This window comes from Alkalinema sp. FACHB-956, from assembly GCF_014697025.1.
Taxonomy (GTDB): Bacteria; Cyanobacteriota; Cyanobacteriia; order Leptolyngbyales; family Leptolyngbyaceae; genus Alkalinema.
Genome location: NZ_JACJRC010000013.1, coordinates 1 through 57,671, shown reverse-complemented (window position 1 = coordinate 57,671; position 57,671 = coordinate 1). Strand labels below are relative to the sequence as shown.

Annotated in this window: 42 protein-coding genes and 1 tRNA gene; 20 read left to right on the top strand and 23 right to left on the bottom strand. The window is 50.5% G+C overall.

Going from position 1 to position 57,671, the window contains the following annotated elements; translation table 11 throughout:
* Positions 1–240: 240 nt before the first annotated feature.
* Positions 241–1,044 (bottom strand): exosortase-dependent surface protein XDP2, encoded by an 804-nt coding sequence (locus tag H6G21_RS14760; RefSeq protein ID WP_190574194.1) that lies wholly within the window; start codon positions 1,042–1,044, stop codon positions 241–243.
* 1,161 nt (positions 1,045–2,205) lie between these two features.
* On the opposite strand from H6G21_RS14760, the gene groES reads away from it, so the two are divergent.
* From groES to tpiA, 6 genes are all read left to right on the top strand, one after another.
* On the top strand, positions 2,206–2,517 hold the full coding sequence (gene groES, locus H6G21_RS14755; protein ID WP_190574193.1) for a co-chaperone GroES: 312 nt from the start codon (positions 2,206–2,208) through the stop codon (positions 2,515–2,517).
* A 138-nt stretch (positions 2,518–2,655) separates the two neighbouring features.
* Positions 2,656–4,290, top strand: coding sequence for a chaperonin GroEL (groL, locus tag H6G21_RS14750; RefSeq protein ID WP_190574192.1), 1,635 nt, complete (start codon positions 2,656–2,658; stop codon positions 4,288–4,290).
* A 94-nt stretch (positions 4,291–4,384) separates the two neighbouring features.
* Complete coding sequence (locus H6G21_RS14745) at positions 4,385–5,554, top strand: ATP-binding protein (protein WP_242041837.1); 1,170 nt, start codon at positions 4,385–4,387, stop codon at positions 5,552–5,554.
* Positions 5,555–5,557: 3 nt separating this feature from the next.
* Complete coding sequence (locus tag H6G21_RS14740) at positions 5,558–6,199, top strand: DUF3226 domain-containing protein (protein WP_190574191.1); 642 nt, start codon at positions 5,558–5,560, stop codon at positions 6,197–6,199.
* Positions 6,200–6,475: 276 nt separating this feature from the next.
* Positions 6,476–7,273, top strand: coding sequence for a metal-binding protein (locus tag H6G21_RS14735; protein WP_190574190.1), 798 nt, complete (start codon positions 6,476–6,478; stop codon positions 7,271–7,273).
* Between the two features lie 86 nt (positions 7,274–7,359).
* A complete protein-coding gene (tpiA, locus tag H6G21_RS14730; protein WP_190574189.1) occupies positions 7,360–8,085 on the top strand; it encodes a triose-phosphate isomerase in 726 nt (241 codons plus the stop codon).
* Between the two features lie 159 nt (positions 8,086–8,244).
* Here the strand turns inward: tpiA and H6G21_RS14725 are convergent, their stop codons facing one another.
* Together H6G21_RS14725 and H6G21_RS14720 are read right to left on the bottom strand one after the other, a co-directional pair.
* Entirely contained in the window at positions 8,245–9,753 is a 1,509-nt protein-coding gene (locus tag H6G21_RS14725; protein WP_190574188.1) for a tetratricopeptide repeat protein, read from the bottom strand.
* A gap of 305 nt (positions 9,754–10,058) precedes the next feature.
* Positions 10,059–10,307: a Ycf34 family protein gene (locus tag H6G21_RS14720; protein WP_190574187.1), complete on the bottom strand. Its 249-nt coding sequence runs from the start codon at positions 10,305–10,307 to the stop codon at positions 10,059–10,061.
* Between the two features lie 275 nt (positions 10,308–10,582).
* Between H6G21_RS14720 and H6G21_RS14715 the strand changes: the two genes are divergently transcribed.
* Positions 10,583–11,929, top strand: a complete 1,347-nt coding sequence (locus tag H6G21_RS14715) for a CCA tRNA nucleotidyltransferase (RefSeq protein WP_347278024.1) — start codon at positions 10,583–10,585, stop codon at positions 11,927–11,929.
* Between the two features lie 207 nt (positions 11,930–12,136).
* On the opposite strand, the gene H6G21_RS26060 is transcribed toward H6G21_RS14715, so the two are convergent.
* On the bottom strand, positions 12,137–12,799 hold the full coding sequence (locus H6G21_RS26060) for a PTPA-CTERM sorting domain-containing protein (protein WP_190574186.1): 663 nt from the start codon (positions 12,797–12,799) through the stop codon (positions 12,137–12,139).
* Positions 12,800–13,261: 462 nt separating this feature from the next.
* Positions 13,262–14,275: a tRNA epoxyqueuosine(34) reductase QueG gene (gene queG, locus H6G21_RS14705; RefSeq protein WP_190574185.1), complete on the bottom strand. Its 1,014-nt coding sequence runs from the start codon at positions 14,273–14,275 to the stop codon at positions 13,262–13,264.
* Positions 14,276–14,419: 144 nt separating this feature from the next.
* Here queG and H6G21_RS14700 point away from each other — a divergent pair, with 144 nt between their 5' ends.
* Positions 14,420–14,863 (top strand): RrF2 family transcriptional regulator, encoded by a 444-nt coding sequence (locus tag H6G21_RS14700; protein WP_190574184.1) that lies wholly within the window; start codon positions 14,420–14,422, stop codon positions 14,861–14,863.
* Between the two features lie 63 nt (positions 14,864–14,926).
* Here H6G21_RS14700 and H6G21_RS14695 read toward each other — a convergent pair whose 3' ends face one another.
* The gene (locus H6G21_RS14695) at positions 14,927–16,207 is read right to left on the bottom strand and encodes a tetratricopeptide repeat protein (RefSeq protein ID WP_190574183.1); all 1,281 of its coding nucleotides are present in this window, start codon (positions 16,205–16,207) and stop codon (positions 14,927–14,929) included.
* 266 nt (positions 16,208–16,473) lie between these two features.
* On the opposite strand from H6G21_RS14695, the gene H6G21_RS14690 reads away from it, so the two are divergent.
* A tRNA-Lys gene (locus tag H6G21_RS14690) sits at positions 16,474–16,545 on the top strand.
* 298 nt (positions 16,546–16,843) lie between these two features.
* The gene (aroC, locus tag H6G21_RS14685) at positions 16,844–17,929 is read left to right on the top strand and encodes a chorismate synthase (protein ID WP_190574182.1); all 1,086 of its coding nucleotides are present in this window, start codon (positions 16,844–16,846) and stop codon (positions 17,927–17,929) included.
* A gap of 72 nt (positions 17,930–18,001) precedes the next feature.
* Here aroC and H6G21_RS14680 read toward each other — a convergent pair whose 3' ends face one another.
* From H6G21_RS14680 to H6G21_RS14650, 7 genes are all read right to left on the bottom strand, one after another.
* A complete protein-coding gene (locus H6G21_RS14680) occupies positions 18,002–21,226 on the bottom strand; it encodes a PAS domain S-box protein (RefSeq protein ID WP_190574181.1) in 3,225 nt (1,074 codons plus the stop codon).
* Positions 21,227–21,332: 106 nt separating this feature from the next.
* On the bottom strand, positions 21,333–21,746 hold the full coding sequence (locus H6G21_RS14675; protein WP_190574180.1) for a response regulator: 414 nt from the start codon (positions 21,744–21,746) through the stop codon (positions 21,333–21,335).
* A gap of 6 nt (positions 21,747–21,752) precedes the next feature.
* Positions 21,753–22,874, bottom strand: coding sequence for a hybrid sensor histidine kinase/response regulator (locus H6G21_RS14670; protein ID WP_199307228.1), 1,122 nt, complete (start codon positions 22,872–22,874; stop codon positions 21,753–21,755).
* Positions 22,875–23,045: 171 nt separating this feature from the next.
* Positions 23,046–24,371 carry an ATP-binding protein gene (locus H6G21_RS14665; protein WP_190574179.1) on the bottom strand — a complete coding sequence of 442 codons (1,326 nt, stop codon included), beginning with the start codon at positions 24,369–24,371 and terminating at the stop codon, positions 23,046–23,048.
* Between the two features lie 52 nt (positions 24,372–24,423).
* Positions 24,424–24,879, bottom strand: a complete 456-nt coding sequence (locus tag H6G21_RS14660) for a response regulator (RefSeq protein ID WP_190574259.1) — start codon at positions 24,877–24,879, stop codon at positions 24,424–24,426.
* Positions 24,872–27,010 (bottom strand): PAS domain S-box protein, encoded by a 2,139-nt coding sequence (locus H6G21_RS14655; RefSeq protein WP_199307227.1) that lies wholly within the window; start codon positions 27,008–27,010, stop codon positions 24,872–24,874. Before H6G21_RS14655 ends, H6G21_RS14660 begins: the two co-directional genes overlap by 8 nt.
* Positions 27,011–27,690: 680 nt before the next feature.
* Positions 27,691–29,778: a caspase family protein gene (locus H6G21_RS14650; protein WP_190574178.1), complete on the bottom strand. Its 2,088-nt coding sequence runs from the start codon at positions 29,776–29,778 to the stop codon at positions 27,691–27,693.
* Positions 29,779–30,035: 257 nt separating this feature from the next.
* On the opposite strand from H6G21_RS14650, the gene H6G21_RS14645 reads away from it, so the two are divergent.
* From H6G21_RS14645 to rpsU, 3 genes are all read left to right on the top strand, one after another.
* A complete protein-coding gene (locus H6G21_RS14645) occupies positions 30,036–31,640 on the top strand; it encodes a B12-binding domain-containing radical SAM protein (RefSeq protein ID WP_190574177.1) in 1,605 nt (534 codons plus the stop codon).
* Between the two features lie 345 nt (positions 31,641–31,985).
* Complete coding sequence (locus tag H6G21_RS14640) at positions 31,986–32,291, top strand: RNA-binding protein (protein ID WP_190574176.1); 306 nt, start codon at positions 31,986–31,988, stop codon at positions 32,289–32,291.
* 265 nt (positions 32,292–32,556) lie between these two features.
* On the top strand, positions 32,557–32,748 hold the full coding sequence (rpsU, locus tag H6G21_RS14635) for a 30S ribosomal protein S21 (protein WP_190574175.1): 192 nt from the start codon (positions 32,557–32,559) through the stop codon (positions 32,746–32,748).
* 303 nt (positions 32,749–33,051) lie between these two features.
* On the opposite strand, the gene H6G21_RS14630 is transcribed toward rpsU, so the two are convergent.
* A complete protein-coding gene (locus tag H6G21_RS14630; protein WP_190574174.1) occupies positions 33,052–33,666 on the bottom strand; it encodes a hypothetical protein in 615 nt (204 codons plus the stop codon).
* A 191-nt stretch (positions 33,667–33,857) separates the two neighbouring features.
* On the opposite strand from H6G21_RS14630, the gene H6G21_RS14625 reads away from it, so the two are divergent.
* The 4 genes from H6G21_RS14625 to H6G21_RS14610 all read left to right on the top strand — a co-directional run bounded on the left by H6G21_RS14625 (position 33,858) and on the right by H6G21_RS14610 (position 38,438).
* Positions 33,858–35,366 (top strand): caspase family protein, encoded by a 1,509-nt coding sequence (locus tag H6G21_RS14625; RefSeq protein WP_190574173.1) that lies wholly within the window; start codon positions 33,858–33,860, stop codon positions 35,364–35,366.
* Positions 35,367–35,391: 25 nt separating this feature from the next.
* Positions 35,392–36,093: a DUF4129 domain-containing protein gene (locus tag H6G21_RS14620; protein ID WP_190574172.1), complete on the top strand. Its 702-nt coding sequence runs from the start codon at positions 35,392–35,394 to the stop codon at positions 36,091–36,093.
* Positions 36,094–36,172: 79 nt separating this feature from the next.
* Positions 36,173–37,351, top strand: a complete 1,179-nt coding sequence (locus H6G21_RS14615; protein WP_190574171.1) for a DUF4350 domain-containing protein — start codon at positions 36,173–36,175, stop codon at positions 37,349–37,351.
* A 124-nt stretch (positions 37,352–37,475) separates the two neighbouring features.
* Positions 37,476–38,438 (top strand): MoxR family ATPase, encoded by a 963-nt coding sequence (locus H6G21_RS14610; RefSeq protein WP_190574170.1) that lies wholly within the window; start codon positions 37,476–37,478, stop codon positions 38,436–38,438.
* A gap of 68 nt (positions 38,439–38,506) precedes the next feature.
* Here the strand turns inward: H6G21_RS14610 and H6G21_RS14605 are convergent, their stop codons facing one another.
* From H6G21_RS14605 to cobI, 7 genes are all read right to left on the bottom strand, one after another.
* Positions 38,507–39,685 carry a hypothetical protein gene (locus H6G21_RS14605; protein WP_190574169.1) on the bottom strand — a complete coding sequence of 393 codons (1,179 nt, stop codon included), beginning with the start codon at positions 39,683–39,685 and terminating at the stop codon, positions 38,507–38,509.
* Positions 39,686–39,719: 34 nt separating this feature from the next.
* Positions 39,720–41,321, bottom strand: a complete 1,602-nt coding sequence (locus H6G21_RS14600; RefSeq protein WP_190574168.1) for a HEAT repeat domain-containing protein — start codon at positions 41,319–41,321, stop codon at positions 39,720–39,722.
* Positions 41,322–41,379: 58 nt separating this feature from the next.
* Positions 41,380–41,736, bottom strand: a complete 357-nt coding sequence (locus H6G21_RS14595; protein ID WP_190574167.1) for a PadR family transcriptional regulator — start codon at positions 41,734–41,736, stop codon at positions 41,380–41,382.
* Positions 41,737–41,904: 168 nt separating this feature from the next.
* Entirely contained in the window at positions 41,905–47,139 is a 5,235-nt protein-coding gene (locus tag H6G21_RS14590) for a caspase family protein (RefSeq protein WP_190574166.1), read from the bottom strand.
* A 92-nt stretch (positions 47,140–47,231) separates the two neighbouring features.
* On the bottom strand, positions 47,232–48,173 hold the full coding sequence (locus tag H6G21_RS14585; RefSeq protein WP_190574165.1) for a hypothetical protein: 942 nt from the start codon (positions 48,171–48,173) through the stop codon (positions 47,232–47,234).
* 113 nt (positions 48,174–48,286) lie between these two features.
* Positions 48,287–49,507 carry a hypothetical protein gene (locus tag H6G21_RS14580; protein WP_190574164.1) on the bottom strand — a complete coding sequence of 407 codons (1,221 nt, stop codon included), beginning with the start codon at positions 49,505–49,507 and terminating at the stop codon, positions 48,287–48,289.
* A 526-nt stretch (positions 49,508–50,033) separates the two neighbouring features.
* A complete protein-coding gene (gene cobI, locus H6G21_RS14575; protein ID WP_190574163.1) occupies positions 50,034–50,843 on the bottom strand; it encodes a precorrin-2 C(20)-methyltransferase in 810 nt (269 codons plus the stop codon).
* A 443-nt stretch (positions 50,844–51,286) separates the two neighbouring features.
* Here cobI and H6G21_RS14570 point away from each other — a divergent pair, with 443 nt between their 5' ends.
* On the top strand, positions 51,287–51,991 hold the full coding sequence (locus H6G21_RS14570) for a lipase (protein WP_190574162.1): 705 nt from the start codon (positions 51,287–51,289) through the stop codon (positions 51,989–51,991).
* Here the strand turns inward: H6G21_RS14570 and H6G21_RS14565 are convergent.
* On the bottom strand, positions 51,894–54,239 hold the full coding sequence (locus H6G21_RS14565) for an adenylate/guanylate cyclase domain-containing protein (protein WP_190574161.1): 2,346 nt from the start codon (positions 54,237–54,239) through the stop codon (positions 51,894–51,896). The two genes, H6G21_RS14570 and H6G21_RS14565, sit on opposite strands and share 98 nt — an antisense overlap.
* 160 nt (positions 54,240–54,399) lie before the next feature.
* Here H6G21_RS14565 and H6G21_RS14560 point away from each other — a divergent pair, with 160 nt between their 5' ends.
* Both H6G21_RS14560 and H6G21_RS14555 read left to right on the top strand, forming a co-directional pair.
* Positions 54,400–54,792 (top strand): sugar ABC transporter permease, encoded by a 393-nt coding sequence (locus H6G21_RS14560; protein ID WP_190574160.1) that lies wholly within the window; start codon positions 54,400–54,402, stop codon positions 54,790–54,792.
* A gap of 159 nt (positions 54,793–54,951) precedes the next feature.
* Positions 54,952–56,607: a GUN4 domain-containing protein gene (locus tag H6G21_RS14555; protein ID WP_190574159.1), complete on the top strand. Its 1,656-nt coding sequence runs from the start codon at positions 54,952–54,954 to the stop codon at positions 56,605–56,607.
* A 301-nt stretch (positions 56,608–56,908) separates the two neighbouring features.
* On the opposite strand, the gene H6G21_RS14550 is transcribed toward H6G21_RS14555, so the two are convergent.
* Positions 56,909–57,286: an endonuclease domain-containing protein gene (locus H6G21_RS14550; RefSeq protein WP_242041843.1), complete on the bottom strand. Its 378-nt coding sequence runs from the start codon at positions 57,284–57,286 to the stop codon at positions 56,909–56,911.
* Positions 57,287–57,671 lie beyond the last annotated feature (385 nt).

Here is a 57,671-nt window from a genome sequence, read left to right as displayed (position 1 = left end):
TCATGCTATCGTTTTAGCTTTGAACACCTGCTACTCTCCAGTGGGATTCCGTAGCCTAGCCCACCTCCTATTTTGAACTGATATTGAACTTTGAACTGATATTGAACTTTGAACTGATGTTGAATTTTGAACCGATGTTGAAGTCCAATAAACTACTGACAGCAGGCGAAATACAACAGATTAGGCAATCAAAACAAACACAGGGAACATCAAGACGACAGGCCGAAAAGAATTGAGAAACTAAGCCAGCTTCCGACGACGCAGTAGCGGTAAGCTGCCGCCTGCCATGGCTAGACCCAGCAGCACAGTGGGTTCGGGCACCTTCGCAGCCACAACTTTATAGTCTGGCCCATTGAAACTGTTGGGATTGCTGTTGAAGCTGGTGAGTCGCAAACCTGCGATCGTGGTTTTGGTTCTGAGGCCGAAGGAACCTACCGCTTGCGGCTTCGGTTGATCCGCAATTTCGTGGGTCATGATGGAGTAACCTGCACTCGTCCACAAATCGCGGGTGATTTTGAAGGACTCACCCAGCAAATTGCCCGATGCATCGATCGCTTCCACCAACAAATCACTGTTCATTCCCCGCTCATAGAGGAAGAAGTGATCCGAAGGCTGATCGAAGAACAAGTTGAAGCTGGAGGTACCCCACTTATCTTCGGTATCAATGATGCTATTGAGGTTGAGGTTACCTAAGCTCGCCACAATATTGGCTTCCGTCGGACTTTCGACCACGGGGCCTTCCGGCAAGAGCGGATCGGAGCCGGTATTGGTGCCTGCATCGCTGCTGCCAGGGCCTTGCACCGATTGACCGGGCTGGGCGGGCAGATTGTTAACCAAAATGTTTGCGCGGTTTACCAAGTTAAAAGAACTAACAGTAGTGTCACCCAATGTGACAGACTCTAACTTAATATCTTTTGTTGGATCCGCTGGCTTGGGGGAGTAGCTGGTATTAAACGTAAAGGTCGTGAAGGCTTGGGCGGGGGCGATCGACGCTAGGGTGGCGAACAGGCTGCTAGCGATAATCCAGGAAAATTTGTAACTCATGGTCATGCTCCTCTTGCAACGATCAACTGAATGGTTTCGTGTGAAATCTTTTCCCGAAGGAAGAGATGTAGGCAGAGGCTCTGGGGGCGGGAGCAATCCTAAAAATAGTTCGGATGAATTCCGTATTTCCTGTTTAAAAGATGACACATTAATCACATAGCTGCCAGTAGTTACACGTAGACTTTATAGAAGCTATATCTCTTTTAAGCATTGTGCCCAACGTGTCTTTACATACAACATTTTTTGCAGAAATAGAAAATTTTGGTGAGGGAATCTGCGGGTGAACGGCCCCTCAGGCGAGAGGATTGCCAGGGAAGATTCGCAGGGAATTGTTCGGGGCGGGTAACGAGATGGATCGCCTGCTGGCTGGGCTGGAAGGGGTTTCATTTCAAGGCTATCGTCCAGCCGGTGAGCAACGCCCCCGCGAACTAGCCACGCTCAAACACAAAAAAAATAGGGTAAGCAATTACTCACCCTACGCCTTTGCTACACTCAGTTGTCTGCTAAGAAGTTTTTTTCACGACTCCAAGCCTATTCAGAGAATTGACGGAGTTGAAATCAACCTCATAGAAGCCATACGTAATTAATATCACAGGGGCCTCGGTGTATGTCCTGGGGATGGGCGTATCTTTACGGAAACTACATAAACCTACTGGGAAAGAAATAGGGAACTGTAAACCGAGCTAATTTCAGCCCTAAATTGGACAATTTTGATGAACGGGTTGAGTCAACTGATTAAGTGAACTGAATGAATGCGCTGATTGAAGACCCTAAATGACTGATCCAAGTCAGTCCCTAAACAGGGGCGTAACCGAAACCCGTGACCTACACTCAGGCCCACTGCCCTAGAACGCCGATCGCTCAGTTCGGGAAGCCGTACAGTTTACGCAGTTGCATCGAACATCAAGCTTCGTTAAATTAGCACTCAGGAGTTGGGAGTGCTAATTTTGAGTCCAAACTCCGATAGACTGGGTAGTCGGGGACTGAATCCAAGTCCCAATTTCCAGTCATCGTCCACAGGTGTGACCCGCAGGAATTGACCTTCTTGAACAGACGCAGTTGAACTGAATATTCGTCTGAGCGAGTTGGAACTTGAGCCTGTCACCGCACTCTGTGAACGTTATTGTTTGCACAAGATTATAGAGAGTTTGGAGACTTTGTATGGCAGCCGTATCTTTGAGCGTGTCTACTGTTCAACCCTTAGGCGATCGCGTTTTTGTGAAGGTGTCGGAAGCAGAAGAGAAGACTGCTGGCGGCATCATCCTGCCCGACAACGCTAAGGAAAAGCCTCAAGTCGGTGAAGTCGTGCAAGTTGGCCCCGGTAAGCGCAATGATGACGGTTCTCGCCAAGAACTGGAAGTCAAAGTGGGCGACAAAGTCCTGTACTCCAAGTACGCTGGCACCGACATCAAGCTGGGTGGCGACGACTACGTTCTGTTGACTGAGCGTGACATCCTGGCCGTTGTGCAGTAGTCAATCGGCAAGTAAATCGGTACTGGAGAAGACGGAAAGGAGAATCTACGTTTCGAATTCTCAATTCCCAATTCTCAAGTCCTCAATTGCATTTTTCCGCTTTTTATTGACCCTTCAGAAGTAGACAAGACTTGAACCATGGCTAAGCGCATTATTTATAACGAAAATGCTCGTCGTGCCCTCGAAAAAGGCATGGATATCCTGGCAGAAGCCGTTGCAGTGACCCTTGGGCCTAAAGGTCGCAACGTGGTGCTGGAGAAGAAGTTCGGCGCACCCCAAATCATCAACGATGGTGTGACGATCGCCAAGGAAATTGAACTGGAAGATCACGTTGAAAACACCGGGGTTTCCCTGATCCGTCAAGCAGCGTCCAAGACTAACGATGCCGCTGGGGATGGTACCACCACCGCAACTGTACTGGCCCACGCGATCGTTAAAGAAGGTCTGCGCAACGTGGCAGCGGGTGCCAATGCAATCCTGCTGAAGAAAGGGATCGATAAGGCGACCAACTTCCTGGTTGACAAGATTAAGGAACAGGCTCGTCCTGTGGAAGATTCCAAGGCGATCGCTCAAGTGGGTTCCATCTCCGCCGGTAACGACGAAGAAGTGGGTGCCATGATTGCTAGCGCCATGGACAAGGTGGGCAAAGAAGGCGTGATTTCCTTGGAAGAAGGGAAGTCCATGACCACCGAATTGGAAGTGACCGAAGGGATGCGCTTCGAGAAAGGCTACATCTCTCCCTACTTCGCCACCGACACCGAGCGGATGGAAGCAGTGATGGAAGAACCTTTCATCCTGATCACTGACAAGAAGATTGCCCTCGTCCAAGACTTGGTGCCTGTGCTGGAGCAAGTGGCTCGGGCGGGCCGTCCTCTGGTCATCATCGCTGAAGACATCGAGAAGGAAGCCCTGGCAACCCTGGTGGTGAACCGTCTGCGCGGCGTACTGAACGTTGCAGCTGTGAAGGCTCCTGGCTTTGGCGATCGTCGGAAGGCTATGCTGGAAGACATCGCAGTGCTGACCGGCGGGACGCTGATCACCGAAGATGCAGGTCTGAAGATCGATGCTGCGAAGCTGGACATGCTGGGTAAAGCTCGTCGCATCACGATCACCAAGGACACCACAACGATCGTTGCTGAAGGTAACGAAGCGCAAGTCAAGGCACGGGTTGAGCAAATCCGTCGTCAAATGGAAGAAACCGAGTCTTCCTACGACAAGGAAAAGCTGCAAGAGCGTCTGGCTAAGTTGGCTGGTGGCGTGGCTGTGGTGAAAGTCGGTGCAGCGACCGAAACCGAAATGAAGGATCGTAAGCTGCGTCTGGAAGATGCGATCAACGCAACCAAGGCTGCGGTTGAAGAAGGCATCGTCCCCGGTGGTGGTACCACCTTGGCCCACCTGGCTCCCGAATTGGAAACCTGGGCTTCGGGTAACCTGCAAGCAGAAGAATTGACCGGGGCGCTGATTGTTGCCCGCGCGCTGACGGCTCCTCTGAAGCGGATTGCTGAAAACGCAGGTCAAAACGGTGCGGTAGTCGCTGAGCGCGTGAAGGAAATGCCCTTCAACAGCGGTTACAATGCTGCGACCAATGAGTATGTAGACATGATTAGCGCAGGGATTGTTGACCCCGCTAAGGTGACTCGTTGCGCACTGCAAAATGCAGCTTCGATCGCGGCAATGGTGTTGACCACTGAGTGCATCGTGGTAGACAAGCCTGAACCGAAGGAAGCGGCTCCCGCTGGTGGCGCAGGCGGCATGGGCGACTTCGATTACTAATTCCAAGTCACGAGTCTGAAAGCGTTGTTTAACGTTTTAGGCTGAATTATGAAGCACGATCGAGATCCCAAAAGAACTCGATCGTGCTTTTTGTATGGGCATTGCTACAATCAAGATGTTGTTAGCGAACTCACCAAAACGAAGGTGCTATTTAGGTCGGGAGCCAATGCTCAAATCGCTTAAAGTCGAGAATTTCCGAAGCTTTAAATCATTCGAGCTGACACAGCTTGGACGAATTAACTTGTTGGTCGGCGAAAATAATAGTGGTAAAACCTCAATCTTAGAAGCAATTCAACTTTTACAATCACGAGCTAATTTAGCCTCTGTCACACAAACGATGGTAGAAAGAGGTGAGGTTTCTCGCACAGAAGAACGAAGTGGTAGTCGAGAACTAGATATTAGACATTTATTTCATGGGCATGAGTTAGTACTAGATCAATCTTTTACAATTTCGGTGATGACAGATGGATCTGCTGAAGAATTAGTTGCAAAAATTGAAATTCATGAATTCAAGCAAGAAACTCTTTTGGTTGATCTGGTTGATGAAGAACTGACTCGTGATGTAGAACTGGTTTTGACCTGGTCTTTCAATGGAGACAGAGAAGAACTTAAGATTCCGTTATCTGCTGATGGAGGAATTCGCTCAGACTACTCCAGAAGGATGCGAATTAAGCCTATAAAAAGTTCATCTATTAAGGTGCAGTTTATTACTTCATCTTCATTGCTGATTCCTCAAATGATTGAGCTTTTCGACCAAGTTGTTCTCACACCTGAAGAAGATAATATTGTTCAAGCGCTGCAAACTATTGATCCCAAAATTGAGAGAATTGCCTCCTTGGGGATTGATCGTATGGTTTCTGCAAAACGTGGAGGTTTCGTTATTAAGCGACGCGATGAGCAGCAACCTCTTCCGATCGGTAGTATGGGTGATGGCATCTGGCGCATGTTGGGTTTGGCGCTAAGTGTTGTGTGTACTAAAGGTGGCATTCTATTAGTGGATGAGATTGATACAGGGCTGCATTTCACAGCCATGTTAGATATGTGGAAGATGATCTGGAAAACGGCACAAAAACTTAATGTGCAAGTGTTTGCAACCACCCATAGCCGAGATTGTTGGGAGAGTCTGGCGGAAATGGCGGAATCGGAAATGGCTGGAGAGAATGAAATCATGATTCACCGCATTGAAAAAGCGAAGTCATCTTCGGTAACATTTGATTCGCAACAAATGGCGATCGCGGTGGAAGAAGGGATTGAGGTTCGTTAGGGAATGGCTAATCAACATCCGAAAATACTGTTTGTTGAAGGGAAGCAAGATGTTTTTGTAATTGCTGAACTTGCGGAAGCCAATCATATCCCTTGGCCATTACGCAATCCACCGATTCATATTGAAGAAGTTGGGGGATACGATCGATTAATTGATGCAAAGCGAATTGCGACGAGGCTTCAAGCGAGTGGGCTTCAGGTAATAGGGATTGTGGTGGATGCAGATGAAAATCCTGCTGCACGATGGCAAAGTTTGCAGGCGGCTTGCGCAAAAAGTATTGCAGACATGCCAAAAACGCTTCCATCACAAGGATTAATTCACACAACGCAAACAGGTATTCAATTTGGCGTGTGGATGATGCCGGATAATCAATTGCGTGGCATGATAGAAACTTTTTTATCAAACTGCATAGAGTCTACTGATCCCGTTTGGCAATATGCCCAATCTGCTGTTACGGAAGCTAAAGTCCAGGGTGCTCCTTTTAAAACACTTCAGCAGGATAAGGCGAATATTCATACTTGGTTGGCATGGCAAGATGAGCCAGGTCAGCAATTACATACTGCACTGCAAAGGCGAATTTTGGATCCTCAACATCCTCAAACCCAGGATTTTGTTGGTTGGTTTAAGACACTCTATGGCCTGTAGGAATGCATATAGTAGTAGGGATGCATATTGTACTTGTTGATCATTGGAGATGGGGCAGATTATTTCGAGTCTATCAAGGCTTTGCAAAGCTAGATGAGGGGGGCACCCCGACCCAAAAGCTGACTCAATTTTTAACTGGCACAGGCTTCTTGATTCATGCAGGAGGTCTACTCTGGAAGAATCAGCAATATAAAAAAGCGTTAAGGACTGGTTGTTCCATTCCTAGCATCTTCTACGATCGATCCAGCTTCGTGTCCCTTTCCCCAGGACAAAACCATGCTCCACGATGAAACCCTTCCCAGTCGAGAATGGTGGGCCCAACGCTGGATCGATGTGTTGGAATCCTTTGGGTTTCGGCAACGGCTTGCCCGCGCCCGCACCTATGTGCGCGAAGGCCATGTCCTTAACCTCGACTTCCAAGGCTCCAACGTCACCGCCCAAGTGCGTGGTACTGCCCCAGACCCCTATCAAGTCAAGCTAAAACTGGATCCCTTCACGGATGAGCAGTGGGAATTTGTCATCGATTCCATGGCCGATCGGGCCATCTTTTCCGCTAAGCTGCTGGCGGGCGAAATGCCCCAAAATATCGAAGAAGTGTTTATCAGTAACGGCCTTAGCCTCTTCCCCTTCAGCAAGTTTGATATCCATAGCCATTGCAACTGCCCCGACCCGGTGAATCCCTGCAAACATATCGGTGCGGTGTACTATCTCCTGGGCGATCGCTTTAGCGAAGATCCCTTCGTGCTGTTTCAACTGCGAGGTCGCACCAAAGATAGCATCCTAGAAGCCCTCCGCCAACGCCGCCAAACTGAATCCTCCCCCACGCCCACCCCCGAACCCGCCGCCGAACCCTGGTCGATCGCACAGTTTTGGCATTACACCGAGCAATTGGATCCTTCTCTAGTCGTCATTGCGCCGAGTAGTGGCGAAACCTTGCTAGATATCCTGGGGGAAATTCCTTTTCCCCAAGATCAAATCTCTACGGAACAGCGCCAAGCCCTCCTAGCCCATCTCAAAGACCTCTATGCCCAAGTGGGTCAAGCGGCTGTGATGCAAGCCATGACCACGCCCTAGGAGAAATCGTAAACACTGCACACGGTGTCCCCCCAAACCTTGTAGACTAATTGAGGAATTTTGTGTAGTAGCCTACGAAGTCACCCGTGCGAAAAATTATTCTGGCTGGCAATTGGAAGATGTTTAAAACCCAAGCCGAAACGCTTGAGTTTGTGCAAGGGTTTAAGCCACTCGTTGATGAAGCCCCCAGCGATCGAGAAATCATCCTTTGCGTCCCCTTTACCGACCTCTCCGTGCTGTCCAAAACCCTCCATGGCGGTCGGATCCAAGTTGGGGCTCAGAACGTCCACTGGGAAGACAGCGGCGCATTTACGGGCGAAATCTCTGCCCCGATGTTGGTCGAGATTGGGGTTCGCTACGTTGTTGTCGGCCATAGCGAACGTCGCCAATACTTCGGTGAAACGGATGAAACGGTGAACTTCCGGCTGCGGGCTGCCCAAAAAGCGGGATTAACCCCGATTCTCTGCGTCGGCGAAACCAAGCAACAACGGGATGCAGGCGAAACAGAAACGGTCATTTTTGACCAGTTAGCCAAGGATTTAATCGGTGTAGACCAGACGCACCTTGTGATTGCCTACGAACCCATTTGGGCGATCGGGACGGGTGATACCTGCGCTGCCGATGAAGCCAATCGTGTCATTGGATTAATTCGGAGCAAGCTCAGCAATCCCGATGTGACGATTCAGTATGGTGGCTCCGTTAAGCCGGATAACATCGACGAGATCATGGCGCAACCAGAAATTGATGGGGCTCTGGTCGGGGGGGCTAGTCTAGAAGCTAACAGTTTTGCCCGCATCGTCAACTATCAGTAACCGCGCTGTAAACTTCAAAAACTTTGTGAACTGAAAAAAACTTGTGAACTGAAAAAAACTTGTGAACTGAAAACCCCCCAGGATCCGGTGAAATCTTGAGGGGTTTTTGTTCAGTGTTTAATGGGATTCGATCGCGCGATCGTGTACTCCAGAGTTCACCTATCGCCGTTGCAACCAAGCAATCACTTGACGGTATCCTTCCGGCTGGTTGGTTTGCAGGTACAGATCCGCCGCTTGCTTGAAGTCCGATCGGGCTGCCCCTGCTTGCCCTGCCTGGGTCATTAACTTACCCCGTTCAAAATAGGCATCCGCTTGCTTGGGATTGAGCCGAAGCGCCTCGGTATAGTCTGCTATGGCTCCCATGCTATCTCCTGCCATCTGCCGTGCTTTCCCCCGTTGGAAAAAGGCATTGGCATCGCTGGTGTTGAGGGCGATCGCCTGGGTGTAGTCATTCACCGCCCCCGCCATATTGCCCAACTTCTGGTAAGCCTGGGCCCGGCTCGCATAGGCATCGGCCAAAGTGGAATCATGCTGCAAAGCACGGCTGTAGTCCGCCAGTGCCCCTTGGGTATCCCCCAATTGCATCCGGATGTCCGCGATCGCTTTGTAGGCTGCGGCGTCATCGGGCCGGAGTTTCAGCACCTGCTCAAAGTCCCGAATGGCAGCGGATTGATTGCCCGCCATCAAGTACAAACTGCCCCGCTGGAACAACGCATCGGCGTGGTCTGGCTTCAACTCAACGACTTTGCTGAGATCCGCTGCTGCTAAATCAAATTTTTTCTGGAGGGTATAACTGAGGGCACGGTTGTAAAAGGCGGCTGCATAGTCAGGCTTATGCTGGAGTGCCTTTGTGAAGTCTTGTACAGCCTGTTCCAGTTGCCCTGCCTTGTGGTAAACCATACCCCGATTCAGGTAGGCTTCCGCAAAGTTTCCTTGAAGCTGAATGGCTTGGTTCAGGTCGTTCAATGCGCCTTCCCGATCGCCCAGTTGGGAACGGACATAGCCACGATTCACCAACGCAGCCACGTTATTGGGCTGGGCCTGTAGGACGGCATCCAACTCCGCCAAGGCTTTGGGTAAATCGCCAGATTGGGCATGGGCATAGCCAACATTGACCTGGGCCATCATCAAATTAGGATTGCGCTTTAGGGCCTCTGTCCAGTCCTCTAGCGCTGCCGATGACTCACCCATTTGATATCGGAGATTGGCCCGCTGGGCATAGGCCACTGCATTACCGGGATCCAAATCGATCGCTTGATTCAAGTCCTGCATCGCCGCCGCGCGATCGCCCATCTGCATCCGCACAGTGCCCCGTCCGACATAGGCCGAACTGTAATTGGGATAGCGTTGGATAGCTTGGTTATAGTTCGTTAATGCAGCGACAAATTCTTTCTTTTGGGCATCTTTTTCCGCTTGCTGGAAAAAAGATTGGGCGGCCACTACATCCGGATTGGGGGCAGTGGGCGTAGAAGAAGGGGTTGCGACGGGTGAGGTGGAGGTCGCAGCGACCGATGTTAAGGTATCTGCTATTAAGGTATCTGCCGTCTCAACGGATTGGGGCACAGATTGGGCGAAACTGGGTGCCGCGAAGCCAACCAGAGGTGTAACGAAGCTCAGGAAAGTCACATAGCCCAGAAGTTTACGCTGGGCAGTATTTTGAGTGCTCATGGCGCTGAATGGTTCGAACGTGGGACAGATGAACTCGGACAGAAACTGATAGACAGAGTCTTCCCCCGTAGAAGTTCCCCAGCCACAGTTGCTTAGCAAGAAGTTTAAAATTCTCGACTTTTCTTGCCCTCGCCTTCAAACACACCGCTTGAAGCAACGGTGGTTAGTTGAGCTGTCAAAGCTTGTTGTCAATATGCCCAGTTCGATCCCCATCAACGACACTTTGTTACGGGTCTTGGTTGTAGGTCTTGGTTGTAGGTCTTGGTTGTGGATCTGTGAATTGGAAGTCTGTTGGGTGGCGATCGCTAGGTGGGGATCAGTTCACCGGGACGCAGCCGTGACCATTTTCCTTGATCCGCTACAAAGCTGAGACATCCAACAACGTCCCATTCCATTTCGATGTAATCGACTTGTTCCCGAATGTTGACATTAATCGTGGGTTCCGTGGCCTCAAAGTCTGGAGACTCGGTCAGATGGGGCTGCTGATGCTGGGCTTCCACCGCATGGTAGGTGGTACAACGATCGACATACTGGCAATTTACGCAAATACACATCGTCCAACCTCTCCCTAACGCACAATGGGAATAACATCGGTAAAAAGACGCGCTGAACCGTAAGGCTTTTCTGATAATCTAACGCAGGCACAGAAATTATTCATCAGCAGCCGCATGGATTTTTGGGTGTGTCCGAGGATCGTCCAAGACTGTTGTACGGGTTCTTCGATCGCCACGCTGCGATCGCTCTGACTCCATTCAGACCGTACAGGGGGCTATTTGGGCCCGAGTCGGTTGATCTAGCGTCTATTACTTCACTGAAAGGGTGGCTGAATTTGACTCCTTCTGTAACTGTTTTGCAAGAGCACACTTTGGGTTCTTCGGCATTATCCCCAAAGACATGGCCCTTTGATTTGGCATGGCTCCCCAGTTCTGCTTGTTTGGTGGGGGGGAGTGTGCGTGATGCGCTTTTGGAGCGCCATTCTGACTATCTAGATCTCGATTTTGTTTTGCCAGAAGGAGCAGTGGAAACGGCTCGGGCGATCGCCCGTCATTACAAGGCCGGGTTTGTCCTGTTGGATACGGAACGACAAATTGCCCGCGTGGTGTTTAAACAAGGGACGGCAGACTTTGCCCAGCAGGTGGGAGACACCTTGGAAGAAGATTTGCGCCGTCGGGATTTTACGATTAATGCGATCGCCTACAATCCCCACACCTTGGAGCTTTTGGATCCTTTGCAGGGTTGCCAGGATCTGGAACGGGGGCTGTTGCGGATGATCGCGCCGGAAAATTTAGCTGAGGATCCGCTACGTCTCCTCCGGGCCTATCGCCAAGCTGCTCAACTGGGTTTTCAGGTGGATGGCGAAACCCAACAAGTGATTCGTCAGCTTGCACCGAATTTAGCCCGCATTGCAGCGGAACGGGTGCAGTCGGAGTTGAACTACCTGCTGAGTTCCCGGCGGGGTACGCCGCGCCTCCACGGGGCTTGGGAGGATGGATTGTTGCAAGCTTGGTTCCCCGATGCGACTGCAATGGGACTCACCCAGGTTGCGGCGATCGATCAAACATTACGGCGGCTCAAGGAAGAGTGGCCTGGGTTTTACGGCATTTTGCAGCAACGGATTCGCACCAGTGCCTCCGGCAAAGCAGCAGAAAAGGAACCGGAAGCCTCCGGCAGTACCCGAACTTGGGTGACTACGGCGAAACTGGCGAGCCTCTTGCCTAGTGATCTAACCGCAGCGGAGGCCCAATTGTGGAAGTTGAAGTATAGCCGTGCGGAAATTCAGGCCGTGATGACTGTGCTGAAGTATTTGCCGGAGTTGCAAGCGGATCCAAATTTGGAACAGTGGTCCTTGGCCCAGCAATATTTCTTTTTCCAGGGGGTTGGTGCGGTTTTTCCTGCGATCGCGCTGATGGCGATTGCCATCGGGATTCCCTTGAATGGGATGGCAGCGATGATCGATCGCTTTTTAGATGCCAACGATCCGGTGGCCCATCCCCAACCGTTACTGACGGGTCAGGATTTGATGATGGCACTCAAAATTCCGCCGAGTCCTAGAATTGGTAAGCTCTTAGCCGCGCTCCAACTAGCCCGCGCTGAGGGAAAAATTGCCACGCGGGAAGAGGGCATCAAACTGGCTGAGCAGTTGCTGGGCGATCGGGATTTGGCCGACTGGTGGTAATTGGTGCAGATCGAGCAAGAAAAAGGAAATTGAGATTAACCTGGGTATCTGCTTTGGGGGGGATTGACTTTGTGATTGATCTATCAGCTCAATGATTTCTTGCGACCAAAACACAAAAGGCTACTGTAGTAGGAAATAAATTGCTCCTACCTACAGTAGCCCAGTGATCAGTCATTGGAATTGATCAGGCATTAGTCCCCGATCAATTTAGCAGCTCTGTTCAGATGCTGCTTTCGCTCCTTTCCGCTTGCGCAGAGCGACAACCCCCATCCCAATTAAGCCAGGTAGCATGGCTGGAGTGGGAATAGTTTCAACGGTCAGATTAGTCAACAGATAGTCATCACCACGATTAATCACACCAAAGCCTAAAGTTGAACCTTGGGCAATCAGGGAAGAGAAGTTATAGGTACCAGTACCCAAATCGAGAAGATTACCGCCAGGAATATCAGCAGTTAGAACCTGTACTCCATCAACTAATAGACGGAAATCGTCGTTACCATTGGGATCTAAAACAGGAACATTAATGCCAACCCTACTGAAAGTAGCAGAGATAATTCTGACCGTCTGATTGAAGGTCAAATTGAGAATCTCGTTGGTGCCCAACCCGTCAACTTCTAAGGAATCCAAACCGCCTTGCCAAATTCCAAGTCCGTTCGGCCTCCAAACAACACTACCGCTATTTGCAGTCACGCTAGTTAAGGGAGCAGAGCCTGAGAAGTTATAGATACTGGGGATCAGCGGGCCACCTGAAAAGTCGTAGGTAAATGTTGCTGCTTCCACAGGAGAGGCTGTGATGGAAGCAACTGCCAAAGTTGCCACTGCTGCTAATGTACTTAGACCCAAACCTTTGAAATTCATTGTTTTACCCACCTAAGTAAATGAATGGTTTGTTGATCAACAATCAACGCATGATTGAATTCAGTAGGCTACCGGAATACAGTAATGCTTTAACAGAGTTGCCATACAAATTAAGTAGGCTTAATCGATGCAATCCCTCTGATATTTTGGGTGACTGATCAAACTTTCCCTCTCAACTGGTGAGGGATTAGAATGAGCCAAAGACTTTTGTCATTTCGTACTTCAAACTATCTGACAAACTGTCTGTCAAACTACTTACTGCTTTGGTAGCCTGTAATGCACCTAGGTAGAAGCTCGTAAATCCCTGTAATCTTGCGATGACGGCATGTCATTCCTAGTCGTCATTTCTACTTAGATTCTAGGTGGATTTTATGACCAGGCTAGAGAATAATTAGGAAAGTTTATCTATACTTTATACAGAAGTAAATCCGTATGAGATTATAGTAAATCGTAAGTAGAAAAGCATGTTGTCTGCTACTCATTATCTGTGTGGTATGCCTGTGGTTTAGGGCTGCTATCATGCAAGTCACTAAATTCTAGGTTGGCGCGGGCGTTTCTCCGCCACATCTCAGGCTTAATTCTGCGTAGGGCTGAAGCGGGAAAACGCCGATCGTACTCTGCCGCATTAATCTGGGCTAAATCTTGTAGTTTAGGCGCGATATTGTCTGGATAGGGCTGAAAGTCAGGAATGTCTGTTTCCTGGGCAAAGCGTTGATTCCAAGGACAGACATCTTGGCAAATATCACAGCCCGCAACCCAGCCTTGGAGATGATGGGCAATATGCTCGGGTAATTCCTCCCTACGATTCTCGATCGTATGGTAAGCAATACACCGATTGGCATCTACGACAAACGGTTCCGTAATTGCTGCCGTTGGACAGGCATCAATGCAACGGGTACAGGTACCACAATGCTGCGTATGCGGTCGATCGGGCGTTAAATCTAAGTTTGTTAAAACCTCACCTAGAAAGACCCAGGAACCATATTCGCGGGTAATCACATTACTATTTTTGGCAATCCACCCGATGCCTGCCCGCTCGGCCCAGACCTTATCTTGAATCGGCCCAGTATCGGCATAGTAACGGGTTTGAATCCTCTCATTTTGGGTCTCTAACCAAGTTTGTGCTTCTAGCCATAGGGACAGGGCTTTAAGGCGCTTGTGCAAGACCTTGTGGTAGTCCCGGCCCCAACCGTAGCGGGAAATTTTGCCATACTCGGCCCCCGAGGGTCGCTGGTGAGGGGTGTAGTAATTCATGGCCACACAGACGATCGATTTCACCGTGGGCAAAATTTCATAGACATTCTGCCGTTTACTGGCTGCCATCCAAGCCATTTCTGCTTGGTAGCCCTTGGCCAACCACGATCGCAACCCTTCCGGTTCCACTCCAGCCCAATCCGCCACCCGCACAATGCCCACTTTATGAAATCCTAGATCTAACGCTTTCTGCTTAATGGCATTCGTCACATCCAAAGGTTTATTCACAGCCATAACATCACAGCGATCGGGGGTTGGGTAACCGATAATGTTACAGGATAACGATCCTGCATAGGATTATTGATTAGCGAATTTAAAATCAGTTGGACAAACAAAATTGGACAAGCAAACAATCAATAGATTGCGAATTTCCTAGGTATGAAACTGACAACCCGTGGTCACTACAGTGTCAAAGCCTTACTCGACTTGACCCTCCAGCCCAACTATGGCCCTGCCTCCGTCAACGCGATCGCCCAACGGCAAGACCTGCCAGCCCCCTACCTCGAAAAACTGTTAATCGAACTGCGCAAAGCGGGCTTAGTTAATGCGATTCGGGGTGCCCAAGGCGGCTACCAACTGGCCCAATCCCCCACCCACATTACCCTGGGGCAAATTTTAGCAGCAGTGGGAGAAACGATCGAACCCCTACCGCGTCAGGTGCGGGATGAGGCCCAAGCCGAAGATTGGGTCACGTTTGCTGTCTGGAATCGACTCCATCAAAAAATGCGGGATGCTCTGTATAGTATTAGCCTTGAGGATCTCTATTATGACGCTCGCAGTTGGCAAGCCTCCCAAGGGGCAGAAGCGAGTTTTATCGTATAGCTCAATTGGATAGCTCAATTGGATAGATTCAGTGTGATCGGGTTGCTGGGCCAATATTCCCCATTACCCCTCGTGGCGATGTACAAGTTCAGCCTGATGTTGTAACTGATTCAAGGTGATCCGTCTGCGACTTTCTGCATCCACAAAATTGGGGTTGATACTCAGCGCCTTATCAAAGCTAGTCAATGCCTCTTGGTAATGTCCGAGATGACTCAAGGACACCCCTCGGCTGTACCAGGCTTTATCACACCGGGGATTTAGAGCCAGCACCTTGCCATAACTCGCGATCGCCGCTTCATTGCGATTTAAATAATCCAAGGCTCTGCCTCGACGATACCAAGTTTCTAAATCATCCCCATCGATAGCCAAGGCTTGATCAAAACTCGCGATCGCTTCATCATAGCGACTTAACTTTTGTAAGGCATTGCCCCGTGCTGTCCAAGCGACACTGAAATCTCGACGGTTTGCGATCGCTTGGTCAAAATCCTGCACCGCCGCTTCAAAGTCCCCTAACCGTTGCCGCAAGCAGCCTCGGATATACCAACCTTCTGCCAAGCTGGGTAAAAGTTCTAAGGCACGGGTGTAACTGGCGATCGCGGCTTCTGGTTGATAGAGCGTTTCCAGGGTTTTGCCTCGGTGATACCACACTTCCGCTAGCTGATCATCCAAGGCCAAGGCGCGATCGTAACTATCTAGCGCTTCTTCGTGAAACCCCAATTTACGCAGCACATTGGCTCGATTCAACCAGACTTGAGGCAAATTGGTCTTGATTTCCAAAACGCGGTTGTACTTAACCAGCGCCTCCTCATACTGGCCTAATCGTTGGTATAGATTGCCCGCATTGTAATGGGCATTGGAAAAGTGTGGACGAAACTTGAGCGCACTCTCATAACTGGATAATGCTGCTTCGAGCTGCCCTAGATGGGTCTGGGCGATCGCTCGGTTGTACCAAGCTTCGGCATAGTCCGGTCGTAGTTGCAGGGTTTGCTCGTAGCTATGGATGGCATCTTCCAGCGCGTTGAGCTTCATCAGCGCATTGCCTCGGTTGTACCAGGTTTTATAGCTATGGCGATTAAAGGCTAGTGCTCGATCGTAGCTGGTAATAGCCTCCTCATAGCGTCCTTGGGCGGCCAAGGTTTTCCCCAAGTGATTCCAAGCGGGTTCAAAGTCTTCCCGAATGGCCAACACTTCCTTAAAACTGGCGATCGCCTCAGTTGCAGCTCCGGCCTGCATGAATGCCTTACCCTGCTCGTACCACAGAACATACCAGTCGGGTCGTTGGTGAATGGCTCGGTCAAAGTAAACGATCGCGTCTTCGTAGAGTCCTGCTTTACAAAGACGCATTCCCTGCTCAAAAGCAGATTCGGCTCCCAAATTGTGGCGCATATCCCGCTATGAATCTTGGCAAGAGATATCTATCTTACTGAGGGGGGCCTGCCTAGCAAACTTTGCTTTCTGAAAAGACTAATAGATCACTCCTTCAAGGGACTCTAAAACTTTTTTTGGTGTACCCCCTTGCCAAATCCTGGGAGGGTTGTGTTATTATCACTAAGGCGAGCGCGGGAAAAACGCATTGCCAAACTGAACTGCAAAACAAATTGCAGAATCAAGGGTCGCTAGCTCAGCGGTAGAGCACTCGGCTTTTAACCGATTGGTCTTGGGTTCGAATCCCAGGCGACCCATTCTTAAGTTTTTACTGTTGGTATACTCGCTTTATCTGGTAGGTGCTTCAACCTCCCTGCTTCTGTTTGAGTTAGGTTGTTCATTTAGCTGGGTTCTTTGACCGAAGCTAATGTCTTGCTCTAAGAACCGAGTTCACCGTTAAGGGTGAATTTGGAGAAGTTTTAGACACAGTGCAATCTTCCCCTCACTGGATTGCTTTTTACGAGTTCTACCTGGAAACCACCGGATTCAGCACCCATTTTCAGGTACGATCGAAGCTCCAAAAACTTCGGAAAACAAGCTGCAACAAGGTTCGCTATGGGTAGCACATTCGGTCATCTGTTTCGAATTACAACGTTTGGAGAATCCCACGGGGGAGGCGTTGGTGTCGTTGTGGATGGCTGTCCACCCAAGGTGCAGATTTCCACTGAGGAGATTCAGTTTGAGCTCGATCGCCGTCGTCCGGGCCAGAGCAAAATCAGCACCCCCCGCAAGGAAGAAGACACCTGCGAAATTCTCTCCGGGGTTTTGGACGGTCAAACCTTGGGCACGCCCATTGCCATTCTGGTGCGGAACAAAGACCACCGCTCCCAGGACTACGGCGATATGCAGGTGAAGTATCGCCCATCCCATGCGGATGCCACCTATGACGCCAAGTACGGGATCCGAGCGGTGGCCGGTGGGGGCCGATCGTCGGCGCGGGAAACGATCGGACGGGTGGCGGCGGGGGCGATCGCCAAGAAGATTCTCCAGGAAATGGCCGGGGTCGAAATTATCGGCTACGTCAAGCGCATTAAAGACTTAGAAGCCCATGTAGACGATGCCACCGTCACCCTTGAGCAAGTGGAAAGCAACATTGTCCGCTGTCCCGATGGAGAAATGGCCGATCGCATGATTGAGCGGATTGAGCAGGCGCGGGATTCAGGGGATTCCCTCGGGGGTGTGGTGGAATGTGTGGCGCGGCGGGTTCCGTTGGGACTGGGTGAGCCTGTGTTTGACAAGCTAGAAGCTGATTTAGCCAAAGCGGTCATGTCGCTGCCCGCTAGCAAAGGCTTTGAAATTGGCTCGGGGTTTGCTGGCACGCTGATGACCGGAAGTGAGCATAACGATGCTTTCTACATGGAGGGCGATCGGATTCGCACCATGACCAATCGATCGGGGGGGATTCAGGGTGGCATTTCCAACGGCGAAAATATTGTGATTCGGGTAGCCTTTAAACCTACGGCAACGATTCGTAAAGAACAACAAACCGTGAGTAAAGACGGTCAAGAAACGACGCTGTCTGCTAAGGGTCGCCATGATCCCTGTGTACTCCCCCGTGCGGTTCCCATGGTGGAAGCGATGGTGGCCTTAGTGCTGTGTGATCATCTATTGCGGCAACGGGGGCAATGCGGCGTAGATTGAGAAAGTTCTAGGATTGAGAAGGTTCTAGCTTGAGAAAGGCCGACTGCGGATCACGGGCCTGAAGTTGGGGAATCATGGGTCTGAAGTCGGGGCCGATCGGGTCTGCGCTAACCAGTGCTGAATTGTTACGACCAACTGTTTTAGCTTGACGGGTTTAGTCAAGTAATCATTGGCTCCTGCATTGAGGCAGCGCTCCCGATCGTCCGCCATGGCCAATGCGGTGAGTGCCACGATCGGAAGTGTAGCGAGTTCAGGAATCTGGCGAATTTGCTGAATCGCTGCTAACCCATCCACCTCCGGCATTTGCACATCCATCAAAATTAAATCTGGGCGTTCGGCTTGTGCTAGGGGAACCACATCCTGCCCCCGATTGGCCACAATTACCTCATACCCTTTGGCCGTCAAATAACTCACCATCGTTTCAATATTGGCTTCATTATCTTCTGCTAATAAAATGCAAGGAGCCGTCCACGCGATCGCGGCGGCTTCCGGTAGGAGAAATTCGAGGGTGGCATCGGCTTCTAGGGGCGTGAAGGGTGGCGTACCCTCCGTGAGCGGTAGGGTAATGGTAAACCGACTGCCGACCCCCACTTGACTTTGGAGGCCCACTTCTCCACCATGCATTTCCACAATTCGTTTGACTAAGGAGAGTCCCAGTCCGGTGCCCTGGTATTGGCGATTTAAAGCACTGTCTACTTGAATAAATGGTTGGAAGAGCTTTTTGACATTTTCGGGGGCAATCCCAATTCCAGTGTCAATGACTGCAAATTGAATTTCGGCAAGTGGCCTCGTTCCGGTTGGTGGTACCAGACTAACTTCTAAGGTAATGCTCCCCCCATCCGGTGTAAATTTCACGGCGTTTGTGAGCAGGTTAATCAGGACCTGGCGCATTCGCCGTTCATCCACCCATAGATTTGGCAGGCCCTCAGGCACGGTTACTTGGAGTTGGATTTGTTTTTTTAAAGCTTGTTGCCGAATGAAGACCAGGCTGGATTGGCAAAGCTGATTGATTTTGGTGGCAGAATACTCGAGCGTAACTTGTCCTGCTTCAATTTTAGCGAGATCCAGAATATCGTTAATTAATTCCAGTAAGTGATTGCTACTGCGTTCGATCGTTTTTAGAGCTTTGAGTTGTAAGGGATTGATTTCACCAAATACTGAATCTTGTAAGCCTTCCGTCATGCCCAAAATTGCATTGAGGGGCGTCCGGAGTTCGTGGCTCATGTTCGCTAGAAACTCATCCTTTAACCGCGTGGCTCGGGCAAGTTGTTCATTGGTTTGCTGCAACTGCACTTCATACTGTTTACGATCGCTGATATCTCGACAGACACAAATCAGTAAGCCTTCGTCGGTTAACGTTAAGGACAGTCCCTCTGCAAATTGGGTGCCATCTTTGCGGGTGGCGATCGCTTCCCCCTGCCAGGATCGATCGCGTTCTAAAGTCGGAAATATCTCTTGCTGGAACCGATCGATTTCCTGGGAACTGTAGATTACTTGCCACGTTTTGCCCAACAGTTCTTCGGTCTGCTCATAGCCAAACAGAGATAAATGGGCTTGATTGAGATAGATATAAGTATTGTCTTGTAAAATGGCAATGCCATCGATCGCGGCCTCTATGGCTGCTAACTGGCGGTTCATAGCCTGCTCAATTTGCTTGCGATCGGTGACATCTTCGGAAATGCCTAATAAATATTGGGGATTGCCCTCTTCATCGGTAATGGCTAATTTTTTGGTATGGAGAAACCGCACGCCTTGGTGACGGGTATGGATTTTATTCTCCAACGGTTCTGGAACCTGGTGAGACGCTAAAATAGCTCGGTCTTGGGCAGTAAATTGATCGGCTTCATCCTGGGGAAAAAAGTCATAGTCGTTGTTACCCAATAATTCTTCCCGAGAATAGCCTAGAAGCTCTTCCCCCGCTTTATTAAACCGGATGAATCGTAAGTCCTGGGCATCCTTCACGAAAATCATATCTGGAATATTCTCGATGATGGAATCCAAAAATTTTTCGCTGTTTTGCAAGGCTTGTTCCGCTTGGCGGCGATCGGTAATATCTCGCAAAATTGCACGGGTCGCCACAGGTTGATCACCCACGTAACGACAGTTAATACTGCCTTCTACCAAGACCTTACGGTGGTCTTTCGTGATAAACGTGAGTTCCACCTGTTCAATATTGGACAAAGATCCCGATCGCATGGCTGCAACGATGTCTTGATAGTACAAGTGGCAAGTGGGATGTAGCACATCCAACAGCGTCATTGTCTGCACATCAGCCTCGGTATAGCCCAAGGTTTTCCGCCAAGCCTTATTGACATATTCCAAACAACTCGTGTCAAGCTGAACACTTTGAATCAAATCGTTAGCATTATCCAGAAAATCCTGAAGTTGCGCTTCCCGCTCTTGTAATTCCGCCGTCCGCAGCGCAACCCGATGTTCCAGTTCCGTATTCAGGTCTTCTAAGGCGCGGTTGGCTTGTTGGAGTTGGGCGGTTCGTTCAGCGACTTTGTGTTCTAAGTTTTCCTGGGCAATGCGGAGATCCTGTTCCACCTGTTTGAGCGAACTGATATTGCGCAGAATGCCAATGCGGAGGTACTGATCACCGGGTTGAACCAAGTAGGATTCCGACAGTAACATCGGAGTCAGCTCCCCATTGGGGGCAGCAATTGCAACTTCTCTATCCGATGACAACCCAGAAAAATCTGCCGTCATTGTTGTAACTAGCTGGGTCAGGGCTGGTTGATTGAGTTTTTGAATGGGTTGTCCAATAACAACCTCTGGAGAACAGTTGCAAATGCTTCCCAGAGATTCATTAATAAACACTAAACGATGATCTTGATCCGCAATATAAATCCCATCACGAACATGCTGAACAGCATGGGTGAGTAATTGAATTTGTTCTTCCGCTTGCTTGCGAGCGATCGCCTTATCAACTGTAGTGGATAATATTTTTAAATAGTGGCGATCGGGATCTTTAATTAGGTAATCATAAGCGCCATGCTGCATTAACCGCACAGCAATTTCTTCATCACCGCTCCCCGTTGCAATAATGAAGGGTAGCTTATGGGACTGCACTTGTTCCACCAGTTCTAAGGCTGTTCCATCCCCCAAGTGAAAATCCAAAATTGCCACATCAAAGGAGTGGCACTCTAAGATGGATTGGGCTTCCGCCAGAGAAGTTGCTACTGTATATTGGTAGGGAAGAAAGGTCTGCTTGACGCAACGAGTAAATGCCAACTGATCAATGACATCATCTTCGACGAGAAGGACTTTGATGGACGGAGCAGCAACAGGGCTCATAGTAGTTGGGCGATGGAATTGCGAAAAGTTAAGTGCGAAATAATCGAGCAGAGAAAATCATTGATTCGTTAAAAGTAGGATAATACGCAACCCACGATCCGCCAATCTAGCTCGGGGATTGGCTCAGGCACCAATAGCGATAGATGGCCTGAAGAATTTCGACAAAGTCCTCATAATCTAAGGGTTTAACCATGTATCCTGCGGCATTCAGTTGAAAACTTTCTCGTCGATCCTTGTCCTCTTGGGACGTTGTGAGAATAATGACTGGAATGGTTTGCAATCCCGGATCGTGTTTGAGCACCTGAAGTAACTCTAACCCATTCATCCGAGGCATATTTAAATCTAATAGAATTAGAGCAGGTTTGGGATTCTGGGGGTTCCGTAGAAACTCTAACGCAGCTTCGCCATCTTCGACGACATGTAAGGGATTGGCGGCCTGAATCTCTCGCAATCCGCGTTTGACATTTAGCACATCAATACGATCGTCTTCTACGAGCAAAATGGGGTCAGAACTGTTCATACATCCTCAATCGGCAAGATGGGAATCAGGAAGATGGCAGGGAAGCGTAAAGAAGAACGTGCTGCCCTGCCCCACCTGGGACGTGAGCCAGAGGTGTCCACCATAGAGTTCAACAATTTTTTTGACAATGGCTAAGCCGACCCCTGTACTTTCTGACTTATCTCGAGGCACTAGGGTTTGGAAAATTTGAAATACTTTATCAAAATGCCGTTTCTCAATGCCAATCCCCGTATCTGCCACAAAAAATTGCCAGAAGTCCTCTTCCTGGGTGTGACCGATCCGAATGGTTCCTTCAGGGTGACCCATGTATTTGACCGCATTGCTAATCAAATTTTGAAAGACTTGCTGAATCCGGGTGCGTTCCACGAAAACCGTTGGTAGTTCTGTCTCAATGACAATTTTAATCCCTGATGGCGCTGCAATGATGTCAATGACCTCCGCTAGGAGTTGGTTCAGATCAACTTCGGTCTTTTCATCCCGGACGCGCCCTACCCGAGAATACTGCAAGACTCCATCAATGAGATCTCCCATGCGCCGCACCCGACCTCGCATCAGTTGCAGCATTTCTTGGCCCTCATCATCCAGCTGATCGCCGTAATCCCTCACCAGCCAGTCCGCCAAGGAGGCAATGCCCCGTAGGGGCGCTTTGAGATCGTGGGAAACGATGTAGGCAAAATCTTTGAGTTCTTGGTTGGCGATCGCCAACTCTGCCACAAGCTGGTTTTGGCGCAGTTCCGATCGCTTGCGTTCGATCGCATGCAGGATGGACCGTTCCAATAGGGTCGCACTTAAAGTTGTCCCCTTGACCAAGTAGTCCGAGGCTCCCGCAGCCATCACCTTCTGATCAATATCGTGATCCCCAACCCCCGTCAGCAGGATAATTGGCTTTTGACACCCCATTTGTAAGGCAGCCTGCAAAAGCTCTAGGCCATTTTCTTTTCCTAGGCGAAAATCAAACAGGTAAACATCATGACGATTTTGGCTGATTTCTGCCAGCCCAGCGTTGTAGTTATCCACCCAAGTGAGTTTAAACCCAACCTGCTCCGCCTCACTCAAAAAGTCGCGGGTGACAATGTAGTCGTCTTCATCGTCATCGACTAATAGAACTCGACAAATCTCTGTAGCCATAGATCAACTCGTCGGGACAGCAGAAAGGTTATGACTTCAATCATGGAGACAAAAGATGGACAACTAGATGACAATCAGCCGTAAGCCACGATAACCCACAGACCACGGCAATCTACACCGATCAGCCTAGGTCATAACCCAGAAAATGACGCTTCTACTAGAAATTTCTTATTACATCGATGCGGACTGTTGGAGTGGCAAGGTCATGACAAAGGTGGCCCCAGCCCCAGGTTGGCTGTAGGGGACAATTTTGCCGCCATGGCGTTCCACGATTTTGCGGCAAATGGAGAGGCCGATTCCCGTGCCTTCGTACTCCGATCGACCATGCAGGCGTTGAAACACCTCAAAAATGCGATCGCGATACTTTTCTTCAAATCCGATCCCATTATCGGCTACAGCAATCTTCACCTTGTTGCTTTCCACCGTTGCGGTGATGGTCACCACCGGCGGCACCCCCTCGCGGCAAAACTTGAGGGCGTTGCCTAACAAATTTTGAAAGAGTTGGCGCATTTGCTGGGCATCGGCCTCAATGACAGGTAATTCGCCCACCTCAACCGTTCCGCCTACGGTTTCAATGCGAATTTCCAAATCCGACAGAACCCCATCAATGACTTCCCGTAAATTGACTGCGGTAAAGGGTTGGATTTTGGTCGTGATACGCGAAAAGGTCAACAGGTTGTCAATCAGGATCTGGGCTCGGTTAGCTGCACTTAACATGCGCTGGAGGTAGTCCTGGCTTTTTTCGTCGAGTAAATCCCCTGCACGACTCTTGAGCCGATCGCCAAAGGCTTGAATTTTACGCAGCGGTTCCTGCAAATCGTGGGAAGACACGTAGGCAAAACTTTCCAGTTCCTTATTACTACGTTCCAGCCGTTCGGTCAGGTCCCGTAACTCTGCTTCTGCTTTTTTGCGTTCCTCCAGCTCGATTTGTAAACGTTGATAGAGTTCTGCTTGCTCTAGGGGAATTTCGAGTTGTCTAGCCAATTGGCCCATGAAGGACACTTCCCAGTCTTGCCACTCGCGCGGTTCAGAGCACTGATGGGCTAGGATCAGTCCCCATAGCCGATCGCCCAAAATAATGGGAATGGAGAGCCATGCCTGTACTTCAAAGGTCGCCATAAACCCGCGCATACAATCCACAATATTCGCCTGTTCCCGATTGCAAATGCGAGTAATTCTACCGCTCAGATAACTGTCATGGCAGCTCTGGGGAAAGGCTTCCGGGGGGAAGACAACTTCAAAAATACTGCGCCAGGGTTCCCCGACGGATTCCGCAGTGGCTTTGCTGGTGCCATCGGTAAATACTTGAAAAACAACCACCCGATCGGTCTGGAGAAACTCCCTCACTTCTTCGACGATCGTCGTCAAAATCGTCTCCAGATCCAGGGAACTGCGAATGCGTTGCAGCACGGAGGCCAGTAAAGTTGCCTGAGTGAGTTGTTGTTGCAGCGCTAAATCGCAAGTGGTCAGTTGGCTGGGGGAGTTTGAATCAGTCATAATTCCTGGGCGATTTACTCAACGATGCAGGGTGCCAAAGATTCATGGCACGCTAGGCAAGCCGATCGGGCAATTCCACAATTTCAAACCAGTAGGTGCCCAACATTTTCATAATTTGCACCATGGATTCAAACACGACAGGCTTGGCAATGAAAGAACTGACCCCTAGGTCATAGGTGCGTAGAATATCTTCTTCGGCTTTGGAGGTAGTCAGCACCACAATGGGAATTTGCCTCAGATCGGGATCGGCTTTAATCTCCTTCAGTGCTTCGCGCCCGTCCTTGCGGGGCATGTTCAAGTCCAGCAGGATCAGACTGGGACGGGGGGCTGTTTTAGGATCGGTATAGGCCCCTCGATGCAGCAAGTAATCCATTAACTCTTCCCCATCCACGACAAAATGGAGATCATTGGCCAGACGATTTTCTTCTAATGCTTCTTGCATCAGAAACCGATCGTCCTCATCATCTTCGGCCACCAGAATCGTAATACTTTTTCCTTTGTTAGGCATCATCATCTCCTTCAATGACTGCGTTGCGAAAAGAGGTTGGCGTCACCTGCATGGGCAGGGTGAAAATAAAGGTTGCACCTTGGTCCGGCTGGCTTTCCGCCGTTAAGGTACCGCCGTGCCGTTCTGCAATTTTACGGCAGATTGCCAAGCCAATGCCCGTGCCTTCATAACTACCCCGTCCATGGAGGCGTTGGAAAATGTGGAAGATACGATCGGTGTATTTTTGGTCAAAGCCAATCCCGTTATCGATAATTCGTAACTCACACCAATCTTGATTATCTTGGGTGAGGATTTGCGATCGCACCTGAATTTTTGGGGCGATATCTTCACGTCGAAACTTAAGCGCATTACTCAGTAAGTTTTGCAGAATTTGGCGCATTTGTAGTGCATCGGCTTCGATGATCGGCAAGGGGTCGCAATCGATCGTGGCTGCCGTTTGCTCAATGCGAATTTCTAGATCGGACAGTACACCTTCTAAGATCTCCGTTAAGTTGACTGCTTCAAAGGGCTGGCCCTTCGTCGTGACCCGTGAAAAGTCTAACAAATCATTAATTAATACTTGGGCACGACTGGCCGCATTCAACATGCGCTCTAAATAATCTTGTCCTTTTTCGTTCAATGAATCCTGGCAGGTTGCCTTCAAGCGATCGCCAAAGGCCTGAATTTTACGCAGGGGTTCCTGTAGATCGTGGGAAGAGACATAGGCAAAATCCTGGAGTTCACGGTTGCTAATTTCTAGCTGTTCCGCTAATTGATGTAACTCTTGGGCTGCCCGTTGGCGTTCTTCCACTTCTTTTTGCAAATCCGATTCCATCTGTTTGCGCTGGGTAATTTCACTCTCGATCGCGATGAAATGCGCTAACCTGCCAGATTCATCAAAAATTGGATTGATTTGCAACAGAATCCAATAGGGGGTGCCATCTTTGTGATAGTTCAAAATTTCCCCCGCAAAGGGTACCTCCTGGGCGAGGGCCTGCCGAATCGCCTCCACGGTGGTCTGGGAGGTCTCCGGCCCTTGCAAAAAGCTCCCTGGTTTACGCCCAATCACTTCCTGGAGCTGATAGCCCGTGACCCGGTGGAAACCATCGTTGGTCCATTCGATATAACCGTTAGGATCGGTGACGATGGCAACGTTATCGGTTTTACTCGCAATCAACGAGAGGGTTTGTAACTCCGCTTCCGCAACTTTCTTAGCGGTGATATCGGTACGAATCGAGAGGTATTGATAGGGTCTCCCCTGGGCGTCCAGAAAAGGAACGATCGTCGTATCTACCCAATAAGCAGACCCATCTTTGGCTCGATTTTTGATTTCACCGCGCCAAGTTTTACCTTGGGCGATCGTGCGCCACATTTCAGTAAAAAACTGGCGGGAATGGAACCCTGAATTGACAATCTGGTGAGTTTTCCCAATCAATTCCTCGATCTGATATTGGGAAATTTCGCAAAACTTCTCGTTGGCAAAAGTAATGACTCCCTGGGCATCGGTGATCGCCACGATCGCGGTTTGCTCTAACGCAACGTTAATATCTTGTAGCTTACGTTCCGCTTGCTTTTGCGCAGTAATGTCCTTGGCAATTCCCAAAAAACCAGTGATCTCCTGGTGTGCATTGCGAATGGCGGTAATGGAAAGCACCACAGGAAAGCGAGTTCCATCCTTGCGGATATATGTCCACTCTTCCTCCGAGACATGTCCCCGCTTGGCCTTCGCGACAAAGACGTCAAAACCAGGTTCGATCGGGGTGTTGAGTTCCACGGAGAGCCGTTCAGCCCGATCGCGCACTTCCTGGGAGTCATGAATGATTGCTGGCGTAACTTGCCCAACCACCTCCACCGCTCGATACCCTAACAGCCGTTCCGCTGAGACATTAAAGGATTGAATCGTGCCTTGCAAATCCGTAGAAATGATCGCAAAGTTAGCACTATCTAAAATGGCCTGTTGAAAGGTGGAAAGTTCAGTTAACTGTTGTGAGATCTGTCCAAGATATTGATTTTGTTCATGTAACGCCTGCAAGGCTTGCTCTAACTGTAGCGTTTTCCTCAGTGATTCCTGTTCATAAATCAATTGCAGTTGCTCTAGGGTGGCAATGTGTTGTTGTAGTTGATCAATTTCGCTGAATTGGGTATTTTTCATCACTTCACTCACAGGGAGCCCTCCCAGGGATCAGGGTCAACGTACGTCATCCATCCATTGGGTTTTCCCCTGGCCTTCGGTTCAAAAGCATTCAGGTTCTCCATGGAAAGCCCACTCAACACCGTTGAAGAGAGGTTTAGTTAATGTCCCGCATCGCGCGGGTGGTTGGTCGTAATGCCGTTCGATCGATGCAGATTTTACGATTGAACTAGAGTGTGTGCAATGGTTGCAACATGGGTGCAATCAATCAAATACGTCAGAAAAGTACGTCAGGAAAGAGCAATCAGGACAAAATTGCAGGGACATAGACATCATCCTCGATCGATGAACCATCATTCATGAAGCATCAATCGTAAAATTACGGGGAGCCCTGTTAAACCACCCTAGAACCGCCGCAGAACTACAGCAGAACCACCGTGGAGCATCGCTCGACGCAACCCGAACACAACGGAGACGATTCCATGTCACGCCTTACATAGATTTCATTATTCTACCCAGACTGCAACCGCTAGCTGCTATGGATTGTAATAACTCACTACATTGTCTTTCGATGAGGCATCTCTGTCTTTCGATGACACATTTCTGCGGGCTTAGGGGGACAGCCCCACCGATGGGCTCGGGGGGAACGGGTTGTTGCATCGCTCAACTGATGAATTCACCAGCCCCGGACGCCAGACTCGCTACGCCACGTGATAGGTAAAGCGCAAGGTCGCCCAGGTTTGGTGATTGAGGGCAACGGCTTCTGTGGGGTTGAGATTTTGGGTGGTTGGGCTGGCTGCCTGGAGATCCTGAAGGATGGCTTGAACAATCTCCAAGGGGCGATCGAGGGCCTGCAGAAAATTATCTGGATCACTGGACACACAGGTTTGGGTGCGAGTAAACGGAGCGGTACTGCTAATCAAAAAAGCTTCGGCCATGCCTGTCGTATTGCGCACGATCCATTCTGGATTGGCGGGGCTACTCATCAACGGTTGCGTTAGGCCGGGGGCAATTTCTGCAAAGTTAGAATTGAGGGGAGGCAAAATCAAATAACTATTGCGCCGACTATCCCAACCCAACAATAACCAGTACAGCGTTTGCGATCCCAAATTTTGCAGATGATACTGCAGGTGACTTCCAGCAGGTACCGTGGGACTATCTAGGGGCTCGATCGTGGTTGCTTGGATGGCCTGCGTCGTTTGTTGGATCAGCGGCTTGGTTTTGGGCGAAACCAGATCTAACGTTGCCCGGAGCGCGAGTTGAGAGGCCGTTATATTTTCTGTACTGCGAAGAATTTTTTTGGCCAAGAGGGTTTGTAGGGTAGGTGAGAGGCGCTTAATGGCCAGCTTGACGGCCTCACCCCGATCTCCCTGGGTATGGGGAATGGGAGCCTGGGTCGGGGTGAAGAGGCCATAGCCCACTGGCAGCACCAGTTCCGACAGCGGTGCATTCGGTAACAGGGCAACTTGGGTGGCCGGCTCATCCACCTTGGCTAGCAGGCAGTCAGCGGCTCCCTCTCCGGCATTAATGGCCGTGAGGTAGGGAAAATTAGATAACGCACTGACCGCATCCACCCGTTCCACTTTGGTCAAATGCTGGTCGAGGGCGATCGTTAATTCCAGTTGCCGGGGCAGAACACGAATAGACTCCTGGAGCCATTGGCCCGCTGCAAGGGGCATCGGTTGAGAGGGCATGGCCGCTTCCACAAAGCGCACTTTGGCGCGCAGTCCCGTCCGTTCGAGAACTTGCACTTGACCCACTAATCCCGCCGCTGATTGTACAGAAAACAGCGATCGGGGCATTAACGGGTCGAGCACCATCGATGGCAGTCCCCCCAGCCAAGTTTCGCCAAGCCCCGTTTCTCGATTCACGGCAGTAATGACGCCAATGGCCCCAGGGTTGGTCAGGGAAAATGGGTGACCTGCTGCTTTCTCTTTGAGCTTGCTCCCTGTCCAGTCCGGCAATTGGGGCTGCATGGCTGCGAGGGTCATGGCCCAGAGGGTTGGAAATGGGGTGCTCGGGGCCGATTGCCAGAGGGCTTGGGTCAGTCCGTAGGTGAACCGGCCTGCACTCCAAGTTGCAAAATCCAGTTCCGTTGCGCCCTGCAAGGCAGACTGCCCCGATAGTACGGTAGACGGTGGGATTGCCCTTGTGGCGGTTAAGAGAAGACCGGGAAACGTGGGCAGGGCGGGAGACGGGATTGCTTCAGTCTCGGGCCAGTTGGCGGTGACCAAGGGGGGGCGCGATCGCAGGCGCACATTGCCCTGCACCCCTTCGCCACTGGACTGGAAACTGGTATCCAGAATGGTGGTGATTTTATCTGTGGGTAGGGCTGATAACCACTGTGCAAATTGTTCTAGGGGCAGTTCCCCTCGGTTGGCGGTCAGCAAAGTCGGCTGTCCGGTTTTGCCAAGACATCCTAGGCCACTGAAATGAATCCAGGCGATCGTATTCCCGTTGGCCTGATGACCCAAATGATCCTGGATGGCAGCGGCGATCGCGTCGGAGGTCGCGGCATTATCCACCAAGGTCACAATATTTTCCGGCGGAAACCCCAACCGATAGATCAACAGTTGCCGTTGTAGATCCAAATCCGTCAAGCAGCCCTTCAAGCCACTGTCTGGGTATTGATTAATGCCAATGAGCAGTGCCCGTTTGAGGGGAGTGGGGCCGATCACATCCGCCCAAGCCGGGGTGGGAGACCACAGGATTGGGGCTAGCACAGTTTGCCCCAGGCCCACCCCCGTGAGTACCTGACTCGATCGCCACAGAAAATCCCGCCGCTTCATGGGAAACAAGATGCTTGACTGAATCTGATCCCCATTGTAGAGGGCAAAGGGACGCGATGACTGTCTTTGTGCGTTGCATCCCTAGTCCTCTAACCGGAATATAACCGCCCAAAAGCGATCACTTTTTCGACGAAATCACAAAATTACGCCAGAATTTCACCTCACCAAAACCCAACAAAACCTTAACACTGGCACAGAACGGAGCAGGTCACGTTAAGCTGGAGGTCAAGTCCACCCAGCATTCCAATTGAGGTGCTATGCGGGTTTTATTAATCTATCCCCAGTTTCCAAAAAGTTTTTGGTCCTTTGAGAAAGCCTTGGAACTGGTCGATCGTAAAGCGATGTTACCGCCTTTGGGATTGGCAACCGTTGCTGCAATTTTGCCCCAAGACTGGGAATTTAAGCTGGTCGATCACAATGTCACCGAGGTTCCATCAGCGGATTGGCATTGGGCCGATGTGGTGATCCTTTCTGCCATGATTGTCCAAAAGGCCGATTTTCTAGCCCAAATTCAAATTGCCAAACAGTACCAGAAACTGGTTGCCGTGGGTGGCCCCTATGCCACTGCGCTCCCCCAAGAAGCGATCGCGTCGGGAGCAGATTTTTTAATCCTAGATGAGGGGGAAATTACGCTGCCGCAATTTGTTGCAGCGCTTCAACGGGGGGAGCGATCGGGGATCTTCCGCGCCGATGGAGAGAAACCTGATGTGACGACCACGCCCATTCCGCGCTTTGACTTGCTGGACTTCGATGCCTACGATAGTATGTCCGTGCAATTTTCGCGGGGCTGCCCCTTTCAATGCGAATTCTGTGACATTATTGTGCTCTATGGCCGTAAGCCACGCACCAAGACCCCCAGCCAACTGCTGGCAGAATTGGAACGATTGTATGAATTAGGCTGGCGACGTAGTATTTTCATGGTGGATGATAATTTCATTGGCAATAAACGCAATGTGAAGTTATTACTCCGGGAATTACAATCTTGGATGGCATCCTATAACTATCCCTTTCGATTTAATACAGAAGCCTCCATTGATCTTGCAAACGATCAAGAATTGATGGACTTAATGGTCGCGTGTAATTTTAATGCCGTCTTTTTAGGGATTGAAACACCCGATGAAGCGAGCTTAGCTTTAACACAAAAGTTCCAAAATACCCGATCGTCCCTGGTGGAGTCTGTGGAGAAAATTGTGCAGTCCGGGCTGCGGGTCATGGCCGGGTTTATCATTGGCTTTGATGGGGAGCAATCTGGGGCGGGCGATCGCATTGTCCGGTTTGTGGAGCAAACAACGATTCCCACCGCGATGTTCAGTATGTTGCAGGCGTTACCGGATACGGCCTTGTGGCATCGGCTCAACCGGGAAAATCGCTTGGTTGACCCAGAACGCAATGCGTCGGGAATGAATCAAACAACCTTGATGAATTTTGTGCCCACGCGCCCGATCGAAGACATTGCGCAGGAATATGTGGATGCTTTTTGGCGATTGTATGATCCCATGGCCTATCTCGATCGCACCTACCGCCACTTTCTAAAGTTGGGGGCTCCGGTGTGTCCCAGTCGAGTCCGCCAAGTGAATTGGGTTAACATTCGCGCCTTACTCACGTTATGTTGGCGGCAAGGCATCGTTCGGAAAACTCGCTGGCGTTTTTGGTTCTATTTATTCAGCATTATCCGTCACAATCCTAAGGTGTGGGAACCGTATTTGGGTATTTGTGCATTGGGGGAACATTTTCTGGAATATCGGCAAATTGTGCGGACTCAGATTGAAGCCCAGTTGGCAGAACAGGTGGCAATGGCCCCCGATGGTGATTTGGTGACCCAAGTATCGACCGTCGTCCTACCCGATCGCGTTGGGGTGTAGTCATCTTTAGGCTGTTGTAGGCTGTTGTAGGCTGCAGTCATCAACTCACTGGCTGGCAATGCATCACCGCAGGTCGGTCCTTGGAGAATGGCCTCAAAATCATTCTCCAAGATTTTTTTGAGGCTTGTTAATGCGGTGGTTTGCGACGCCCTTCCGCTGGGGAGCCGATGCCCCCGAGAATTCCTAGAGATTCATTCACCAACTTGGAGATTTCCTGTGTTATAGTCAGGGCGTAAAGATGATTTTTTCGGCTCTGGAACTCAAATTTGCTTCACCCCAACAGTGTTCAACCGTGGTTCTCCGAATTTAACCTCTCTACATGTATTTATTTTCGGAGATTCAGATATGTCGATTTACGTTGGTAACCTCTCCTACCAAGTGACTCAAGAAGACTTGGAGCGCACATTTGCGGAATATGGCGTGGTTAAACGTGTTCAGTTGCCCACCGATCGGGAAACCGGACGCTTTCGGGGATTTGCCTTTGTAGAAATGGCAACTTCTGCGGAAGAAGATGTCGCGATCGAAGCATTGGATGGGGCTGAGTGGATGGGACGGGATTTAAAAGTCAACAAGGCAAAACCCCGCGAAGAACGGAGCCCCTCTTCTGGCGGTTGGGGCAACGGGGGTGGCCGCCGCGATCGTCGTTACTAGATCAACCCGCTGACTATACCTAGCTGGGATAGAGTCATCAAGTTATCCACGACAGCCATAGGTATACAGCCTAGATATACAGCCTAGGTATAACGGGAACTCGAAGATCAGTCCTGGCTTATCCAAAACGCAGCATTCATCATCCCTGCGTCAAGCTTAAAAATATCAGAGTCTCTTGCAGATCTGAGCAACTGCGCCACTCTGCAAGAGGTTTTGTTATTTTTCGTTTCAGACGATGATTACTCAACAGGAGGAGACTGGCAGCATGGCTCAAATTATCTTGGGTGAAAATGAGGGAATTGAATCGGCATTGCGACGGTTCAAGCGCCAGGTTTCTAGGGCAGGAATCTTTCAAGATATGAGAAAGAAGCGCCATTTTGAAACTCCGCTGGAAAAGGAAAAGCGGAAGGCGTTAGCGAAGCATAAACAGAATAGACAACGGTTCCGTAGCCGCTAAGTTACACCAGCCGCTAAGTTACACCTGCCACTAAGTTACACCTGCCAATGGGCAACGGCTCCCTTCAGCAGGCTCAGACAAACCGAACAATAGACGCTACTGACCCCTGCGATCGGGCTGCCCTGCGAATCCTGTGCAAGGGGCGGCCTGCATTTTTTATGGGTACGCAGTTCCCCTAGGGGGAGTAAAACTCTACGCAATACTCCCTGAACAGCAACGCGCGAAAAGCCCATCTCGCATTTCTGAACGTTCCACAGGCTGACACATCCTGCACGCTTGCACGTCCCGCACGTTTGAACATTTCTACCTAACATCACTAGAACTCGGCGGTACCGAGATCGGGTCACTGGGTGCGTTGGGCTCCGGGGAGGCGTTGGGCACGGGGGGAGCCGACGCGGGAATCACTGGAAACGGAGCATTGGCCGCGGGTGGTACAAAGGGGGCATCCGTTGGACTGGATGAAAAGCCCAACAAAGCATTGGCTGTCCGATAATAAGTCGCCCAAGTCCGAGTATCCGGACGTTTACGCCAGTTGTCGCGGGTGACTTCCAAGGTCAACACCGGAGCCTCTGCCCCTTGGTTACGCCCCAGGATATGAATCACCACGGAACTGGCAAGAATATCTCGATCGAACGTTCGTTGAGCCGCTGCCCGAGCCACGAGCTCGGCCCGTCGCATAAACGCGGTGTAGGCTTCATTGGTCATCCGATCGAGGCTGACATCCAACCGTGCGGTAAAGGCTTGGGCTGCTGGAGCGGTCACTAGAGTTGGCACAATTCCCAGGGTTGTCACCGTTCCCATCACCAGGCTCAAACCCAGAACACCCTGGGTCAGAGACCGCAAGGCAGGCCGATCAACCGATCGATCACGCCGATTAACAGATTGTTTAAACAAGCGATTGCGTAGGGGATTTAGCATAGGGACTCAACTTGACCTCAACTGGACGCAGTATGACTCAACCAACCACTCCCTCTCCACCCAAGCTAGGGTCTGGGTTTAGACCAAATCGTTAGAGACTGAGGGTCGGAATTCGGGAGAAAAATCGCGATCGGAATCGCTAACAGCCCCATAATAGTGCGAGAGCCACCAAACCGTTCGGGAGATTTGTCATGAGCAAAGTTTGGGTGATGGCAGTGGGCATTAACCACTATCAGCTGTTACAACCCTTACAATGTGCCCAGCAGGACGCCCAAGCGATCGCCGATTGGTTTATCCAAACCGCTGGGGTGCCCCAGGATCAAGTTTTGTTAATGACTGAGGCATCGCCCCTGCATCTGGGCTATTCCACCTATCCCGATCGGCCTACGTTGGAACAGTGGCTGGATGTTCTACGCAAGCAACGCATCGGAGCGGGGGATTCGCTCTGGTTCTTTTTTAGTGGTTATGGGGATCTGTGGCATCAGGAGGACTATCTACTGCCGATCGAGGCTAATCCTGCCTACCCACCGGACACCTGGTTCAGCCTCAAGACGCTGTTTGCCACGCTCAAAACCTTACCGACCGATCGCACGGTGGTGCTCCTCGATATCAACCGTAGCCAATCCGTTCGCAGAGCAAGCCCGGAACTCTCCAGTAGCATTCCTCACCTGGGAAAGCACACGGCCCAGCTTGCACGGGAATTTGGCATTGCGACGGTGCTTTCTTGCCAGCCCCAGCAATTTTCCTACGAGTCTCCCATGATGGGGCAGGGCGTCTTTACCCTTGCTGTGTTAGAAAGCTTGCGATCGGCGGCGGGGCAGCCGTTATCTGAATGGGCGAAGCTACTACGGGTGCGGCTACCGGAACTGGGGCAGCATGTCACGCGACCGCTCCAAGAACCGAGCATCATTGCTACGCCAGAACAGTTAGAGCGCTGGCAAGTTCCGCCGATCGTGCCCTCGCTGATGCGATTACCCATGTTGCAACCGGGTTTGTCCGCTGGGGAAGAATTGATGACTCCGCATTCCCCTGAGCGATCTCCTGAACGATCTCCTGAACCCTCTTCTGGACAATCTGTAGAGACGTACATGACTGGGAAGGCTGCTGAACTGACTGATCGAGAATGGGTAGAACACCCTGCCCAGCAGCTCTCTCAACCGTTGAGAAGATCGCCGTGGGGCTGGCTGCTAGGATTAATCGGGTTAATCCTGTTGGGTTGGGGGTTAGTCCAATGGGGACGGCCTGCTCTAGAGCCTAGGGTGGAGGAACGATCGTCCGAGAATTCTGCCAAATCAGTCCCCTCTCCCTCCTTGGCCCGTGCTCCCATGGCCGCCGATCCTCCAGCTTCGACCCCGCCGACCCCGCCGACCTCCCTCACCCCTCCATTCTGGCCGATCGCCAGTTCCGGAGGACGCATTCTGGCCGAGGCCCAAGGTTCTATCACGCCTATTAATCCAGCGGCGGTGAGTCGGGCGATCGCGCGAGCCCAGCAAATTTCTCCCCAGGATCCGGCCTATCCCTTGGCTCAACAACAAATCGATCGCTGGTGTCGCGACTTGCTGGAATTGGCGGAACAGCAAGCCATTCAGGGCAATTTTCGAGCGGCCATTGCCACAGCGCAACGAATTCCCAAGGCGCAACCCACCTGGGGGCAGGCTGCACAGCAGGCGATCGGACAATGGCAGCAACGAGTACGATAGGAGGAGCTTTGCACAGGGGATGGACATGCTGGAACCCACAATGCCCTTCGTAACTGACCTATGGGGATTTCATGCCTTCCCATGGGGACTACCTCCCCTGCTAGCTGCCCCTTTGGAAAAAAGTAATCCTGCTTGGCAATTTCGCCAGTGGACGCAGCGCTTTTCAGAATGGCTGGAGGTGCAAACCGCGGGTTGGCGATCGCCGACCATTCCAGAGGGACCCAAGCTGCCGGTCGTGCCCTCGCAGGTTTGGGAAGTGTTGTTTTGGCTAGTGGTGATCAGTTTTATTCTTTGGATATTGTGGTGGGTTGTGCGGTGGTTAGATCCCTATTGGGCGAAACGACAGCGAGATCGCTCCCCTGCAAGCTTCCAAAGCGATCGGACAGACAGTCCCAAATCCGCCGCAGACTGGTACAAACTTGCGCAAACTTACCAAACGCAGCACAACTATGCGGAAGGCTGTCGAGCCTTATATATGGCCATGCTCCAGCAATTGAGCGATCGGCAAATGATTCCCTTAGAAACCAGTCGCACCGATGGTGAGTATTTACGGTTGCTGACTACGTTGCGTACACCCCGCACAATGGAAGCTTGCCAAACGTTGATTCAGGTACATGAACAGATCTGCTATGAACAAGCGATCGCCTCAGAACCGATTTTTCTCAAGTGTCAACAAGCCTATCAAACGGTGGTAGATCAGTTGAGCTTGTTAAAAACGGAGCGTTAAAGATTGTGGCTCAAAGATTATTACTGTTCTGATTGATTGTATATCTCTCCTTGCTTACAGTTGATTTAGGTTGTTCATTATGAATTTGGTTGGTAAAGATATTTCCCAAGGGCTTTCCAAGCGACAGTGGATGTGGATTGCAGGGCTGTTTTTGGTGCTTCTCTTAGGGATTCTGTTTTTAGCTCCGACCAATCGACTAATGGATGGTTCTTCCTATGGGCGTTCTCCCGATGGCTATGCAGGTTGGTATGCCTATATGCAGCAGCAGGGTGTCACGATCGAGCGCTGGCAACAGCCCTATCGTAATTTAACGGCGTCTGAATTGCGATCAAATTCGCCTACCCCAGCAACGTTTCTGCAAGTCTATGGTGAGCGATCGGACAAGTCCATTCCCAGTGATTTAATTGCTTGGGTCAGTCAGGGGAATCGGTTAGTCATCTTGGCACAGCAGGGAAAGGCGACGGAGGCTCCGTTTTGGTCGTCCCATGCCACACCCGCAGGCACGGTTAAAATTGCCACCACTCGACGATTGCGGCCCCGTTCAGGCGATTCCCCGCCCAGAGAGGATCTAAAAGAGGCCCTGGGCAACCCGGTGGTACTGGGCGATCGCTATGGTGGCATTGTGATCCGTGAAAGGCGTGGAAAGGGTGAAATTATCCGCGTTACAACGCCCTATTTAGCAGCCAATGCCTACCAGGATCAACCTGCTAACTATGCATACCTTGCGCAGTTGGTGGGAAAAAAGCCCGATCGGATTTGGATGGATGAATATCTCCATGGCTATAAAGATGCAGTCACTCGAGAAAAGGAAACGCGCGGTGATCTGATTGGCTATCTGACTTCTACGCCGTTTCTTCTGGTGGTGATCCAAGGATTTGTAGTGGTTGGGATCCTGGTTTATGCTAAAAATCGCCGCTTTGGGGCTGTGCGTCCTATCCCTAATCCTCCTGTCAATAATAGTCAAGTCTACATTCAGGCAATGGCTGGGGTATTACAAAAAGCAGGGAGTTATGAATTTGTTGAACAGGTGATTGGCAATGCTGAGAAAGCCCATTTGCAACGACAATTAGGATTATCAGGAGAGATGGCTAATGAACAAGAGCTAATGACGATGTGGCAAAATCAAACGGGGCGATCGCCAACGGATCTCCAACCCTTACTCCATCCCCGTGCTTCCCTCAAGCGGGAATCCGATGTGTTGTTCTGGTTGCAAAAATGGTCGCAGGTTCGGAAAATGCTCGATCGATCGCGATCGTAAATCCACGATTGTAAATCATAGGCAAAAATCCTGTTCAACAAGCTGTCAAGAAATAAAGTTCTGGTCAATTACTCTCGCATAAATCACGGTAAATCACGGTAAATCACGTACACGGTAAATCACAATGTCTGAAATGCAATCTGGAATGAATCCTGTCTTTTCTCGCCTAGAACAAATGCTCAGCCAAGTGGTTGTGGGGCAGGATGCGATCGCGCACCAATTGCTGATCGCGCTGCTCGCGGGGGGCCATGTGATTTTGGAAGGGGTGCCGGGAACGGGAAAAACGCTGTTGGCGCGGGTTCTCTCGCAGCTGATTCAAGCGGACTTCCGTCGAATTCAGTTAACGCCGGATGTTTTGCCTTCGGATATCCTAGGGACAAATATTTTTGATTTGAATACGCGCAGTTTTACGTTAAAGCAAGGCCCAATTTTTACCCAGATTCTTCTAGCCGATGAAATCAATCGTACCCCGCCTAAAACGCAATCGGCATTGTTGGAAGCGATGGAAGAACAACAGGTGACGCTGGATGGGCAAACTCTAGCACTTTCTGAATTATTCTGGGTGATTGCGACGCAAAACTCCTTGGAATTTGAGGGTACCTATCCCTTGCCGGAAGCGCAGCTCGATCGCTTTCTTTTCAAACTGATGGTGGATTACCCTGATCCGAGTTCGGAAAAGAAAATGCTATTGAATACACAAGCTGGATTCCAAGCAAAACGTTTAGATTTAGCAAAATTAAAACCGATGACTACAGTCTCGCAAATTCTGGAGGCCCGGAAATTGATTCACAACGTAAAGATTCAGGAAAATGTTTTAGACTACTTGCTATCGATCGTTCAACGATCGCGTAAACATCCAGATATTGCCCTGGGGGCATCTCCGCGATCGGCGGTGGCATGGTTGCAGGCGAGTAAGGTACAGGCTTGGTTAGCTAACCGGGAGTTCGTGACGCCGGATGATGTGAAGGCGATCGCAGTTCCGCTGCTACGCCATCGCCTGATTCTTCGTCCAGAGGCTCAGTTGGATGGTTTAAGCATTGATGCCGTGATTCAAGGTTTACTGAATCAAGTGACGGTGCCTCGTTAAGCTCAGAATCACATTAAAAGCTTACTCAGCCCACGATCGTGGTTAGTCAGACGGCTGGTGTTGGTGGTTCACTTAGCCGATCGATTTCCTCCTGGAGGCAGTTTGATATTGTCAATTCGGATAACAATCTGAAAAGCCCAAAGCAGTAGGAGAACTTCATAGATAATTTCGAGTCTGATTCGCCATTGAGGAACCTTTTCAGCGTGGCGACGTTGAACGAGTGCGATCAATTCCGCTATGACTTCTTCTGGAAAAATCAGATAGCCTGACCAAAAGAAGGGGAAAGGATTGCGCAAACGGAGATTGATCAAGAGGAGGCTGAGGCTCGTCAAACCCACAAGACCCAACAATCCGGCTTCGATGTAAAAGAACCATTGGGTGCGTTGTTGAGCGATTGGATCTGAAGTGGCAGATTGATTGATTTGGCGAATCAATTTGACAATTTGAATACGACCTACATAGCTCTCGTACTGCTTGTTAATAGACATCACAATGGGTAACAAAGCCTGACGATCGGTGTCTGTAAGAAGATTACGATCGGCTAAACGCTTGAGTATTCCCACTGCGTTGAATTTGATACTGGCATTGTCATCAGCAGTAGGAGGAGTGCTTCTTCTAGCAAGACCTCCTGGTAGTTCACGTAAACTACTTTGGTACCAATCTTCTACAGGAATATCTTTGGCAACATTCAGGGATCTCAACTGTGAAATTATCAGTGGAGCAATTCGAGAATCTTGTAGTTCATCCTTTGAAATAAGAGTTGCGATAATTTCCAGGTCGTCGGATGAAACTTTAATTTGTGATTTCTGTGATTTTTCAAGTAGCTTTAAAGCATAGGATTTTTGATAGCTAATCTTTTTCAATAATCCTTTATGAGCATGTAGCTTGACGTATTTATTTTCGTCATTGAGGGCATCTGTCAAGGCCTGCTCGATTTCAAGATCACTACCACCACTGGTATTCAGATCGTTACTCAGATAAAATGCTGCCATTGAGCGAACAAATTCATCAGGGTCTTTGAGGGCTTTGATTAAATGACTAGTATAGATTTTAGGAAGATTACCTTGTCCTATCCAAGCAAAAAGTGATGCTCGTCTAACTTCAACATCTGGATTTTGAAGAGCGTAGGTTCGTAATAAATTTAATATATACACACTATGGTCACTTGAATCGAGGAAGCTCTTAAAAACCAAGTCTAGTTGACTAATTTTATATCCTGGATGGAACATTGTATATACAGATGGCAAGGATATCTCCAGTTTGAGATGAGCGGCATAATCCTTAGCTTTTGCAAAACATTGATTCTAAATAGTCTGAAATACCAAGGTCAGCTAACGCAGATGCCAACCGACAGTAACCAATATATGCACGAGAATTGTCTATGTTGGTGCGCGGCGAATCGGGTTGGTCTAATGCTTTTTTAAGAACGACGATCGCATCCTGTTTTTCTTGGTCATTCCAAGTATCTGCAAGGGTTGCACTATAGCCTAATTCTCGTAGCACCTTCAAAAATAGTTTATAAGATTTTCCATCAACAAATAAGTCTGGATCTAAAGTATTCTCTAAAGGTGCATCCTTGAAGGAATAACGTGGGAGCTTTTTGAATGCCTGAAGTACTGCTGGAATTGCACTGGGATCACCAATAAACCCTAATGCAGAGGCTGCACTATTTCTGATATTAGAATTCCGATCGCTGAGTAATGGAGTTAGTTGATTCACCAAAACATTGACTGGAAAATCACCTTTACACGATTTCATCCCGTCATTAAATTCTGGAAGTTTTCCAGAATTGACTCGTTTTAATAGTAATTCACTTGCGATTTGGCCTGTTTGGTCAGCGGCAAGAGCTACACAGTAAAGGTTGGCAAAATCATTATCTTGAAAGTTTTGAGATCTAAGAAATTTTAGAATTGATGGCCTAAATTGAGGAATAGCAGAGAGTCCCAACATCCTATTTAGGATAGATTGTCTAGTGCTTTTCTCAAATGGAGTTAACGTTTGAGTTGATTTCGGGAGTAAGGACAGCAATGTCTCAAATGCTTTTAAATTACCCTTGCTACCATATTGTGCAGCTATATCGAGAAGATTATTTTGCTGATGTTGAAACAGCAACTGTACAAAATTGCTGATGAATAACTCTTCTACCAACTGCTCTTTTTGTTGCTTCGTCAAGGCTTTTGATTCTAATTGTTGATATTTCTGTGCTCGATTTTCATCGACTACGCCTGGAAATTGTAGCGATCGAATTATTTTCTGATTAATCGTGTCATGCTCTGACGGCTCCAGAAACCTTGGGAAGGGACTTTTCAGAAGCGCTACATTTTGTTTGTCATTCCAATTAAAAGTTGGCTGTTTGAGAATTAGACGTTCTCTCCGATGAAACTCTCTTTGTAAATTAAGTATTCGTGATGAGGGAAGGCTGGCTAATGATTGCTTCAAATAGGAGAATGTATTTTCATCCTCAAAGTTACTTAATGCTAAAGCGGCTGCTAGATAAATACTTTTATCGAGGATATTACCACCACAATTCCTCACATGGTTCATTTCATCTTCCATCAGTTTTTTGAGTTCAGGAATTGCACGGCGATCGCCAAGGGAACCCAGTAGGTTAATGCTGCTACAAGTTTGATTTTTTTTGAAATCATCCGTTTCCCAAAAAATTGGCTGATTGGGAATTCCTTGCCTAATTTCCTGAATCAACTCCTGGTAAACTTTGTCTGGCAAATTGCGACTTTCTTGGACTAAGACATCATCATAACGGGCCTGTACTGAACTGATTCGCCAAGCCGCAATGCCTAACGTTCCGATCACGGCTATTCCTAACCACAGTTTTCTGCGCCAAAATTTTGCTAATTGTTTCCGACTTTCATCGTCTATTTGCATCGTAATGACCCACTCAATTTTGCTAATTTCAAAACTCTGTACTGTTAAGCGGCAATCCTCAGAGCACTAAACCAGCTCCGGCGGTGGCCCTTTGTGCCAGCGCCATCCGATAGCTCTGGACTGCGTTGAGCGCTGTCGCCCCCAAGCCTGTCACTTTGTAATACTTGCGGCGCGCGCCCCCTGATTCGTCCACTTCGTCGCCCCAGCGCCAACTCACAAAGCCTTTTTTCTCTAAGCGGTTGAGGGCAGGGTACAAGCTGCCAAACCGTAATGGCATTGGACGTCCTGGATTCAGCTCATCCAAGATTTCCAACCCATACAACTCTCGTCCCAATAAGACCGTCAGCACGTCCTCATCGATCGCGGATAACCTCGCAATATCAGGTTCTTGATCTTCTTTCTTCGACTTCGGCATAGGAATCTCAAGATCTCTACAAGATCATAGTATTGTAAAAACATGTAATTGTCTATAAAATTCAAATACTGTAAATATCCTTAATCTTCTGTCCTAGCAAAATTATTTAATCTCAGGAAGTTCCCTGTCTCGTTGATCGTAAGTTGAAGCATCGCTGATCATCAGGCTTTATCGAGCTTGGCAGCGGCCGATCGTGTTGGATGTGGTTGGTTGGCTGCGGAGGTAGGTCGAGAGTCGATCGCAGCCTTGATTCACTAAGCTATTAAGATTCCAGTTCCAAACCGTCAAACCCGACTGCTCGCCAGCGATCGCCAATACGTCACCGCTAGGATTTAACCAACCCTTTTGGAGACTATCGCCTTGATTGATCAGTGTTTTAATCAGATTACCGGTGTAGGGATTCCAGAGTTTGACCGTGCCGTCTTGGCTGCTGGATAGTAACGTCTGGCCATCGGGACTGAAATTCAAACTGGTGATGCCATGGCTATGGCCTGTTAATTTGATCGATCGACGAGTGGTCAAGTTCCACACCTGAATCGTATTATCCCAACTGCCCGCAGCTAACCACTGGCTATCGGGACTAAAGGCGAGACTGGAGACTTCCAAAGAATGGCTCCCCAAGGTCTGACGGCTACGATCGGCCAGATTCCACAGTTTGATCTGTCGATCGCTGCCTGCGGAAGCCAACCAGTGACCATTGGGACTGAATTGTAGGGCTTTGATTTCATCGCTATGACCAGATAGGGTCGCAACCGGTTCGAGGGTCGTCGCACGGCTGAGGGTAATGGTTCGATCGACCCCAGCACTGGCGATCGTTGAGCCATCGGGACTGATTTGGACGGTATTGATGCGCTGAGGAGAGATCGATCGCTGCAATTGCAATCGGCCATCGGCTTGAAACGTGAATAGATGGCCTTGGATATCACTCGTGATGATGGTGTTTCCGTTTTTACTGACGCTTAAGCTTGTAATCAAATTTTGAGTTGTGATCCGAGGAATGGGAGAAGCTAGCAATCGTTGCGAGTTTGGGGTCGATCGTAGGGAAAATTCCGAAACGACTTTATCCTGGGTCGTGGCAAGCAGGGCGGGTCGATCGGGCAGGAAGGTAACAGCGGGAATGGAAGAGAGGGGCATGGGGACGCGATCGCCAGGATGATCGGCCATCTGCCAAACGCGCACCAATTTATCTGAGCCACTGCTCAAGAATGTTTTGCCATCAGGCATCCAATGAACCTGTTTAATTTCTTCCCGGCTTCCTTGAAGACTTGTTTGCATTTCTCCAGTTGCTGACCAGAAGATGATTTTCCGATCGCTCCCCGCACTGACAAAAGAACGGCCATTCCGTTGCCAACTCAAATCATTAACCTGATCGCGATGCCCTTCATAGGTTTGTAGTAGCTTGCCATTACGATCCCACCGCTTAATCGTACGATCGGCGCTGGCAGTCAGAAACTCTGCTTGATTGGGACGAATTGCAATGGCGGTAATCCGGTCAGTATGAGCCTTCCAGGTTTTGATTAATTTGCCTTCGATCGACCATAATCGTACAGTCCCATCTTCGCCACCGGAAAGGATTTGCCGAGCATTAAGAAACTGAACACAATTGACCCAGCCTTTATGCCCCTTGCCAATCCACTGGCCAATCCACATAGCCTGCTGCCGTTGGCGATTCCACAGGCGCACCGTTCCATCCCGGCTGGCACTGACCAACTGCTGACCATCGGGACTCCACTGCACATCCGTCACCCAGTCGCTATGGCCTTGCAGCGTTACGGCCTCTCGATCTGTGACTCGCCGTAGATCGATCGTGCCATTACTCAATGCACTGGCGAGCCATTGTTGATCGGGGCTGAGTTGGATAGCTTGAATGCGATCGCCAAGGTGTGCGATCGGCTGACTGCGCTGGTCGGCGCTGAGACTATCTGCAAGGCTGTATTGTATAATCTTTCCATCATCGCCAGCGAACCAAATGAGATTGCCTTGAGTATTACTCGTAACTGCATTGACCGACTGCTCACTGGTAATCCGATTGATCTCCTGAGTGCGGCTGAGGGCTTGTTGTAGCGTTGTTACAACCTTCATACGCAAGTCCCCTGGTAAGGGGAGAAACTTGAGCCAACTGGTTTCTAAGCTTTGCCATAACGTGCCTGCTTTCAACCCATCGGTAACGGCTTCGATCTGTTGGTTGTCATTGAGTAAAGCTTCGGAACTGGCCGTTAGTGCATCAATTTCCCGCAATTGTGCTGTCCGTTGTCGCCAGGATGCCAGTCCCGCAAAGCCCAACGCACAAACCCCTAAACTTCCAATCAAAGCCACGGCGATCTGGGCTCTGCGTAGACGTTTCCGCGTTTCAATCATTTCCCGATCGCGAGCTTCGATCGACGTTTCAACAAATTCCTGGGTCAGGCTGGTTAGCTCATCGGTGTAATTAATGTAGAGTTCTTCCGCCTGCGCTAAACGTACACCCCGTAGTAGGAATTCTGGTTTGTAATCATGTTGTTGCCATTGTTGTGCCGATTGTTCGATTTGTCGTTGCGACTTCAGTCGGCTTCTATTTTCATCTAGCCACCACCGCAGCGTTGACCAGTGGCGAATCAGGATTTCATGGGTGACTTCGATCGTGGTTTCAGGCCAGGTTTCAGGCCAAGTTTCAGAGCGTGGTTCAGGGCTAGAAAGAATAGGCGATTCAGACTCTACAGCTGTGGATAACTGCGGGACAGTATCCGCTTCTGGGGTTTCTGGTAATAGAGTTGTAGAGGAATCTAGGGCAGAATCGATCGTAATCAACTGCGCAGTGGTTAAGGCTTTTAGCGTCCGTTCCACCAGATCTGGCGCATACTTGGTCACTGCCAAGGTCGATCGACGAATGCGGCGACGGGTATCTTCTGTACTCTCACCAACTTGCGTTAAATTGAGAAAAATCCAACGGGCACAGGCTTGCTCGTCCGGTGAGAGGGCATCATAGACCGCTTGGGCCTTGGTTTCTAACACGCCCCGCAATCCACCAATTTGTTGCTGATAACTTTGCAGGGTTAATTGTCCCTCGCTGCGGTAATGCCACAGTTCTTCCAGCACAAATTGCAACAGCGGCAAGTCTCCCGTCGTACGATCGAGTTCCTGAAGCAACACTTCAATCAATTCCGGCTCAACGCGCAAACCGACTTGCTCAGCGGGTTGGGTGATGACGCGGCGGTAATCCTCTTCGCTGAGGCAGGCGGGAACCAGAACGCTGTGTTTCTGAACCAGTGGGGCGAGTTCCGGCAATTCCAAACAGGCGGCAATAAAGTCTGCGCGAATTGTAAAAACTAATTTGAAGCGATCGCTGGCATATTCCACCGCCCCCGTGATTAATTCAATAAACCGTTGGCGTTCCAATTCATCGGCTAGCGTAAACAATTCCTCAAACTGATCGATCGCCAGTACCGTCAGCGGTTCCGTTTGCGATCGCAGCCAGTACACCCAGCCTTCTACCCCTTGGTAGAGCACGCCTTCAATTTGCTCTGGCGCGTATTGGTTAGCGGCATTCTGGTTGGTGGCATTCCGGCTCCCGTGGGCGAGGCTACGGCTGAGGGCGGTAATGGGTCGATCGCCAGGACGCATTTGTACGATCTGCCAGCGATCGCTATTGGGAATATATTGGCCTCGGCGCAGTTGGGGAATCAGTCCCGCTTGCATGACAGAGGATTTCCCGCTACCGGAAGCACCCACGATCGCCAGAACCGGCTGCTTCACCAATTCATTGAGTAATTGTTCGACTACACTTTCCCGACCGTAGAAGTATTGCGTTTCCCGTTCACTAAAGGCGCGCAATCCCAGGTAGGGACAAACGCCTAAATCAATTCCCGATCGCGTCGTTAATGTGATTTGTTCCGGAATAATTTCCAGAATGCCCCGCGTTCCCGATAGCCAGACCCGCAAGGGCGTCATTCCAGCCAATGCCTGTTGCAGGTGGGTAACCCATCCGGCTGCCGACAGTCCCTTTTGCGGATCGATCGTGCTTAAGGTTTCCTGTAATGCCTGGGCAAAAAGGGCTGAATTCTCCACGGGAGACTGCGCTGCAAGAATGCATTGACCGCGTCCCTGCTCGTGCTGTAAGTCCTCAACCCAAGCTTCTAAATTGCAATCATCTAAATTACTCTTGGGACAATCCAGAATAATCATTTGCTGATGTTCTGGGTGTTGTCGTAGGTATTGCCGTAGCCACGATCGGCTGATTTCCCCCGTTTCTCCCAGTATTAAAGAGGCTTCCCCATCTTCTTGATTCAGAATCTGACCGCGTAGGTAGAGTAATAGCGTGGAATGATTCTCAGTATTCGGAGGAATAGTTTCTAACTGTTGAGCGATCGTAGTTTTAATGTCGCTCCAGTCCTGTCCTGGTTTGGGATAATATTCCACCTCAAATTGTCCGGCATGGCTGAGTAACTTACTGAACTCCAGTGCTGCGTTTTGGTGGTTGAAGCCGTCGATGATGAGCGCCCGTCGGCTGAGCTGGGTGTGGGCGATGGCTTGGGTTGTCAGATAAATGGGCGATTTCGCTAGAATAAATTCCCCAATGCCTTCCACAATGCGTTTCGGCGTTTGCAGTGGATATTCCGCCTGTAATTTCGATTCCCCCCGACTGCGTTTTTGCTGATTGACTAAGCGCAATTGTTGATTGGTTTGATCAACGTAGCGTAGGGTTTGATGATAGATATATTTATATAAGCTATCTACATCAATCAACCCGTGGGCATTGGCCGCCTCTCCCCGCAACCCTTTCATCAGGAAATAGGTGAAAATGCCATGGCCCAGTTCCGGAAATTCCCAGGATTGCTGCGATCGATCGCAGGAGAGTAGTGCATACAGCCCCTGACTTTTTTTCACCTGCTTTTGCAAGACATCGACCAATTGGGCTGCGGGATTGATGGGTAAACCGCGCAGGGTCATGCCGCCACTGTGACAGGCATCGAGCCAAATAATTTGTTGGTGGGCAGCACAGGCGGATAGGGTTTGCAAGAGGGCGTGAATGGACAGTCCTGTTTCACTGGGTCGATCGAGATCCGTATCGTGTAAACACAGCACCGCTTCCTGCTGGGTTCCAGCGAGAACCCCGTGGCCGGAAAAGTAGATGAGAACGGTGTCTTGGGCGTTGGCTTGCTGTTGGATTTTCAGCAGACTTTGCTGGATAGGAGCGACAACGGGAAGCTGTTCAGCAAAATCGTGGTAAATGCTAGCGTCACAGGCCGCAAATGAGGAAGAAACCACTTCAGTTAGGACATCTCCCAAACTCTGACAATCGATCGCGGAATACTGAAGCGCTGGCAAAGTTGCATCTTGGTATTCATTGACGCCAATCAGAAGCATCCACAGTTTTGCAGGCTGATTGTTGGATTTGGGTTGGGAAGAGCTAACGGCGCGGGGCATAGGACAGCACAGGACAGCGTGGAAAGATAGCTGGAGTTATTGTGAGGAGGGGAGATGCAATGGATCACTCGATATCATTCTGACAGGGGAGACTACTTGCGATCGATTTCGTAGGTGTAATCAAAGAATTGCAGAACTTGGCGACGAATGCCAGCGGGGGGATAGAGGCGGGGTTGCAGGCTTTGGGTGGCGTAGGTGTCAGCGGCGATGATAATCCGGCGGGCTTCGCTGAGGGACATTTTGCCATCCTTGAAGGCTTTCAGCACATTTTCTAACCCATTCGTGTATTGCGCCACGTTTTGGAAGTCGAATTTGGGTTGGTTGGCTGTTTGCTCGTCGGTGTTACCTGCTTGGGAGGATTGTGAATTATTCTGGGGAGCCATAGCCAAGGTCGGTAGCGTGACAGCGGATTGCAATTGCAGCACATAGACGGTTCCGCTGGACAGTTCCACAATCCGATAGTTCCGGGGAGAACTTAAGCCACTCAGGATGCCCACAGCACCACCAATCATGCCCATGTGCTCAAAGGCATTGCCTCGCTTGGACACCGGCGCGATCGACCCGCCAATGGCTCCAAACAGATTACCCATGACGGCGCTGTTTTCTCTGGCCCGTTGTTCGCCTGTTTGTTCCGTAACCGTGCGGCCTGGGATGACGGCAGTCGCAGCAATGATGGGAACGATTTGACCGCGAACCACGATCGACTCTGCCACAATTTTCGCGCCGCCATTTTCGGGTTTAATCTTGATGCTGACGGGGGCTTGGGCGGGAATCACTTCGTTGCCTTGCAGGTCATAGATGGGCTGTGCCAGGGGCACGGTGTAGGGCATGTCTTGCTTTTGGCCCACGTCTACCACCATGTTGGCAGGCAGTTGGATGACGACCCCTGCGCTTTGGGGAATGACGCCGTTGGTGCGGCTGGTTTGGCTGGTAGCAGTGGGTTGAGCCGCTGCGGGTTTGCTAGTAGCGGGCAGGGCGATCGTGGTTACAACGGACAGGGCCAGGGCGAGGTTGAGCAGGTTGGAGGTCTTCATCTTGCTGTCTCCTAAGGGTGAACTGAAGCATTGGGTAAGCTGACAGTTCTTCCATAGGGGACAGGCGATCGATTTATGCAGCGTCTATGCGGTGCGGTCTAGGAAATTTGCGATCAGCCCACCTGCTGACGGGGTGCAAAATAGAACTCAACAATGCGATAGGTCAACTGTCCGGTGGCGGGAAACTGCTTAGTTTTCATTTCCTCGATCGCGATCGCATCCAAATCGTCGTAGCCGGTTCCCTTCAAAACATAAAGGGTCTCCGGATCTAACTTGCCATCTGCTCCGACAAGGCCAGAGACTTTCACAGGCTGGTCAAACTGGAAGTTAGGCAGCTTATAGGTGGCGGGAAATGGGTAGATTAAGGGCGTATTGTGGCGTTCAAAGGTTGGCTCCGCGATCTTAGGAAAGGTGCCTCCGTTCGCCTCAACATATTTAGTCAGGACTTCTGGCTTCAGCGTACTTAAAAACAAGCCGCCCGCTCTGGTGAGTTCACCTTGCTTATCCTTAGCGCCATCGGCCTTGTAGGAAGCGGCAATGCGTTGATATTCCTGTTGCTTCTTTAGTAGCTCTTCAGTGGCCGACGACATTCTGGCAGGAACGGTAGGGCCACCATCGGGTGGGAGGGGAGTCGGGCCGGAGGGATTGGCACCCGCAGGCGGATTATTATTAGGAGTCTGGTTGGCTGCGATCTGCTGCTGGGTTGGATTGGCGGAGGTTAGCGGCGACGGGGGGGTGTTGGGGGGTGTTTTTTGGGAATCGTTTTGAGATTTATCTTCCTGAGAGGCGTCATCGTGACTGATCTGAACCTCAGACTGCTGAATATTTTTGGGCTGATTGTCCGTAGCGGATGGACGATCTCGGTCTGAAACCGAATTGCTACTCGATCGCGGCGGGAAGGCATTGCTAAAATCCATGCCACCACTGGAGATCCCTAGATTTGGTAGGGAGTAAATTGAATTCGGATCGGTGCCGATACCGCCCGTTGAGCCAAGTAAGTTATCGGGCTGGGGGGGTGTGGTGTTGGGTTGCTGGGGAAACGAAAACGAATTCCCAGTCGGCGGCAAAGGGGAGAGCGGATTCCCCTGGGGCATCATCATCGTGCTGTTGGTGCTGGGCAACTGGGCCATTTCTTCCGGAGTCAGGGCAACAACGCCCACCGTGCGCGTATTGTCCTTGGGTTGACTGGCGGTGATAGCTGGCAAGCCCAGCAAAAACAACCCATGGGCCCCGATCGAAGCCACCATCGCGATCGTCATCGGTTGTTTCGCAACTTCCGTAACTAACGTCACCATGTGTTCAGAATTTAACCACGGTGAATTGAGGTGGGTCATGGTAGCGTGGATCCTCCGGGGAAATAGGACAGCAACGAGAACGCTATAGTACGCGAACGCTATAGTACGAGATCTATAACTGCGAACTTAACAATCGTGAACTTGACAGTTGCAAGCTTGACAGTTGCGAACTGGACAATTGCTAAGTGGTCTATCGCGAAGTGGGCAACAAGGTGAACCGACGGTTAACAAGCCTACTGCTAGATCGGAAATTTAGACAAGAACATCGTCCAAAAGAGAGCTATCGATCGAGCCTGATTGCATTCTAAAGGCAGATTCGATCAATGATCCTTTGCCTTAAAAATTTAGGTATCTGGGTCATTGAGGCGATCGTTGAGATCATCTCCGATGACGAGATCCCAGGAGAAAAAGTTGCCGATCTCAGAGCATTCAGGGATTAGACAAGACTCACTCAGCCCACCCAACCTGCTACCCTCCTACTCTTCTACCCCTCTACCCTCTTACTCTTTCTCTTTTACCCTCCTACCCTTCTCCTTGAGCGATCCCAAGATCCACCCACTCTCTCCTACCGATCCTCCCGCGCTCCCGGATTCTCCCGTATTTTGACAATCATCAAGGAAAAATAAGGGAGCTTCAGGTTGGGCCAATCCTGCAAATGGTCATAGACCCGCTGGGAGGCAGCCGTCGCCCGTTCGACCACGTAGCTCTGTTCCAATAAGCTGTGATGCTTCAGGACATCCCAAACCTCGGCATAGACCGAGCTGATATTCATTAAAACCACCACATCAGCCCATTTCAAGGCGGTTTCCAATTCTGCAACCGAATCGATGGTGGGTAGCACGGCAAGGCGCTGCCCTTGCAACGTCAAGGGGAGTCCCAGTTCCGCTGCTGCGGCCAAAGGGGAGCAAATGCCGGGAATGGTTTCGATCGGGGCGAAGGGTTGGGCCGTTTTGATCGCCTGGGCCAGGTAGGTAAACGTACTGTAAAAGCTGATGTCCCCCTCTGCGATGAACACCACATCCTGGCCCGCTTCTAGGTAGGGGAGAATCTTTTGGGCTGCGGATTTCCAGGCGGTGTCAAGGGGACTCTGTGGTCGTGCCTGGAATGGCTGCGGAGAGGCTAGCTGGGCGTAGGCTGGCTGGGCATAGGCGGATTGGGCATAGTCTGGCTGCACAGAGGGACAGTGCAACGGCAACCGCACCTGGTGGGCGTGTAACCAAGGCTGCACGATCGCCTCGGCCACTCCCAGCTTGCCATTCAGCCCCGCCGGAAACGCCACGATCGGTGTTTTGACAATTCGCCGCAGTCCTTTGATCGTAATTAGTTCGGGATCACTGGGCCCAACCCCAACTCCGTATAGTGTCCCTAATCCCACGGGGTAGCCTCTCCACAGACAACAAGACGATTTTCACAACACAATAACCAGAACTGCATAGGTCAGAGCCGCATCATTAAATAACACTGTGAGAGACTGCAACAGGGAAACTAACAACTGCCAATCCTTGCAAGGATTCCTCTATAGGATTCCTTTCTACGAAAAGTAGGGTGATCTGTATAGTTCCTCAAAAAGTTGCAGAGTTAAGCGTTACAGAATTATGAACAGGTGTAAAGTTGTGTTAACTTGCTCTAATATTTAAGAGAGGACAATTACTGTCCACTTTTGACTGAGAGCCATGACGCAATTTGCCATACAGCACCTTGCTTCACCATGGCTTTCTAGAGTGAACGCATGTCGGTAGTGGGTGATACGGCAGGGCTGACGCCATTAAGGCCGATCCCATCACCGATAAACCCATTACCTTAATTCGCCCGATCGAGATGATGCTACCCACCGTTATTGTGCCAGGATATTTCGCACCTGCGACGGAATACCAAGCATTTGAGCAACTTCTCAGCCAATTTAGTATTCCCACGGTGACGGTGCCGTTAACGAAATGGGACTGGGTTCCGACGCTGGGGGGACGATCGATTCGCCCCATTATTGACCAGATCGATCGGACGGTGCAGGACGTGCGCCAGCGGTTTAATACGGCGGAAGTCAATCTGGTAGGCCATTCAGCGGGAGGCTGGATCGCTCGGATTTACCTCGGGGCCAAGGCTTACGACATTCACCCGGAGCCAGCGGGATCGGTGCAGTGCTGGCAGGCCCACCAATGGGTGCATCGCCTGATTACCTTGGGAACGCCCCACACCAGCCAGGAGCGCTGGACTCGTAAGAATTTGGACTTTGTTAATACCAGCTATCCCGGAGCCTTTGAACCGACGGTGCGCTATGTCTGTGTGGCGGGTCGATCGGTTTATGGCGAGAAACGGTTGGGGCAATGGCTGGCCTACAGCAGCTATGAGCTGACCTGCGGGCGGGGAGATTGTTGGGGGGATGGCATTACGCCGGTGGAGTCGGCGCACTTGGCGGGAGCGGAGAATATTACGCTGGAGGGCGTGCGTCATGCGCCCAAGAGTGCGGGGCTGTGGTACGGTTCGCCCTCGGTGGTGGAGCAGTGGATTGACTATCTGCGGGATTAGGCGCGGAACTCTGGCGGGTGGGTGTGGCGGTCAGCAGCGTTTCGACGGCGGGGGGCAGGAAGGTCAAGCGCAGGCGATAGGTGTGGGGGCCGATCGCGCCTTGGACTTTGGCGTAGAAGTCGGCGCTGCGATCGGGGGTCAGTAGGTTCAGCTTCAGGTTTAGTAAGGGTTCCAGCGATCGCTCACTGTAAAGATCGATCTCGTGGTCAGAGAGGGCGAGGATTTCGGCAGAACTGGCGGTTTCTTCGATCGCTTTTCCATCCAGCACCATGTATTCCACGGCGATCGGCTGGGGCAGGGCGATCGGGGGTTCTAAGGTATTTTCCAGTTGCAGGTGGTAGGGGGCACCAATGCCCAGGACTTCGTGGAGGGTGACGGGTTGGGAGAAGCCTTTGGTGTGGATCTGCAATTGTTGGCCGAGGCTGAGTTGGGGGACAACCAGGGCACGGGTGGCTTCGGAGATCAGGATTTGGCCGCCGACGGTTTGGGATTCGATGCGGGCGGTCAGGTTGATGTGACTGCCGACGACGCCGTATTTGGCGCGTTTGGCGGAGCCGATGTTGCCGACGACGACTTCGCCGGTGGTGATGCCGATGCCCATTTCCACTTGATTGAGGCCGATGAGATGGCTGAATTGGTTGACTTGCGCGATCGCTTGTTGCATGGCGATCGCACAGGCAATGGCCCGATCGGCATCGTCGGGGCGCTGGGTGGGGGCACCAAACATGACTAAAATGCCGTCGCCCATGAATTCATCGATCGTGCCTTGGTAGCGGGTGATGACATCGGTCATGCATTCCAGGTAGCGGTTCAGGAAGGCGAGGACGTTTTCGGGGGGTTGCTGTTCGGCGGCAGCGGAAAAGCCGCGCAGGTCAGCCATGAGCAGGGTGATTTGTCGCCGTTCTCCGCCGAGTTTCAAGCCTTCGGGGGTTTCCAGGAGTTGGGTGACGACTTCGTCGGTGAGGTAGCGGCCAAAGGTTTTGCGGATGTCGGCGGCGCGGCGGGCGAGGTAGCTGGTGATGACGAGGATGGCGATGGTGTAGCCCAGGCCGCTGGGCAGGACGGGCACCCACCAGCCGAGGCAAAAGGCCCAGTAACTTCCTAGGATAAGGCTGCAACCGAGGCCGACGAGCACGAAAATGCGGACGGGGGCTTGGCGGGGTTTGGTGTAGCGCCAGTACCAGGTGAGGATTGCGCCGAGGCTGATCCAGGCAATGATCCAGAGGGTTTCTAGCCAGTCGGGCCAGAAGTGGATGCCCGATCGCCGATCGAGGACGGTGCTGAGGAGTTGGCTGGTGAGGTGGGCGTGGATTTCGACACCGGGGGTTTTGACGGCGGATTCGGCAAAGCCGCTGTCGTAAGGGGTCATGAAGCTATCGTTGAGGCTGGAGGCGACGGCTCCGATCAGGACGATGCGGCCTTGGACGCGATCGGGGGTGAGTTGGCCGTTGAGCAGTTCGGTGAGGGAGGCGCGATCGAAGTTTTGGGCTTTGCCGCGATAGTTAATTAGGATTTGGTAGCCTTGGGCGTCGATGTTTTGGTAGCTGCCGTCGTCGGCTTCGAGGGGTGGGAAGACGGTGGGGGGGAGGGTGTTGAAGGTGAGGATTTCGGCGTTGGGGTCGGGGGTGAGGTTTTGGCTGGTGAGGTAGTGGGTGGCGAGGCGGGTGGCGAGTCCTTCGATGCCGTCGCGGTTTTCGGGGTAGAGGTAGAGGAGGCCACGGCGGATGCGCCCGTCGGGGTCGAGGAGAACGTCGTTGGCGGCGATTTGGTTGTGGTTGGCGAGGGTTTCGGGGGGTGGGATGGGTTCGCTGGTGCGATCGTTGCCGACTTTTTCGATGCCGATGAGGTTGGGGGTGGTGGCGAAGAGTTTTTGGAGTTGTTGGTAGCCTTGGCCTTTGCAGGGGTCGCGGTATTTACTAAGGCTGGAGTTTTGGCGGAGGTTGCGGTAGAGGTCGAGGCCGATCGCGGTGGGTTGGAGGGTTTTGAGTTGGGTGAGCGATCGGGCGAGGGTGCAGTCGGAGATGGGCCAGCCTTTTTGGGCGAGGTCGGCTTCGGTGATGCCGATGATGAGGATGCGGGGGTCGGGGGTTTCGGCGGGGCGGAGGCGCATGAATTGGTCGTAGAACATGAGTTCTAGGGGTTGGAGTCTGCCGGAGAGGCGTAGTCCGAGTACGCTTGCGGTGACGGCGGGGATGATGAGTAGGAGGCCGCGCCATTGCCAGGTTGCTTTGCGTAGTGATTTCCCCATGGAGTTTGAAGGTGTTTTACTGTTCTTTACAAGATGCCCAGGGAGAATCCGGTTTGTGCAAGGAGGGGGAGAGGAGGGTGGGGGTAAGTCTCCCGGATTAGTGGGGAGGTGAGAGTATAATCGGACAAAAATGTTAGGCAGTGGCTTGGAGAGCTTTGGCATGGCGCAGGTATTGATTGATTTGAATCAAGCTGGCTTGGATTTGGAACCGGAAGAAATGGAAGCGTATGCGCTGCGGCTGGCGGAAGAGTTGCGGGAGGATTTGGCGGAGGAGGCTGGGCTGGCACGGGAAGAGGATGTGCCGGAAGGGGCGATGTCTGGGGCAGCAGCGTTTTTGTTAGGGATTTTGAAGGCGGAGGTGAATGCGACGAATCTTTTGGCGGTGATGAAGTGGTTATGGAATTTGCGCCCGAATACGGTGTTGAAGCTGAGTTATAAGAATGGCGATCGAGAATTTAATTTGGAATATCGTACGCAGGAACAGCTAGAGCAACAAATAGCGGCTATTAGAGAACTGGATTCATTTACGGTGCAGTTAATTCAAACGAAATAGAAAGTTAATCAGAATCATTGCGTGGATTGCGAAGTGGGCGGATCCCCCCTAACCCCCCTTAATAAAGGGGGAACAAGAAGAAGGGGGGGACTGAACTGTATAGAAAGGGAACTGATCCACACTGATAGAGACTTCATCGAAATTGTTATTTGTAAGGTCATGGCACGTAAGGCGTTGTTGATTGGGACGGGTCAGTATCTAGAAGGATTTAAGCCGCTGAAGTCTGCGCCCCATGATGTGCAGGGGTTGAAGGCGTTGTTGGAGAATCCAGAGATCGGTGGCTTTGATGATGTGCAAATGCATTTGGATGTGGATTCTAGTACCTTGGCGACAACGATCGAAACGTGGTATTTGAGCCATGCTAAGGATGATTTTGTGCTGCTATTTCTGGCGGGGCATGGGGTGAAGGATGCCGATCGTCGGTTGCATTTTGCGATGAAGAATACCCAGAAGGTGGGGGAGAAGTTGATCACGACGACGGCGATCGCGGCGCAGAGTGTCAGCAGTTGGATGGGAGCGAGTCGAGCTAAGCGACAAGTTGTGATTTTGAATTGTTGCTTTAGTGGGGCGTTTGGGGATTTGGTGCCGATGGATGATGGCGCGATCGATGTGGAGGCGGCGATCGGGGCGGAAGGTCGGGTGGTGATGACTTCGACGAGTGGAATGGATTATGCCTTTGAGCGATTGAATGGGGGGGAATTGTCGGTTTATGGCCATTATTTGACGGAGGGGTTGCGGACGGGGGCAGCAGCGGCAGCAGAAAACGATGAGATTACGATCGATCACTTGCATCAGTACGTGAGTCGGAAGGTGCAGGAAGAGGCTCCGTCTATGAGTCCTAAGATTTTTGCGAAGGGGGAAGGGTATCAGTTACGGATTGCGAAGGTGGCGCTGGGGGATCCGCTGGTGCAATACCGAAAACAGGTTGAAAGAATTGTTCAGGAGGATGAGGGCGAAATTGATGAAATTTTTAGTCGGCCAATCCTAGATGAATATCAGATTAAGTTGAAGTTAGACATAGTAACTGCTCTACAAATTGAAGATGAAGTTTTAGAGCCAATTCGAGAATATAGATCTAAGTTAGCAAAATATTATGCAGTAGTAAAGAAAGCCGTTCAACATAGGTATCCGTTCGGAGAGCGTGAACAGAAACGGTTAGAGCAATATCGAAGTTTATTAGCATTGACTGAGGAGGATGCTGCGCAGATTTTGGAATGCACGATCGAGCGGTTGTCGTCTCAGGAGTTGCCTAAACCTAAACCACCGGAGGTTCAGGAACCTTCTGAGCCATCAACGCCTGCCACGGAGCCAGTAAGCGCAATTGATACAATTCCGCTGCAATCTGAAAAAGGTGTGAGCTATGAAAAGTTGCGTGAGTTATTGAAGGCAGGGAAGTGGGAAGAGGCCGATCGGGAAACTCTACGAGTCATGCTGGAAGTTGCAGGTCAGACTAAGCTTAGATATCTGGAATTAGAAGATTTAGAGAAGTTTCCTTATGCAGATTTGTTGATGATCGATCGACTCTGGGTGGATGCGAGTAAGGGATATTTTGGATTTTCTATGCAGAAGAAAATCTGGCATGAATGCGGTAGCCCAAGGAGCATGGGGAAAGAGTGGGATAACTTTTGCGCTAAAGTTGGATGGCAGAATGCAGATTCAACATCATACATGTCCTACAGCGAACTCAAGAAAAATCCTCTTCATTCTCCCGTCGGAGAATTACCTGCTTATGTGAGTGCTCTTCACTTACACGCCGACGAGGAGGGGGTAGGTGCATTGGGTTGGTGTTATCTTCTCTCGCGCAGAGACTTGTGAACTGTAGCACGAGCCAGTCCTAGAGATTTGTCAACTTTTGTAACTGCGACGATTTCTACATAACAATGCTCCGATCCCCCTAAATCCCCCTTAAAAAGGGGGACTTTGAATACATCTTTTCCGGTTCCCCCTTTTTTAAGGGGGGCTAGGGGGGATCTACCCCTCCAACGCAGATGAGCAAAGCATTCCAGCATTTAGCCTTACGCTAGTCGAGTATCTATTGCAGTATTGGTCATAACGTCGATCGCGCATGTTCGATCCCCCTAAATCCCCCTTCAAAAGGGGGACTTGTTAATATTGGTCATAACGTCAATCGCGCGTGTTCGATCCCCCTAAATCCCCCTACCCTTCGGGAAGCAGAGCTACAAAAGGGGGACTTTGATAGGATTTTAGTGATGGTTTGGCGTACGTTCTCGAAATCATTCAAAACTTCTTCATTCGTAAATCTCACGACTGTTAATCCATATCCTTCTAAAATCTGTGTTCTTTCCTGGTCGTGGGCTTTTCCTTGCTCTGTAAAATGACCACTCCCATCTACCTCAATGACTAAACCCAACTTGGCACAATAGAAATCGACAATAAAGTGATCGATCGGGAGTTGTCGTAAAAAACGAAATTCCGAATCTCGTAGAAACTCTTGCCACAGCTTCTTTTCAGCCGGAGTTGGGTTCTTCCGCATTTCCTTAGCAGGAAATACAAGCTCCGGGTTATAGGGCAAATGGAAATCAGTTGTACTCAATTTGGACATACCCTAGATCACCGCAAACCAGCTAAATTCAGGATGCCCAAAATTCCTCAACTTCTCCGTGCAGTATTGGTCAAAAAGTCGATCGCGCGTGTTCGATCCCCCTAAATCCCCCTACCCTGCGGGAAGCAGAGCTACAAAAGGGGGACTTTGAATACATCTTTTCCGGTTCCCCCTTTTTTAAGGGGGGCTAGTAGGGTGGTTTCATTTAGGGGGAGAAAAGCCATGAGTGAGTATGGAATAGACCTTGTGGAGCTGATTGGTGAGTGCACGAATGCCCTGTGGAATGGTACGGTAAGCTAATTGGCGCACAATGCTA

Bases quoted from the DNA above. Each gene is read 5' to 3' on its own strand.
- H6G21_RS14550 (WP_242041843.1), bottom strand. From the start codon at position 57,286: ATGCGGAAGAACCCAACTCCGGCTGAAAAGAAGCTGTGGCAAGAGTTT.
- H6G21_RS14595 (WP_190574167.1), bottom strand. From the start codon at position 41,736: ATGCCGAAGTCGAAGAAAGAAGATCAAGAACCTGATATTGCGAGGTTA.
- H6G21_RS14585 (WP_190574165.1), bottom strand. From the start codon at position 48,173: ATGAAGACCTCCAACCTGCTCAACCTCGCCCTGGCCCTGTCCGTTGTA.
- H6G21_RS14555 (WP_190574159.1), top strand. From the start codon at position 54,952: ATGGCACGTAAGGCGTTGTTGATTGGGACGGGTCAGTATCTAGAAGGA.
- H6G21_RS14625 (WP_190574173.1), top strand. From the start codon at position 33,858: ATGAGCAAAGTTTGGGTGATGGCAGTGGGCATTAACCACTATCAGCTG.
- rpsU (WP_190574175.1), top strand. From the start codon at position 32,557: ATGGCTCAAATTATCTTGGGTGAAAATGAGGGAATTGAATCGGCATTG.
- H6G21_RS14565 (WP_190574161.1), bottom strand. From the start codon at position 54,239: ATGGGGAAATCACTACGCAAAGCAACCTGGCAATGGCGCGGCCTCCTA.
- H6G21_RS14720 (WP_190574187.1), bottom strand. From the start codon at position 10,307: ATGTGTATTTGCGTAAATTGCCAGTATGTCGATCGTTGTACCACCTAC.
- H6G21_RS14680 (WP_190574181.1), bottom strand. From the start codon at position 21,226: ATGAGCCCTGTTGCTGCTCCGTCCATCAAAGTCCTTCTCGTCGAAGAT.
- H6G21_RS14560 (WP_190574160.1), top strand. From the start codon at position 54,400: ATGGCGCAGGTATTGATTGATTTGAATCAAGCTGGCTTGGATTTGGAA.
- H6G21_RS14740 (WP_190574191.1), top strand. From the start codon at position 5,558: ATGGCTAATCAACATCCGAAAATACTGTTTGTTGAAGGGAAGCAAGAT.
- H6G21_RS14580 (WP_190574164.1), bottom strand. From the start codon at position 49,507: ATGACCCACCTCAATTCACCGTGGTTAAATTCTGAACACATGGTGACG.
- H6G21_RS14700 (WP_190574184.1), top strand. From the start codon at position 14,420: ATGAAACTGACAACCCGTGGTCACTACAGTGTCAAAGCCTTACTCGAC.
- H6G21_RS14570 (WP_190574162.1), top strand. From the start codon at position 51,287: ATGATGCTACCCACCGTTATTGTGCCAGGATATTTCGCACCTGCGACG.
- aroC (WP_190574182.1), top strand. From the start codon at position 16,844: ATGGGTAGCACATTCGGTCATCTGTTTCGAATTACAACGTTTGGAGAA.
- H6G21_RS14655 (WP_199307227.1), bottom strand. From the start codon at position 27,010: ATGAAAAATACCCAATTCAGCGAAATTGATCAACTACAACAACACATT.
- H6G21_RS14650 (WP_190574178.1), bottom strand. From the start codon at position 29,778: ATGAAGCGGCGGGATTTTCTGTGGCGATCGAGTCAGGTACTCACGGGG.
- H6G21_RS14745 (WP_242041837.1), top strand. From the start codon at position 4,385: ATGGGCATTGCTACAATCAAGATGTTGTTAGCGAACTCACCAAAACGA.
- queG (WP_190574185.1), bottom strand. From the start codon at position 14,275: ATGGCTGTGAATAAACCTTTGGATGTGACGAATGCCATTAAGCAGAAA.
- H6G21_RS14675 (WP_190574180.1), bottom strand. From the start codon at position 21,746: ATGAACAGTTCTGACCCCATTTTGCTCGTAGAAGACGATCGTATTGAT.
- H6G21_RS14695 (WP_190574183.1), bottom strand. From the start codon at position 16,207: ATGCGTCTTTGTAAAGCAGGACTCTACGAAGACGCGATCGTTTACTTT.
- H6G21_RS14645 (WP_190574177.1), top strand. From the start codon at position 30,036: ATGCGGGTTTTATTAATCTATCCCCAGTTTCCAAAAAGTTTTTGGTCC.
- H6G21_RS14760 (WP_190574194.1), bottom strand. From the start codon at position 1,044: ATGAGTTACAAATTTTCCTGGATTATCGCTAGCAGCCTGTTCGCCACC.
- H6G21_RS14640 (WP_190574176.1), top strand. From the start codon at position 31,986: ATGTCGATTTACGTTGGTAACCTCTCCTACCAAGTGACTCAAGAAGAC.
- H6G21_RS14660 (WP_190574259.1), bottom strand. From the start codon at position 24,879: ATGCCTAACAAAGGAAAAAGTATTACGATTCTGGTGGCCGAAGATGAT.
- H6G21_RS14665 (WP_190574179.1), bottom strand. From the start codon at position 24,371: ATGACTGATTCAAACTCCCCCAGCCAACTGACCACTTGCGATTTAGCG.
- H6G21_RS14670 (WP_199307228.1), bottom strand. From the start codon at position 22,874: ATGGCTACAGAGATTTGTCGAGTTCTATTAGTCGATGACGATGAAGAC.
- H6G21_RS14610 (WP_190574170.1), top strand. From the start codon at position 37,476: ATGTCTGAAATGCAATCTGGAATGAATCCTGTCTTTTCTCGCCTAGAA.
- H6G21_RS14725 (WP_190574188.1), bottom strand. From the start codon at position 9,753: ATGAGCACTCAAAATACTGCCCAGCGTAAACTTCTGGGCTATGTGACT.
- H6G21_RS14630 (WP_190574174.1), bottom strand. From the start codon at position 33,666: ATGCTAAATCCCCTACGCAATCGCTTGTTTAAACAATCTGTTAATCGG.
- groL (WP_190574192.1), top strand. From the start codon at position 2,656: ATGGCTAAGCGCATTATTTATAACGAAAATGCTCGTCGTGCCCTCGAA.
- groES (WP_190574193.1), top strand. From the start codon at position 2,206: ATGGCAGCCGTATCTTTGAGCGTGTCTACTGTTCAACCCTTAGGCGAT.
- H6G21_RS14735 (WP_190574190.1), top strand. From the start codon at position 6,476: ATGCTCCACGATGAAACCCTTCCCAGTCGAGAATGGTGGGCCCAACGC.
- H6G21_RS14590 (WP_190574166.1), bottom strand. From the start codon at position 47,139: ATGCCCCGCGCCGTTAGCTCTTCCCAACCCAAATCCAACAATCAGCCT.
- H6G21_RS14600 (WP_190574168.1), bottom strand. From the start codon at position 41,321: ATGCAAATAGACGATGAAAGTCGGAAACAATTAGCAAAATTTTGGCGC.
- H6G21_RS14620 (WP_190574172.1), top strand. From the start codon at position 35,392: ATGCTGGAACCCACAATGCCCTTCGTAACTGACCTATGGGGATTTCAT.
- H6G21_RS14615 (WP_190574171.1), top strand. From the start codon at position 36,173: ATGAATTTGGTTGGTAAAGATATTTCCCAAGGGCTTTCCAAGCGACAG.